Here is a 57,671-nt window from a genome sequence, read left to right as displayed (position 1 = left end):
GATTTTGGCTGAGAACGATATTCTATCTGCATTAACAGCTAATCAACTCAATATGGATGAATCGAATAAGGTGATTATCTTCGAACGCAACCATCTGATTTTTGTGTTCAATTTTCATCCAGAAAATTCAGTGCCAGACTATAAATTCCATATACCCAAAAATGGAAATTATCAGGTGATCTTGAGCAGTGATGATCCTGTGTTTGGCGGGCATGATCGAATAGATACCTCCATTACTTATCAGGCTTCTACTTATGAGCATGGGCATCAGTTGGCAGTTTATACACCGAGCCGAACGGCCATGGTATTGAAGAGAGTTTAGAGTCTTAGATGTAAATCACTTAATATATTGATCAGTGATTGGTAGGTGTCGTAGCTGTTGTTTGAATCGCTATGGTCAATATCTGAGTTGAGTTTTTTGAGTACCCCGATTGAGCCGAGCCTAGACCATTTTTTTTGTAAGGGTTCAGGTTTTTTAGCTATTGAAGTTTCTAATCCATAGAGCTGCTTGAGCCAACTTTCCTGTAAAGGATAATTTTTCAGGCCGTCTAATTCTATTAGCTCATAAGAGCAGCTGATAGGTTGGCGGACATTATAAGTTTCCAAGGAGGTTCCTCTTAATTGCTCACTCAAGGATACCAAATCAGCCTTGTTTTTGACCTTTTGGGTCAGTGCTTTCCAACCGCCGAATTCGTCTAATTGTTGGCTGCTGAGTTGCATGAAGTGATTGACAACTTCATGGTCATGAAAGAGTGTATGCCCTCTGTCCTGATTAGTCAGCATCAATTTGAAATCTTCGTTGGTTCTTGATGAAAATATTCTTTGATTTTTATTATCACCCAAATACCAATCGATTGCCCCAGCAAAAGTGGATTGATAGCCTTCTTTTGTCAATTGCTCTGTCAGATCATTGAAATAAATGTTGGTCGTATTTAAAAAAGCACTAGGCTTTTGGCCAAACAGTTTTTTGATTAATGACTGATGCCAGTTGATCTCTCTTTGAAAATGAGATTTAGAAAACAAGCTTACTAAAGAGTGATGATAAGTGCCTCCAAGTAATTCTATGTGTTTGGCTGTTTTTAGTGATTTAATTATATCAGCATCGCAATTGGCTAGTTGCTCTAGAAAGGAGCCGGAAAAATAAATGGACAAAGGTAGATTGGCGTCTATTATTTCTTTTAGTTGTTTGTCAATACCAGACCTGTATTTAGACAAAAACAAGTCCGCTTCGTCAGCAGAAAAATAGGGATTACCAGAGTTGACATCAAAGAATGAAAATTCTGATAAGGGGCATTCCCAATCATAAACTATAGTAAGTGATAATGATTTGTTCATAGCAACGAATCTACAACTGAAAGCACTTCAGCTGCAGATTTTTCCCAACTCAAATTTTTTATTGCTTTCTTATTACTCTTTACTTGTTGCTTGCCTTTTTTATCATCTTCTAATAAAGCGATGATTTGATCGGCGAAGTCATTAGTAGATGCAGGGTTTGCTTGATTGGCTTCTGGTAGTAATTCCGCAGCTCCACATCTATCTGAAAGTACCACTGGAACTCCCGCATCAGCAGCTTCCAGAGCAGTAAGTCCAAAAGGCTCAGAAAATGACGGCATGCAGTACACATCTGCTATGGCATACAGCTTCTGCAGTTCTTGTGATTCCAGATAGCCCGTGATATGAAACCTATCAGCTATGTCACTCCCAGCACCTGCTTCGATTAGTTTTTTGTATAGTTCACCCTCACCTGATATTACAAATCTGGTATTTTGATTTTGTTCATAAATTTTCTCCGCAATTTCCAGAAACTGCATTGGGCCTTTTTGTCCAGAAAGTCGACCTACAAACAGGACTATTTTCTCACTAAAAGGACTCTTGGCCTTAACAGGAATCATAGGAGTATGCCCATGATAAATGACTTGAATTTTGTCTGAAGCAATGCCATACGCTTCGATCATTACTTGCTTAGAATATTCACTTACCGCGATGACTGCTTCAGCAGCTTGCATCGCTTGTTGCTCCAGATCGAATATCCATGATTTGGCTTGACCAAAATTCCGATCAAAATCCAGTGAATGCACATGAACTAGAAGCGGCTTGCCAAATCTTTCTTTCAGCTCCAAAGCGGCTTTAAAGGTAATCCAGTCATGAGCATAGAGTAAGTCATATTCTATTTTCTCGCCTTCTAGCACCAACTCATCAGAGAAAGTAGTGAGCTGCTCATGGAGTTGATGACTTTCTACTTTTTTCATGGTATGAGACTCAGTCACTTCATGATAATCATACGCAGAAAGTTGCGCCTCGATACTTACAGTAGCCAATTCCTTCAACACGCTCAAGTCGGAAAAGGAGGCTGTCTCGTTCTTAGTTTTAGGTTGCCCCAAGTGATCAAATTGCTTTGGCTCAATAATTTTCAAACTTGTCTTTTTCGACAGTTCCTTTGCAATATTAGCTGTAGCCACTCCTAATCCGCTAGTCTGACGACCGGGTGCCCCAGGTCCAAGCATTAAAATTTTTACGCTCATAGTTCAGGTGTTTGATTTTAGTTACTTATTGGGCAGTTGTCTAGGTTTTAATGATCAATTGTTTGAAATTTTTATTTATGATAATACTCGCCACGCCAGCATCGAAATTTGTATTCGATGTAAGGTCTTCATTGTCTACTACTATTTGTGTCGGCAATTGTTGCAATCCATGCAACTTAATTTCATAGGACTGATAGGTAGATTCAAACTCACCTTCTATTTCCTGAGAAATTATCCAATTTGTGTCTTCTATACTTGAGTTTAAAAGCTTTTTAACATACCCAGTGGATGCTAAATAATCATAGCCATCGCCACCGTCTTCATAGACGGAAGATGAGGTACTTGTAGCTGGTTTGTAGCATTCCAACGTCAATGTTTCGAATACAAATTCATCAACATATTGCATTTTGGGTTGTCTTGGAATGATAGCGCCTTGTCTGATGAAAATAGGAATCTGATCAAGAGGTGTTTCCACCTTTATTTCTAGTCCACCATCAATCAACTGATCTGTCCAGTAATTGTACCACTGACCGGAAGTGAGGTACATTTTTCGGCTGGATTTTCCGGGTTCTGAAACCGGGCAAATCATGATATGATCTCCCAAGAAAAATTCTTCTTCTCTGTAAAAGGTTTCTGGATCGATATGACCTTCCAAATGCAAGGACCTAATCATCGGTATGCCCGTTTCGCTGTGATGCTGAAATACAGAGTAGACATACGGCATCAATTCATAGCGCATTTCTATGAAGCGACGAACGATGTCCACGTATTTTTGATCAAATTTCCATGGTTCTTTGTCACCGTGATCTCCAGACGAATGGGTCCTGAAGAACGGGTGAAACACAGCCATCTGAATCCATCGGGTGTACAACTCTCCATCAGGTGAACCGATGAATCCACCTACATCCGAACCAGCAAAAGAAATGCCTGAGGCCGCCAATCTTTGGCATTGAATGTTGGCGATTTTTAGGTGTTCCCAAGAGGCTATATTGTCTCCCGTCCAAACGGAAGCATGCTTTTGAATCCCAGCGTATGCGGATCTTGAGATGGTAAATGGCCGCTTGTTTTTCATGAATTGCTTCTGACCTGCCCATGTAGATTGAGCCATGAGCGAACCATAGACATTATGTCCTTTTCTATGGCTGCCTGGATGCCCGTCAAAATCATGTCGTACATCATTTGGGAAAGTACCATCTTCGAAAGTGGCTGGTTCATTCATGTCATTCCATACACCATCTACACCATCTTCGACTAAACCATCAAATAAAGTAGCCCACCATTCACGAGTTTTTTTCTGGGTAAAATCGGGGAAATGGCATAGCCCCGGCCATACACTGGCTTTCAGCAAGTCACCATCCATTCTTTTGCAGAAATGATCACCTGCCATACCTTCTTGGTAGACAGAGTAATTCTTATCCACCTTAATTCCCGGATCTATAATCACCACAGTTTTGAAACCTTGATCTTTCAAGTCACTGATCATCTGTTTTGGATTAGGAAATTTTTTATCGTCCCAGGTAAAGCATCGAAATTCATCCATATAATCGATATCCAAATGAATCACATCACAAGGAATCTGGCGACTTCGAAATTCATCTCCCAACTTTCTAACTACCGATTCAGGGTAGTAGCTCCATTTGCTTTGGTGATAGCCCAAAGCCCATTTAGGAGGGAGCTGCGGCTTGCCAGTCAGTTCTGCATATTTCCTGACTACATCAATCAGCTTAGGGCCATGGATATAGTAATAGCGCATTTCACCACCTTGGGCCCAATAGCTGCAAACCGTTTTTCTTTCTTTACCAAAGTCGAAAAAGCTTCTGAAAGTATTATCCATGAAAATGCCATATCCAATTTGGCTATGCTGCCCCATATAAAATGGTATGTTCTTATAAACAGGGTCTTTATCATTTCCATAACCATAACAGTCGGTTCCCCATAGTTCACGTTTGGTGCCTATTAAATTAAGTTTGCCTGTTTTATCACCTAAGCCATAGAACTTTTCATCCTGATGTAGCACGCGGGTACAGATGCTGATGTTACCTCCGTAATGTTTATGATCCTGCCAATGGAATCCTTTTTCATCCTCCAAAACTACTGTACCTTCCAGGTTCAAGATTTTCGTCTGAAGTGAGGACTTGTTGATATAGCATTTCAATATATCGGTTTTGATTACAAAGGCAGTCTTCTGGTCTTCAAGTTTGTAATTGGTCTGTTCTGATTTGAACGTGGGATCAATGGCATATGAAAAGTCATCCTCAAAATAGCCATCTATTCCGTGTCTGAATTTTAGAATATCTGCAGCAATGACTCTTATTTCGAGTGAGGCCAATTGTCCATGAAACAAAAATGCATCTCCCTGTTTTTCCCAAGACACGAGTGGCCCGGAAAAAAACTCTTCAGCGTTTTTATCCTGAAATTTTTCTATATAGTTACCAGAGAAGTCACCGACCTCTTCATTTTTGTTTTCTTCTATAATATTTTCCATTTCTTATTTAATCATGGAGAAATTTAGACTATTTTGAAATTGATAGTGCAATTCTATGTAGTAACTTAATTTTAATTAAGTATTGTGGAATTGTGCATCAAAATAATTGAATGCAAAAATAGCCATGATTTGCAAAAAAATATGGAAATACCTATCTGTTTTTTAACAGATTATAGTTTTAACTATATTTGCTTCAATAAAATGCTTGATTCATTAAAATTATCATAAAAACTTAGCGTTGGGCTAGCGCAATTACTTAGATTTTCCCTAAGCATGGCATCAAAAGCAAAAAAAGCGGTACAAAAAAATACAACGCTAGTAGAAGTGGCGTGGGAAGTTTGCAATCAAGTGGGAGGTATCTATACGGTGATTCGTTCAAAAGTTCCTACCATGGTCAATACTTGGGGAGACAATTACTTGCTCCTTGGTCCTAATGTGCATGCCAATGTGAATGCTGATTTTGAACCTAATGATTCTTTGGACACACCCGCCGCTGATATTGTTCGAGAGTTACGTGAGATGGGTTGGGATGTGCAGATTGGTTCGTGGCTAGTTTCGGGTAGACCGACTACTGTGCTATTCAATCCCAGAAGTGTGATGGATAAGTTGGGCGATATCAAATATTTCTATTGGCAAAATCATCATATCTCATTCAAGCAACATGATCCATTGATGGATGAAGTGTTGGCATTTGGCTATATGGTTAAAGAATTTTTGTCCAGATATGCTCGTGTTTGTTTAGATGGGGATCAAGATCTATTGGCTCATTTTCATGAATGGATGGCCGGTACCGCTATTCCTGATTTGCGGAAAGAGCAAATTCCTATTCAAACTGTATTTACTACACATGCTACTTTACTCGGTCGTTATCTAGCCATGAATGACCCGTTTTTCTATGATCATTTGCCCTTTTTGGATTGGGCTGCTGAAGCAAAGAAATTTAATGTGGAGCCTACTGTTCAGCTGGAACGAGCATGTGCTCATGGAGCCAATGTATTCAGTACGGTCAGTGAAGTAACGGCCAAAGAATGTGTGCACCTACTTGGGAGAAATCCTGATTGTATCTTGCCAAACGGTCTAAATATTGAACGTTTCTCAGTATTGCATGAAGTGCAAAATTTACATCACACTTACAAAAAGCAGATTGAACATTTCATTATGGGGCACTTTTTTCAGTCCTATACTTTTGATCTCAATAATACGCTTTACTTTTTTACCTCGGGTAGATTCGAGTACAAGAATAAAGGCTATGATTTGACGCTAGAGGCTTTAGCAAGATTGAATCATTACATGAAAGAGAAGAACATCAACAAAACGGTGGTGATGTTCTTTGTAACTAAACAACCGTATTCCAGCATCAATCAGGATGTTCTCACCTCTCGAGCTATCATGGAAGAGATTGATCATAACTGTGATGCGATCATGGAACAGCTCAAAGAACGTTTGTTTGAAGCAGCTGCCACCAATACGGATCATCGCTTACCAGTGCTAAATGATTTGGTGGATGATTATTGGAAACTGAGATATCGACGAACCATACAGTCTTGGAAGTCTGATCGATTACCCAGTGTGGTCACGCACAATTTGGCGAATGATTCAGAAGATCCAGTATTAAATTTTTTACGTGGTGCTAATTTGCTCAACCATAAAGAGGACAAAGTAAAGGTGGTTTATCATCCAGATTTTATTACTTCAACCAACCCACTTTTCGGAATGGAGTATGGCCAATTTGTAAGAGGCTGTCACATGGGGATATTTCCTAGTTATTATGAACCATGGGGTTATACACCTGTGGAATGTCTGGCTCGTGGAGTTTCGGCTGTTACGTCTGATTTATCTGGGTTCGGCAATTATGTAAAGAATATCAAAAAAGGAAACGAAGCACATGGCATGTATCTGATCGAAAGAGAAGATCAGGATTTTCATTCAGCGGCAGATCAATTGGCGAACAAAATGTTGCAATTCGTGAATACAAACAGGAAATTCAGAATTCAAAATAGAAATAAAGCCGAAGACTTGTCAGAAGAATTTGATTGGAAAAATCTGATCAAGCACTACGATCGTGCATACGATAAGGCCTTGAATAATTACCCAGCCAAATAAAATCGAATAATTCAAAAAATTGAATATGTTTTCAACAGACCAAGAAAAATACATTGAATCACGAGGAAGTGATGTAGCTACTATTAAAAAACAAATTAGCGATTTCAAATCAGGTTTCCCTTTTTTGAATCTTGATCGACCTGCGAGTATTGGTGATGGAATTACAAAATTAAGCGCAAATCAGATTGATGATTATGTGACTAATTATAAATCCATGACGGCTGGGAAAAAGCTTTTGAAGTTTGTTCCAGCTTCTGGTGCAGCTACTCGAATGTTCAAAGAGTTATTCGAATTCCTATCTGATGGGGAACTAAATGCTGGTACAGAAAAATTCATAGCCGGACTTAAAAATTTTGCTTTCTACAGTGAATTGTCTGAAATCCTGAAAAGTCAAGGGTATGAAATGGACCGTTTGATTGAATCTAAAGATTACAAAACTATTGTCAGTACTTTGTTGGATGAAAAAGGTTTGGGGTATGGCAGCTTACCTAAAGGACTGCTGACTTTTCATCAGGAAAGTGGAGCTACAAAGACACCCATTGAAGAGCATTTGGTAGAAGGTGCCAGATATGCATCACAAGACGGTTTGGCAAGATTGCATTTTACAGTTTCACCAGAACATCAACAAAAATTTGAAACTAAGCTTAAAAGTGTCCTTTCTAATTACGAAAGTGAACTAGGAGTAAAATATGAGGTGTCATTTTCGCAGCAAAAAAAGTCTACTGATACAATAGCTGTGGACTTATCTAATGAACCTATTCTTGTCAATGACGAATTGCTGTTTAGACCAGCTGGACATGGTGCTTTATTAGAAAATTTAAATGACTTGGATGCGGATATCATTTTTGTAAAGAATATTGATAATGTAGTGCCAGACCATTTGAAGGCAGATACCATTACATATAAAAAGGCACTCGCGGGTATGTTGTTATCATTTCAGAAGGACTCATTTGATTGGCAAACGCGGATGGCGAATGGTGAGGATTGTCTTACTGATGCGCTGGACACACTCAAGTCAAAGTATGGAATTGATCTGAAATTCTCAGATTCAAGTGAACTAGAAGATTACTTGAATAGACCCGTTCGAGTTTGTGGAATGGTAGAAAATACTGGCGAACCAGGTGGAGGGCCATTTTGGGTGCAAGGAGCCAATGGGGTATCGCTGCAAATTGCGGAAACTGCGCAAATCGATTTGGACAACTTGGCACAAGCAGAAATCCTAAAAAAATCCTCACACTTTAATCCAGTGGATTTGGTTTGCGGAGTCAAAAACTATAAAGGCGAGAAATTTGACTTGCTCAAATTCAGAGATGATAAAACGGGATTCATCACTCAGAAATCTAAAAACGGTCAGGAGCTTAAAGCCATGGAGCTTCCTGGTCTATGGAATGGAGCAATGGCCAACTGGATTACGCTCTTTGTGGAGGTGCCTATCTCTACTTTTAACCCTGTAAAAACCGTGAATGACTTATTAAAGCCAACACATCAGTAGGACTTAACAATTTTTAACAGCAACATCTGTGGGATATGCGTTTTGGGTTTTAAAACTTACCTAAGTTGGATTAGTTTTGTTTGGTTAGTAAAGAATAAACTTCAAAAATGGAAGCAACTGCAAGTGTAGATAGCAAAAAAGAGCATCAGGAGAAAATCAATCAGATTTATACTGAAGTAAATAAAGTAGTAGTCGGACAGAAGTACATGATCAATCGGTTAATGGTTGGTTTATTTACACAAGGACATATCTTATTAGAAGGTGTGCCCGGTTTGGCAAAAACATTGACGGTCAATACTCTGGCCAATGTATTGCACCTTGATTTTAAAAGGATACAGTTTACGCCGGATTTACTACCTGCAGATTTGTTGGGTACTATGATTTACAATCAGAAAGCCTCCAACTTTGAAGTAAAGAAAGGACCAATCTTCGCCAATCTTATTTTGGCAGATGAGGTAAACAGATCACCAGCCAAAGTACAGTCAGCCTTGCTAGAGTCTATGCAGGAAAAGCAGGTCACAATCGGTGAAACGACCTTTCAATTAGATCGACCATTCTTGGTGTTAGCGACTCAAAACCCAGTAGATCAAGAAGGTACCTATCCTCTTCCAGAAGCGCAAGTGGATAGATTCATGATGAAAGTGCATGTAGGCTATCCATCTAAAGATGAAGAACTGGAAATTATGAGAAGAATGTCCAATATGACATTTGACAACAAAGTGGATACGATTCTTACCAAAGAAGATATTTTCGCTATTCGCAATGAAATCAATAGTGTGAACCTTTCAGAGTCTCTAGAAAAGTACATTATAGAACTGGTATTTGCTACAAGAGATCCCGAGGCATTCGGTATGAAAGAAGAAGCCCACTACATACAATTTGGTGCTTCACCTAGAGCTTCAATAAACCTGAATTTGGCAGCTAAAGCAATTGCTTTTTTAGAAGGTCGTGACTTTGTGCTACCAGAGGATATTAAAGAAGTAGCACCTGATGTACTCAATCATAGAATTATACTCAACTATGAAGCAGAAGCAGATGGCATTACTACACATGACATCATCAATACTATATTGAATAAGGTCAATATCAGTATGGTAAAGTAAAAGAAGCACAGAAAACACTTTAAAGAGCAGCTCCAGCTATGGAGCTGCTCTTTTTGTTTTATGCACTTCACATTATCTTAACATTGATAAAACAGTAATAACACATTTCCATCTTCTTTTAACAGAAAGGTAATTGCTACTTCTACACCTGATAATATCACTTGTACAGATTTGCAGTACAAAATTTTGAAAAACTTAATATCAGAATATTTAAAACAAGAAAAATGAAAAAGTTATTAGCACTATTATTCGCTTTTACAACAATGGGATTATTGGTTTCATGTGATGACGATGACGACGAGGATCCAATTGAAAAAACGGCTACGGAATTACAAGATGAAGCAATTGAAGCAGCGCAAGCAGCAGTAGATGGCGTTGCGTCATCAGATGATTCAGCAACTGGAGCATCAGACGAGTCTGTATTTGAAGATTGGACATTGATTGACAACGCTGGACAAACTGGTGGAAGAGTAGGAACTATCGCAGAAGAAATCGAAGTAACTGCAAACATTGAAGAAAATACAACTTGGACTAGCGACAATGTATATGTGTTGAAGACAAGAGTAACAGTATTGGACGGTTTTACATTGACTATTGAAGCCGGAACAATCGTGAAAGGTGATGCTTCTCTATCAGGAGCTAACGCTGCCGTATTGATGATCGCTAGAGGTGGTAAGTTGATGGCAGAAGGTACGGCTGACGCTCCTATTATCATGACATCTACTGACGACGACATTCAGCCAGGAGAATTGGCAGGGTCAACATTAGATCAAGATGACAAAGGAAAATGGGGTGGACTAGTAGTCTTAGGTAAAGCACCTGTAAGTGCTAAAACTGAAGAGCCTCAAATCGAAGGAGTAGATGCTGAAGATAGCAATGGCCAATATGGAGGTAGCGATGCTGCTGACAACTCTGGTTCAATCAAATATGTATCTATCAGACATGGTGGAGCACAAATCGCTGAAGGGAGTGAAATCAATGGATTGACTCTTGGTGGTGTAGGTACAGGAACTACAATTGAAAACATCGAAATCTACGGAAACTCTGATGATGGTGTTGAATTCTTTGGTGGAACTGTAAACTTGACCAACCTTGTAGTTTATGCTGTGGGTGATGATGGAATTGATGTAGATCAGTCTTACGCCGGAACAGTAAAAAACTTTGTTGTGTATGTGGATGAAAACTCTGATGAAGGTCTTGAAATAGATGGAAGAGAAGGTTCTATGGATGATTCTTTTGAATTAACTAATGGATCTATCAAATCTATCGATGGCACTAACACAAATGCTGATTTCAAATCTAAAGCGAAAGGAACAGTAACGAATGTTACATTTGAAGATGGAAAAGTTAAGCTTTCTGCTTCTTTTGATACAGAAACTTATGAAGAGTCTGAAGATGCGGCATCTAACGTGGTTGATGGTTCTTTGAAATTCACTAAAGTGAGTGCTTCTTCTTTCGAAGTATATACTACTAGCTTTGATGATGAGTAATAAGAAAAGAAATTAAAAATTCATTTTCTGAATATAGAGGCTCTGGCAGTAATGTCAGGGCCTTTTTTGGTGATTCACGGAACCTAATTTCTGCAGTATAAAAATTAATAGAATGTTATGATCGTTAAAAAACGATTAAGATGCTTTAAAGGCTATTAGTAACGGTTTTTGCTCTAATGCCCGTACAAGGCGATTTTCATGTTATCTAAATGTTAATATAAGGAATACTTCGTCATGGTTTTTTTAAACATTTCATAAAATTCTGAACATGCACAAGGAATGTGGACGGTCTAGTTTTGCGTCATAATTAGAATATCAGAAAATGAACAAGGTATTATTTACATTAGTATTATTCGTAGCAGCCATTAGCACTTCTATGGCGCAACAAGGATTTTTAAGAGGTAAAGTAATTGATGGGTCAAACGGAGAAGGATTGTTTGGGGCTACGATTACTAAGCAAGGAACTACTCAGGGTTCAGTTGCTGATTTTGATGGCAACTTTTCATTGGAGCTAGCTGCTGGTACACACAATATTGTGATTCAATTTGTTTCTTATCAGCCACAAACCATAGAAGGTGTGGTAATTGCCGAAGGCGAAGTAACTAACATCAATGTTACGCTTTCAGAAGATGTACAACAACTCGAAGCTGTGGTAGTGACTGCAGAACAAATCAGAGACAATGAAGTGGCATTGATGGCAGTTCAAAGGAAATCTGCAAATACCATTGACGGTATTTCTTCAGCGGCATTTAAGAAAGTTGGAGATAGCAATCTATCATCTGCCATGAAGAGAGTAACAGGTGTTACAGTTCAGGGTGGTAAATATGTATATGTTAGAGGGTTGGGTGATAGATACACCAAGACCTCAATGAACGGTATGATTGTACCTGGTTTAGATCCAGATAGAAATGACGTACAGATCGACATTTTCCCAACAGCAATTCTAGAAAATGTGATGGTCTATAAAACGTTTAGCCCAAATCTTAGCGGAGACTTTGCTGGCGGATTGGTAGACATCCAAACCAAGGCATTCCCAGAGGAAAAATCTACTTCCATTTCTTTGAGTATAGGGTACAATCCAGACATGCATTTTAAATCAAATAATGTGTCTTATGATGGGTCAGGTACAGATGTACTAGGATGGGACAATGGACAAAGAGATTTGCCGATAGCCGCCGGAACTAACATTCCTACACTACCAAATGATTTTGTGGCAGAGACTACAAGAAAGTTCGACCCAACCATGGGTGTAGATCGTTCGACTAATTTCATGAATACGGGAATCTCCGTCTTGCATAGAAATCAAATACAAGGAAACAAAGTGACTTGGGGATACAATGCCATATTGAATTACAAAAACACAAATACCTTCTACGAAGGTTTTATCAGAAAGAGATATGAAAAAGATAGAACTTCAAGTGAAGTTTCATTGCTAAGAGATTTTTCAGGTGTTGGTGATTTGAGTTCAAATAATGTCCTATGGAGTGGATTGGCTACTTTGGCTGCAAAGACTGATAATCATACTATTGGTACAACTTTGTTGCATTCGCAAAATGGAGTTTCAACTGCGTTGAAAAGAGAATTGAATTTCTCCACTCTAAATAACCCAACCAATATCAATAATGATATTTTGGCTTATACCCAGCGTTCGATGACCAACAACATTATTTATGGTAAGCATAATTTTGATAAGCTTCGTATCGAATGGACTAACTCACTTTTGTTTTCTAAAATTAGCGACCCTGATTATAGAGATACCAGAATCAATGAAGATGATGGAGAATTTGGATTTAAGAATGGAGGCGATATTAATAGATTTTGGAGAGAGCTCGACGAAATCAATGAAAGTTTTAAAGCTGATTTCACATACAATCTAAATGATAAAAATAAGCTGAAAGCTGGTGGTTTGATGTCTTTTAGAAATAGAGAATTCAATGTTTATCAATACGCTTATGAGCCTATAGAAGTTTTTACAGTAGAATATAACGATGCGAACTGGTTGCTTCAAGAAGAAAATTTGTATTCTTCTACTAATACTGATGGCCTTTACATTCAGGACAATAGTAATGCTTACAACAACTATGAGGGGAGGCAATCAATTTTTGCAGGGTACTTGATGAATGAAATGCAAGTAACACCTAAGCTGAAATCAATCTATGGAGTGCGCGTAGAAAACGTGCAAATGTATTATAGTGGTGTTCGTTTGAATGAAGATAATACTCAATCTGTCTTAGATGATGAAAATACGATGGATAAAACCAATATTTTGCCATCTGTAAGTTTAGTTTATGCATTAAGGGATGACATGAATTTGAGAGGATCATTCAATAAGACAGTGGCGAGACCTTCATTTAAAGAAAAATCTTCAGCATTTATTGAAGATCCAATTACAAGAATTAGATTTTCTGGAAATTTGGATATCAAACAAGCTGAAATCTTGAACTACGATTTGAGATGGGAATATTTCTTTACTGCAAGCGAAATGTTTTCTGTATCATTCTTTTACAAGGATTTCACCAACCACATAGCTCTAGTGTTCTTTCCTAATAGCCCGGGTCAGTTGAAACCAAGGAATGTTGGTGAGGCGTCAGTTTACGGTTCAGAAGTTGAAGTGAGAAAGAACTTAGGAGGACTAAGCCCTGTATTGGAAAACTTTTCAGTGGGTGGTAATTTTTCCTATGTAATCTCTAAGGTTAATAGAAAAACTGTAGCTGTGAACGAGGAAGGTCAATCAGAATATGATAGTGAGGTAGCTTACGAAGGCTCAAGCGAAGGTGTGGAGCAATATAGAGATATGACTGGTCAGTCTCCTTATGTAGTGAACGGATACTTGAACTATGAAAACAATTTCTTAGGCATTACTGGAAATCTTTCTTATAACGTACAAGGCGAGACCATTACTTTTATAGGTACTTCAAACGTGGCTGACGTGTACACCAAGTCTTTTAATAGTTTGAACTTTAAAGTATCTAAGACTTTTGGAGAGGCTGCAAATTCACAGCTTAGCTTTAGTGCCAAAAATCTATTGAATGATAAGCAACGACAAGTTTATAAATTGGGTAACGAAGAGGAGCTATTTTCTCTTTATGAGCCAGGTAGACTTTTCCAACTAAAATACACTTACACTTTTTAAGGAAGTAAGATTAATCAAGAGCATAAAGGCAGCCAGACGGCTGCCTTTTTCATTTTATAAGAGTGAGTTCTTTTTTGTATTGGCTAAGCTTTTTTTGATTGGCTTTGAGTTTAATCTGTAATTTTTCTACCTCAGCTGTATTGGCTTGGAGTTCTTGAGCTAGCTCATTTTTCTTTTCTGGTTTCTTCTCAATTCTCAGTTGAAGCTTGCTATTATCTAACAAGAATTTGTCCATTTCCTGACTGATTTTTTTGGAAACCAATTCATGTTCATTGATCTTTTCTTGTACTAATGCAGTGAAATAGGTCACTTTAAAATCTTTTAATACATGCTTCACTTGATTACTCAATTCATTCAATTGATCTTCAGGCACTCCTTCTTTTACAAGAGCTACTTTCAAAGTGGACTGTTTTAGATTGCTTGGTTCTTTGAGCTGAGATACAAACTTGAGTGGTTCATTAACTTCTTTGCCTTTTGCCGGAACGGTTAGTACAAGATGCGTTTTTTTGTTAAAAATGATAGTCCTTGCATTTACATATCTCCACCATTCTTTTTTTACTTCCTTATAAGGCTGAACGAAATCGGTGGCATATCCTTCAAATTTCTGACCATCAAGAGTGAAATTGGAAGATACTATTTGTAAAGAATAGGTCTGCGCAAAAGAAGATCCGCAAATCGCACAAAATATCATTATGCTAATACAGCAGTTTAGCAATCGGTTCTTCAATGAGAAAATGAAATGGATTTTTGTCATTTTGAATATTCAGATACGAAGATAAAAACATTTCAACCAATCAATAATTCCGCCAATTCGGAGATACCGAAGATTTTAGCTACAATCGAAAGAGATATAATCACTATAAAACGGTTGTTTTTCCATTATTGGATTATTTTTGCCCAAATAAGCTGAAAAATTTTATCTTACAGATTCAATCTTTTTCGGCCGCTATTCCAAATGAACAAGAATTAATTTAGCTACGACCTGAATCAATGAATAATAGCTCTTCTCTAATTGCTAAGGCCAAATATCAATTTGATAATTATGTATCAAAGGGTACCATGACTCTTATCGGAGGACTGGGAATTTTGACACTTATTCTCGTGGTCATCCTTGCCGTCATATTAGTTCTTACTGGATTCGAAGTGGAAACAGGCACAAGTATAGGGTATCCAGAATCTTTGTGGCAAAACATGATTCACATGCTTGACCCTGGTACCCTTGGAAATACGACTGGGGGTTGGTCACTTAGAGTATATCTATTGGCTGTTACTTTGGTTGGTGTAGTGGTTCTCTCTACATTGATTGGTTTGGTATCCAATGGTATCTTGACCAAGCTAGAGGATTTGAGAAAGGGTCGTTCATTCGTGATAGAAAAAGATCATACACTGATCTTAGGATGGTCTTCTAAAATTTTCACCATTATTTCGGAATTAGTAGAAGCTAATGAAAACCTTAAGGAAGGAGTAATTGTAATCCTTGCAGAAAAGGATAAAGTCGAAATGGAAGACGAAATTCGTCTGAAGGTTGGTAACACTGCCAATACTAGAGTGATTTGTCGTACAGGTAGCCCTATCGATATTGACGACATATATATCGCCAACCCATTCAATTCCAAATCTATTATCGTCTTGGATAAAGATAATGAGAATTCGGATTCTCAGATTATCAAAACAATAGTAGCGATTGTAACCAATCCAAACAGAAGAAAAGAACCTTACCATATTACAGCTGAGATTCAGGACAGCAAAAATTATGAAGTGGCTAAAATGGTGGGTCAGGATGAAGTTGAGCTGATCCTATCGGATGATTTTATCTCTAGAATCATGGTTCAAACTAGTAGACAGTCTGGTTTGAGTGTAGTTTATATTGAATTGATGGACTACGATGGAGATGAAATATATTTCTTGGAAGAACCTACTTTGGTAGGACGAACGTTCCGAGAAATCATCTTTGCTTATGAGGACTCTGCCATTATGGGACTCCAATTTGCAGACGGTACGGTAGCCATCAACCCTCCAATGGATACGGTCTTCAACGAAGGAGACCAAGTCATCGGGATCACAGAAGATGATGATACTCTAGTGCCTTCTGGAATAGTGGATTATCATGTTGAGACTGAAAGATTGTTAGAGCGACCAGAAGAGGAGACCAATGAGGAGCAAATCCTTATTATTGGCTGGAATGATCGCGCGAAAAATATTATTCGAGAATTAGATCATTATGCGCCATTTGGATCTACAGTGAAAGTAGTGTCTAAATTCGAAGATCCTGTGACAGTCATTCAACGCATTAAGCCTTCCTTGAAAAATCTAACTGTAGAATTCAAGCGAGCTGAAACTACGGATAGAGAGACTTTAGAGAAATTAGAAATTCCTAATTACGACTATATCATTTTACTATGTTACGAACAGCATTTTCCTGTTCAAGAAGCAGATGCACAAACGCTTATTACATTACTTCATATCAGAAGTATCGCAGAGCGTACGGAGAAGCATCTGAACCTCGTAAGTGAAATGATAGATATGAAGAATCGCTTGTTAGCGGATATTACAAGTGCTGATGACTTTATAGTTAGTGATAAGCTCCTCAGTTTATTGATGACTCAGGTGTCAGAAAATAAGTTCTTGATGCGAGTATTTGAAGATTTGTTTGATGCAGATGGATCAGAGATCTATATCAAACCTGCCACCGAGTATGTCGCTATTGGTGAGCCAGTTAATTTCTATACCATCCTCGAATCAGCTGCCAGAAAGAATGAAGTTGCTTTAGGGTATAGAGTACTTGCAAAGAGCAAAGATCCCAACGCTGCCTACGGCGTAGTAGTCAATCCTAAGAAGTCGGATATGATCCACTTGACTGAGCAGGATGAAATAATCGTACTTTCAGAAGATTAAAAAGAAGCTTGCTGCTTGAGTGCAGAGCGAATTTCGCTTATAGCTTTTTTTCTATAATTATCTTCATTTTGGCTATTGATGGATGTCATATGTTTTACATACTGCATCACACTGTCTTTTTGATTTGTGTCCAGAGTTTTCACATTCTGCATGATTTCTAAGACTGTTGCTAGTTGATCCATTTTCTGTTGTATTTAGTGAACTGATTGAATACTTATTATAGCTACTTCAAAATTAGAGCCAAAAATCAATGAAGTAAATACGCCTTTTACCTAAAATGAAAATTAGGTGGGATACGCATTCTTCTTATTAAATGATTATTGAATTCTATCGCAAATCACTTAATACTTTAATGCTTTTTTGATCTGAGTCAAAGCGTTTTTTCGGTATCGCTCAGTGACCTTCGATGAATAGGAGTACTTGTTTTTGATGTAATCGAGCAAATCCATCTGGTCTTCCTTTTTCAGTGTCCGCAAAGTATCTAGCAGGTCTGGTGTCGTTGAATACGTGTTCATATTTTTCTATGTTTTGGTGCTTAATCAAAAGAACGAATTCTTAGAACCAACAGCCAATGGTCTCAATTATCATTATTTTAATTTATGATTAATTTCAAAGGCTTTTTCTATTTGGCAAATGCGATAATTTAATACTGAGATAAAATATCAAAGTTGAAGACGCGAATATGCGCTGGAATTAGCTAATATTGACTCATATTTAAAACCCAAAATGTAATCCCATGTCGAAGAACATGACTCAAACCATTGATGCTTTTATTCAAAGCATTTCCCAAAGAAATCCCGGCGAAACTGAATTTATTCAAGCAGTTCGCGAAGTAGCAGAAGTGATTATTCCATTTAATGAAGAACATCCAAAGTATAAAGCAGCCAATATATTGGAAAGAATGTGCGAGCCAGAGCGAGCTGTCATTTTTCGTGTACCCTGGGTAGATGATCAAGGAAATAATCAAATCAATCGCGGATTCCGAGTGCAAATGAACTCAGCAATAGGCCCCTACAAAGGAGGTTTGCGATTTCACCCAACAGTTAATTTAAGTATTCTTAAATTTTTAGCATTTGAACAGGTTTTTAAAAATAGTCTAACCACACTGCCTCTCGGTGGAGGAAAGGGTGGAAGTGACTTTGACCCAAAAGGGAAGTCGGACGGGGAAGTCATGCGTTTTTGCCAAAGTTTTATGACTGAGCTATCCAAGCACATAGGAGGTTTTACAGATGTGCCAGCAGGTGATATTGGTGTAGGAGGAAGAGAAGTTGGTTATATGTTTGGCCAATACAAAAGACTGAGAAATGAGTTTGCAGGCGTATTGACGGGCAAAGGATTGCAATTTGGAGGTAGTTTGATCCGAACGGAAGCGACTGGATACGGCACAGTTTATTTCGCGGATGAAGTTTTGAAGGCCCACGGACATTCGATGCATGGAAAGGTTTGTGCGGTTTCGGGAAGTGGAAATGTGGCGCAATATACGATTGAGAAGTTATTACATTTGGGTGCAAGGCCCGTTACCGTCTCTGATTCACAAGGTTATGTATATGACTCAGAAGGTATTGATGAGGAGAAACTAGCCTTTATTAAGGAGTTGAAAAATGAAAAAAGAGGCCGCATCAGTGAGTATGTAGATAAATATAAAAATGCAACCTTCCACAAAGATTTAACCCCTTGGAATGCCAAGGTGGATTTAGCTTTTCCATGTGCCACTCAAAATGAATTGCCTGAACAAGACATGCAAACATTGATTGACAATGGTTGTATTGGTGTATTTGAAGGTGCGAATATGCCAACTACGGAAGGTGCCTTAGACTTGATAAGAAAGAATAGGATCCTGTTTAGCCCCGGGAAAGCATCCAATGCAGGTGGTGTAGCCACTTCTGGCCTGGAAATGTCCCAAAACAGCATGCGATTGAGTTGGACAAGTGAAGAAGTGGATAAAAAACTCAAAGAAATTATGATTTCAATTCACGAAAACTGTGAGAAATACGGTCGAATAGATGACGATTATGTTGACTACGTGAAAGGAGCGAACATCGCAGGATATGTAAAAGTAGCTGATGCCATGTTGGCACAAGGTCACGTATAATTTTTGACAATAACATTGATCTGATTTGTGGTATGAAAAGAACGGATTATCTTTGGCTTTCAAATTAAAATCTAGTTCGATATGACAATGATAATTTTAATTGCTGTTTTGTTTGTGGGTGCGGCTATTTGCCCTTTTGTACTACCAAATGAAAAAGTAAGTAATCATGAAAAAGACTGGGATACCTGGTAGGCCAGTCTTTTTTATTTTCTATCCTCTCTGTCTATTGAATTAAGACCCCTTTTTGGGTATCTTAAAGATACTTTCACCGTAAAAGGAATACTACTTTATTTCTAGGTCTATGAAAATTCAAAATACAAAAGCCCAAATCAGGCTTCCCCTATTTCTATCTATAGCTATTGCTGCTGGTATTTTTATTGGTGCAAATATGACTAGCTCCAATAAAGGAGGGTCTGACTTGGCACAATCTCTTCTGAAATTTCGTGAAATTTTGAATTACGTGGATCGTAATTATGTCGATGAAGTCAAGACGGAAGATTTAGTTGAGAAGGCCATTACTGATATGCTGGAAGAATTAGATCCACACACAGCCTACATTCCTAAGGAGGAACAAGAATACAGTCGTTCGCAGCTTGAAGGAAACTTTGACGGAATTGGTATAGAATACAATATTTTCAGAGATACCATTTATGTAGTAGCTCCTCTTAGTGGTGGGCCTTCTGAGCAAGTGGGTCTTTTGACTGGAGATAAAATTATAAAAGTAGATGATGAAAACGTGGCGGGGATTGGGATAAAAACCCGCGGTGTATTGGACAGGTTGAGAGGCCCGAAAGGGACTCAGGTGACAGTTTCTATTCTTAGAAAGAATAATAAGGATTTGTTGGACTTTGACATAGTAAGAGATAAAATTCCTCAATTTTCTGTTGATGCCTCTTATATGATCGATGACGAAATTGGATACATCAAAGTCAACCGATTTACAGCAACTACCTATGATGAATTTAAATCTGCTCTAGATAAATTAGATGAAGAAGGCCTTCAAAAGTTGATTCTGGATCTCACTGGAAATCCGGGAGGATATATGAGTATGGCGATTCAAATGGCAGATGAGTTTTTGCCAGATGACCCGATGATTGTGTTTACAAAGGGTAAAGAATTTAGATATAACCAAGAACATAGAGCAGGAAATGATGGGCTCTTCGAAGACCGACCATTGATTGTTTTGATCGATGAGGGAAGTGCATCGGCCTCAGAAATCGTTTCGGGAGCGATTCAGGATAATGATAGAGGATTAGTAGTAGGCAGAAGATCTTTTGGTAAAGGGTTGGTACAAATGCCAATCGACTTGTCAGATGGGTCAGAATTACGCCTCACTATTTCAAGATATTATACCCCAAGCGGAAGATCGATCCAGCGCTCTTATGAAGGTGGGAAAGACGACTACTACAGTGATATCTACAATAGATATACCAGTGGGGAATTATATAATGCGGACAGCATTCACCAGAATGATTCGTTAAAATACATGACTGTAAAAGGCCGTACAGTGTATGGTGGTGGTGGCATCATGCCTGACTATTTCATTCCTATGGATACTGCTGGAAATTCTTCTTATCTCAACAGGTTATTTACCACGAATGCCATTAGAGAGTACTCTTTGACCTATTCTGATTCCAATCGGGCAAAACTCGAGGCGGGCGGATTTGACAAATACTTTTCTGGTTTTGAGGTGAGTGAAAATATGTTGAAGGAATTAGTAGCAGTGGCCACAGAAAGTGGGTTGCCATACAATGAGGCTCAGTTTAAGCATTCGAAGGATCTGATCAAACTATATTTGAAAGCTCAGATAGCTCGTGGGATTTGGAATAATGATGGTTTCTATCCGATTTATAATCAGTCCAATGAGATTTATACGCAGGCCATTCAGCTTTTTGGTCAAGCTGAGGCCATCATGGTTCGAAGTAATTAAGCCTTTGCTTTCGAGTAAATAAGACCCACTATTTTATCCATCAGATAAAAAGTAACTGCTAGGAAAAACACATTCAAATGAATGTTGAAAACAAAAAAAGTGAGGCACGATAGGAGTATGAGTAGAATCAAATAACTCATAAATCCAGCTAAGTAATTGGCCATTTTTACGGCTCCGAAGTATTTGGTAATTCGGCTTTCCATGTAATCCCCTTCTACAAATACCATGTAGCTCAAATATGCGTAGCTGACGAAAAGGAGGAGGAAAAACCAAAAATTCACAAAAGTGTCTTGGTATTGAATGGTCAGGAATGCATTGAGTAAAATGAGTGGGCCAGAAGTGATTTCGAATAGAGTTTCATGCATGTCATTTTCGAAAAAATCCCCAATGACTACAATTTTCCCTTCAACGAAATCTTGAATGTCCTGATCTTCCAAATAAAGCAGTTCGCCCATGTTTACCGGATTAAAACCAGCCTCTAAATTTTCAATGTCTTTTTGCAGCAATCGATAGTTCATGATGAAATTGTTTGGCGTCCAATGATCATCAATTTTAACAAGTGCTCCTTTTGATTCTGATGTTACGTTGGCCAGACTCTCATATACCTTCAGAGGGGTAAGTTTGAGCGAATCATGGTGCATGAGCTGATATTTATATACGCCATCGAAGACACTACCAATCACATAATCAGATAAGCCTCTATTTATATTCCGAAAAATGGGATATTCAATTTCACCAAAATCATTCAAATGATAGGAGACGATAAGGTTGTCAAATTTTTGCAATACCGTATCTAAACTGGCATCAAAGGCAGTAGAGTCCAAAAAATGAATATCGCAAATGATGTATTTGGGAGGTTTATCTCCTTTGCTGATGGCTTCTAGGATAACGGTTAATTTCTCACGATCAGTAATCGCTCGTTGACCTACGGGAAATCCAAATTCATCCAATCGATCAATGAGCTGTAAATCATAAGAAGTATTGATTAAGGCAAAATCTTCAGAAGAAGGCAATTCTCGGTTAGAAAATTTAATGGCCGAGGTACTCCAAATAAGGAGTTTTTCATCACCAGCCAGCCAAGGCAGGCTCATGAAATAGAAAGTCAAAAAGATCATGACCAAAGTATTGGCCATGATCCCCAACCACAGAAAAAATCGTTTTTTGGTCATTAATTTGAAGCTTGGATGGCAGCTTGAATGTGCTCAAGTTCACAAGTACCATAGAGTGAACTAATGACCTCCTGAATACTTTGAGCTAGTTCATTCGTGCTTAATGGTGAAAATGAATTTTTTATTGTATTGAATTCTTTATCGCCAACTATCTCAAAATCAAGAGAGGTGATCTCAGTGGATTCCTCTTTCTGACTGTCATAGTAAAAAAGTTTTGAAGCTGAAGCTTGTTTTGGTTCGATTGGGATGCCGTCTACAGCATAGAAAGTTTCTGTATCAAATACTAATTCGCCGTTTTCAACATTCAATTTTTTATTGATACTTTCTCCATTGAAAATATAACTCGCATAAAAGAATCTGGTATCGTCGGAAGGGTAGGAGGTAGAGGAAACCGCAGTCATATATTTACCTCCAACAATTGCAATCGGACCTTCTCCAAATTTCTTCACAAAATCCATTTGATTGTTGATGCCGCCAGCACGAGTACTCATTTTGCCACGAGCAGGTGCCAGTACAGCCGATAAGGTATAGGCCAAATCACTTCCACTTTTCTGTCCACTTTGTTGCTGGATAACATATCTGCCCCTTGAAGAACTCAGTGCGGCTGCTCTTGCATTTGGAGTTTCAAACTTAAGTTTGGCGTCTTCATTCAATTTGTAACCTGATTTCAGATAGCTACCGCTTTTGCTATCATAGATTTTTCCAATGACATGAATGACCGTATAATTTTGTGCTTGTGCGGATTGAAATGCTAGGACTAAAAATAAAATGACAATTCTCATGATACAGTTTTTAATAAATTCTAAAATCATTTTTTACATTTTCTTCTCGAGAAGTAGGTACTTGATTACCCTTGCTTTTTTTGGTTACTTGTTCGCCGACCCACTCTCTCATTTCAGATATAGAATAGCTTCTATCCCGATCACGATCTGCACGTCTGGTGGTGATTCCTTCTATGAAGCTGGCAGTAAACAATCCATTTTCTGAATTCATGCCTTCCGCAGCGAATTCGGTACCGCCCGCCGCGGATATTACTGTCGCACCTGTACCTTTTCTCATGTCACTAAATAAGGATTTAGAAAGCTCTAACGTGTTTTGCAAGCCAAAACTGTTTTCTTTCAATTTCACTATGTTACCAGTCGATCTAAAGGATACTGATCCGCTTTTTTTCGAAGATGCGGTGACGGTCTGAACATCTTCGTCGTCCAGTTCTCCAGAATGACAAGTATCCATGAGTAGGATTTTATTTCTACAATCTATTCCATCAATGAGTGATTCAATTTGCGCATAAGACAACCCTCCGTTAGATGGATTATTGAAGTCCATATTATTAGTCGCAAAGAAATAATTGTAATCCTTGTCTAATACGCCATGTCCAGCTATGAAGATGGCAACCACATCATCCACCTTGGCTTGCGCAATGAATGATCGAATGGCCAATATATTGGCATCAGTTGCCTCCGCATTAATGAGCAATTTGGAATTTACTTTTTCATAAGCACTTGAGCCAGATAAAGTTTCAATCATGTCTTGAGCATCTTTAGCAGCAAAGGCTAAATTATAATCAGATTGCTGGTAGTTGGACACCCCTATGCCAACAATAAAGAGGTCGGGTTTGTCCCACTCGGCTGTGTATTGAATTTCAAATTTCTCTGGAATGGACTCTTGTCCCTTTGAATTAGTTGCTGTCACTTTAATTTCATTGATGCTATTGCTTAGTGCAAATGACAGTTCTTTACTGATGTTTCTATCGGGTGAAACAGTGATTCCTTTCGATCCAAAAACAGGGACATCATTAGCATACACCTGGAGCTGTTTGATTGGGTAATTTTTATCCGAAGCAGAAACTTTTAGAGTAAGTGTTTTTTGATCCGTTTCGAGCGGAATGGCTGTATAATCCAGCTTCACTTCTGGCAAATCGAAGGTGTTTGCTAGGCCATCTTCTGAGTATCCAAGCCTTTTTAAACGCCGATCGTAGGCTGCTTTGTAGGATGCGATCAACTTTTGTGGAGCATATCCAATTCTTTTAGCTATGATGTCAGGGCGATTATATTTTAGCTCTAACTGTTCGAATGGAAGGACTTTATTGTTGTCTTTGAAGGCAATGGCTTTAGCTGCTCCTTTGGATGAACTGTAATACAAGTCGGGCGTATAGGAAATAAAATCATTGTTACCAATTAGAGCCATGCTAATGGTTCTCTTTTTTGATGCCAAATCATAGAGCGCAATTTCGCCGTTCTCATTTGTTGTAATCAAATATTTATTGTCTTTACTGAAAACAGCATCTGTCAATCTTCCATTTTGAGTATCTGTGAAGTAATTGGCATTCGATTTTTTGACAATTAAGTTATAGTTCTCCCAGCTTACTTTATAATCACCGGATTTGTATTTGTCTTCGAAAAGTCGATAGTCGCCTTTTATTTTCTTTTTAGCTTTTAGCTCTCGGATAGACCAAATTTTAGCTGTTCCATCTTCAGTGGCTGCATAGATTTGATCATCATCATCTGGATTGTATTTTACCCAGACGGTTTGCTTCTTAGTTTCCAAAAATGACCTCAGTTGCCTTCCTGTATTATAATTCCACATTTTGAAAAATTCGGTATTGACTGCAGCCGTAACGAACGTCTTACCATCTTCAGAAATATCAATACTGCAGACATCAGATGACCTGTCGAAAGTACGTACCAATTGACCAGTACTGATATCCCAAACAGTGAGATTGCGATCCAGAGAACCTACCATAATATGTTTGCCATCAGGTAAAACATCTACTGCCAAAGCGGGTTGAACAAATCCTTCAAGATCTCTGATTTTACGACCAGAATGGTAGTCCCATAATTTGATTTTTCTGTCATCATCGGCCGACACAATGGTGCGGTAATCAGGAGAAAGAGCCAATGCATTTAGACCCAGTCCGGTTCCTTTAATTTCTTTTACTATTGGTGGAATATATTGAGTGGCTTCTTTTTTTCCTGGCTCTGGAAAGTCAGCATTTTCAATGTCATATACCTTCATGCTGTACTTTTCATTCACAATGACTTTGGTCTGATCCTGATTGAAAACGGCTACCGCGCGAGGATGACTGGATTGCCAACGAATGGGTCTTTTTACTTCTGTAAACTGATTTTGATCTTCAGAGAGTTCAATAATTGAAATGCTTGAAGTGCCTTCGCTCGTCTCTTCTCCTTTTGCCGCAGTCAAGGGTAAAAAAGTGTTTTGAGAGATTAATACTTTGCTTCCATCATTGGTGAATTCGATGTTGCTATAATTCATAATGTAGAATGTGGTCATGCCTTTGCCCACATTGCCTTTGGCTAGATTCATAGCCAGTGCTACTGGTGTCATGATTGTTTTTGCGTAGGCCTGAGCTGCCCCTGATCCTGCGATATGATTGAGCACATCGTCAATGATCTTACCTTTATCCAGATCAACAAGTAGTAATTCTACCCCATTGTTTTTGTAGCCTCCAGATATGATTCTTGTTCCATCTGGTGAGATCCCTATTGCTTGGATGCTTGCATTGAACCCTTTAATGGTTTTCAAGGTGTCACCCTGCAAATTCCAAACCTTTAGCATTTTGTCATCTCCACCTGAGACCATATATTGTTGGTCTTTAGTGAATTTAACTGTGTTTACACTTCCGTCATGTGCCGAGATGGTTGTTTTCACCTGTCCAGATTTGGCATCCCACAATAATAAATTTCCCTCTAGATCTCCTGAGACAAGTAATTGGCCATCATTGGAAAGTTCCATACATCTGACTGGTGCAGTATGAGCATTGAAGGTATTTATATCGACGCCAGTTTTAACATCCCACATTTTTATGGATTTGTCATCGCTGGCAGAGTAGACAGCACTTCCATCAGGCGCATATTTTACGCTATTGATGGCTGCGGTATGCCCTTGTCTGACGATCAATTGGTTTTCTTGGCCATGTGCAGCAAGAGAAATCATCAATGAAATCAAAAGGAAATAGGAGCGTAGCATAGTGAGTAGTTTTTGAATAAAAAATGACTGCTCCGAACATTTCGGAACAGTCTTAACTATGGATTGATATTATAATGCGTAGCTGATGATTTGTTTTTTGTCAGCCTTGAAGAACACCTGACCTGATATAGGGTCGAAGTCATAAGTGGGTTCTTTGTCACCTAATAGGAGAGTTCCAAGTTCTTCTCCGGTTGCTTTGTCTACTTTCACAAGTCCAGAACTTTTCGCCTGTCCACCTGCACCTACTCTCGAAAGAATCATTTTTATATTGCCTTTGGATTTGGATGCGGTGAATAACTTTTTTGCTTCATCCCCAAGCATACTGGCTCCTTTGGAGAGATCTTCAGCCTGTTGCGCATACATCTTTGAATAATAAGTATCTCCTCCATAAGCAGTTTTGTGCTGTGAAGAAGCTGCAGCCGAACTGGCAGCCATGGCTATCATAGCCGCTTGACCTACTCTGAGGGCAATTTTAGCCGCCATACTCATACCAGGTGCTTCCCAGTATTTTTTCCAGCGTAATGATCCATCAGTTTCGAACATGAAGAGATTTTGACTGGAGCTTATCAAATAGCCACCGTCGACTAGTTCTATGCTTGCAGGTTCTTCATCTCCTTCGAATTGTTTGTCAAGCTTTCCAATAAGCACACTGTAATCCCCAGAAAAAAGATCCACATCATACAAGTCGCCATCTATGTACATCAACTCTCGTCCAAGTTCTACTTGATATCTGATGCTTGGTACATCCAGCATTCCTTTTTTGTTCCAAATTTTCTCGCCGTCATACTGAATGACACCTAATCTTCCTTTGGCATCGGAATACATAATTCCGTTACCTACGATACGGTCAATATTAATTCCTGATATTTTTTCATCCCATTTGGCGTCTCCAGTAGCTGGATCAAGTAAAACCAATCTCTTTTCCTTTTGTGTGATGGCTATACCATGATCACCCAAATCGATGACCGTTCCATCCACTTTTTTGACTTTCCATTTCTCAGTGCCAGATTTCAAATCATACAAGCGGAGATTGCTATCATCCTTTGTTACTACACCATAGCTCATGGCTGTCAGCGATGGAACATCTTTGAGCTTCAATTCTTGTTCCCAGAATTTTCTTCCAGATTCCATATCAACCGCTGACAGTGTTCCACTGTTTTTCTTTTTCTCAAAGAAGTATCCGGTGGAAAGGTCGAGACTTAAGTCAAATTTTTCAAAAGTCTGATTTTTAAGAGAAGTGTTGTAGTCCCATTTAATTTTTCCGCTTTTGGCATCCATTCGTGCGATTTTCGTCTTTCCGGGCATAATGATATCTGTACCCACTACGAATGGAAAGTTTTCACTAGATACTTGATCGCTTTCCCAAATCACTTTGGCGCTTGGTAGTTCTACCATTTTGGTCATTTGATACATAGGGGCTCCTTTTTGCATCACATCAATCCAAGAGGCAGAAATAATGACCATTCTCAATTCAGGAATGTAACCTGTTCCATAGTAGTTGAAGGTGGGCATTTCTTTTCCGAAAAACTTAGTAATTGGCATTTCAGCCTTTCTTGGGCTGATTACTTCTTCGCCATTCTGAATATTAACAATGGCGTAATTCTTATAAGCACCATTGTCAGTGTATTTGATTTCAATGAAATCTCCCATTTCAGGATATTCCTCATCTTCAATTACATAAATAAATTGTTCGAAAAGAGCAGAAGGGTCTTGTTTTTTACCGTCAGCGCCTCTGACCCCCTTAGCGCCTTTCATAATGTCGTTACTCCATAGTTTGTTGCCATCTCGAGAGTCGATACCGTGAAGTCCCATGTCACTGGTCCCAACTAACAAGATGCCTGAATCCGTGATTTTATTCCACGCGATTTCTTTTTCAAAGTCAAGTTGCCAAAGCGCATCTTGCGCTCTTAAACTCCCCATGAAAGTGAGGAGGCAGACAACTAAAATTCCATATTTTAGACTGTAAGTTTTCATAATAGTTCCAATTTTTAGATTGTTATACAATAAAATTAGAGCGATATGAAGCTGAGTTCAATCCGTATTGCTAGGTATATTGATCGACGATTAGAGTAGTTTTAGAAGATAAATTCTACCTGATCTTCTTTTTGTCCAAGATGCGGATGAGTTTTTTCCTTGAAATCAAATTGATTGCCTTTTTTGAGAAGTGCTGAAGAGCACCGTGTGCCATAGTTTTCAGTACTTATAAACATAGCTGAAAGTGCACGCTCCCAGTCGAGGGGAATGCCCGTACTTGGCAACTGATCGTTTTGAGCAATTGACCGATCTTGGACTATCTCTAATAGGTCATCAGTTTTTAACAGATCTTGATGAATGAGCTGGCTTATTTTTTTCTTGCCATTTTCTACTTTTGGCCATGAGTCATTGAGTAGAGCATTGCTTAGTCCATAAATTCCAGGAGATAGTTCGGTGATATTACAATTCAGATTATTATAGTACCACAGTGACTCATGATCTCCTACTAGCAGGTTGAATCCATTGAATGGAATTTTGGCAGCTTTAATTTTTTCAAGATAGTCTTTAGGTGAATAGCTCTGAGTGAGAAAATCTTTGGTTAAATCCCCACGGGAAGGTGCTTGGTCATTAATCTGGCTTGGGTCTCTATAGTTAGTTAATGCAGCGAACTTTCCAGTTTTTGTGACTCCCATCCACGTACCTCCAGCGGTGAGATCTTTACCAGCGATCAAATCCAAGGAATCAGACCAAATATGTGCTTGTTGAGTGGGTCTCTTATAAAACTCATCTCTATTGGCAGCTAGGACTAAGTCGTAACTCAAGTGCTTTTTCCATGCAAATAATAGGAGACACATATTTTTTGAATTTAACTGAACATAAAAAAGGCTCTGACTGTGATCAAAACACAAGTCAGAGCCTTTTAATTTCTATTTTTTCATTCTATCTAAAGTCGATTACTTCTGCACCTTGAAATTTAGCCTTGTCGTATGCAAATGTTTTGTCGGTGATAGTTGCATCTTCTTTAAAGCTCAATACTTTGTAAAGATATCTACTTCCAGATTTGTCGAATACTTTAAAGCTTTTCAATGACTTATCACTAGCAGCAATTTCCATTCTTATTTTGAAATATTCTTTGTCACGATCTTCTGGCACCAAATCTACAACGTCTGTTGTTCCATTGTTTTTAGATTCTGTATATACGTACTTGTAACCTTCTTTATAGATATTGAAGATATTTGAAAGAGATATTTCTTCTTCTTCAGGGTCAAAGCTAGAGATGGTAATTTCGTTTTCTTCTTTTAGGTAAGTATAAATATCAGAGCCATCAAATGTAACCTCCTGTTCGTCCATGATTAACTTGTATTTGTCACCCTTAACTAAGATTGTGCCTTTAAACCCTTCGTCTATTTCGTCGCTATCATCTTCCATGGTATAAGAGAATTGAGCTCTGAATGCAGGGATTTTTTGATACTTTTCACTCATAGCATCTAACACTTCTTTGGCTGCCGGATCTTTTTGGGCAATGGCATGAGTGAGAGCTACTATGGTTAGCATAAATAGAATTTGAATCGACTTCATAATGCGTGTAATTTTAAAAATTGTTGATAACGATGGACAAATTGCACATTCCGTGCCAAATATAAAAGTTAATAAAGTTTCTTAAAGACCATTGAGTTCGTTGAGCATTTGTTCGAGCGAGTGTTCATCTGACACTAAAACTTCACGAGCTTTACTCCCTTCAAATGGCCCTACGATGCCTGCTGCTTCGAGCTGATCAATAAGCCTTCCCGCTCGATTGTATCCTAATTTAAGTTTTCGCTGTACCAATGAAGTACTGCCTTGTTGATGCATTACAATAAGTCTAGCCGCATCTTCAAAGAGCACATCTCGGTCTTTAAGGTCAACTTCACCTATTGCACTATCAGATTCTTCTCCTACATATTCTGGAAGAAGGTAGGCCGAATCATATCCCTGTTGATCACCTACAAATTCACAAATTCGATCTACTTCCGGTGTGTCTACAAATCCACACTGCAAACGAATAATTTCTGATCCTAGAGAAAGCAGCATATCTCCCATACCTACCAGCTGCTCTGCTCCTCCAGCATCCAAAATGGTCCGAGAATCAATCTTAGAAGTTACTCTAAATGACAATCGTGCGGGGAAGTTGGCTTTGATAACCCCTGTGATCACATTAACTGACGGTCGCTGTGTAGCGACTACGAGGTGAATACCAATCGCACGAGCAAGTTGTGCCAAACGAGCAATTGGGGTTTCTACTTCCTTACCTGCCGTCATCATCAAATCAGCTAACTCATCAATCACAAGGACGATGTAAGGTAGGAATTTGTGCCCTTTGTTTGGGTTTAGCTTTCGCTCAACGAATTTCTTGTTGTATTCTTTTAAGTTTCTACAAGCCGCATTTTTGAGTAAATCGTATCGATTGTCCATTTCGATACAAAGCGAATTCAGCGTGTGAATCACTTTTTTGGTATCCGTAATAATTGCTTCTTCGGTGCCTGGCAGCATGGCTAAAAAATGCTTTTCAATTTTATTGAAAAGGGTAAGCTCCACTTTTTTAGGGTCTACGAGCACAAATTTTAGTTGGGAAGGGTGCTTTTTATAAATGAGCGAGGTCAGCAGAATATTCAGACCTACAGATTTTCCTTGCCCAGTAGCACCAGCCATTAATAGGTGTGGCATTTTAGCCAAATCTGTCACATATACTTCGTTTGAAATGGTTTTGCCTAAAACGACAGGAAGTTCAGCATTACTTTTCATGAACTTATCTGTAGTCAAGATAGACTTTACATCTACCATTTCACGATTTTTGTTAGGAACTTCGATACCGATAGTGCCTTTGCCTGGGATAGGGGCGATGATTCTTATGCCTAAAGCGGCCAAGCTCAAAGCGATGTCGTCTTCCAGGTTTTTGATCTTCGAAATTTTCACTCCAGCCTCTGGTACTATTTCATATAGCGTGACTGTTGGCCCAATAGTAGCCTTAATGCTTGAAATGCCTATCTTGAAATTGATCAGCGTTTCGACGATATTATCTTTGTTTTGTTCTAATTCCTCTTTGGTGACTTGTACATTTTTCTCTGGGTAGTCAATCAGAAGTTCTGGTGTGGGGTAGATGTATTTTGCTAGATCTAATGTAGGGTCGTAATTTTCGAGTTTGTCAGTTGTTTTTTCTTTGGCTTGTGGTTTTTCAACTTCCAACGCCAGATGATCTTCCTTTTCTACGACTGGATTAACAGGTTTCCTTTCAGGAATAGGCTCCTTTTCAGCTTTTGGTTCGTCTACATCTAATACCAGTTCTGGTTTTTCAGCTTTTTTTGGAGCTGTCTTTTTTATCTCAACATTCCATTCCTCTTTTTCGTCTACTTGCTGAGATTCAGCTTCAGCCTCTTCTTTTTCTACTTCTTCTTTGATGGCTGATACGACCGCTGCAATAGTTTCTGAGTCATCATCTTTTTCTTCTTTTTCAATACCATCTACTTCAGTTTCGTTATCGAATCTGCTTTCTAAAGATGGCATACTGCTCAGACCCACTAGTTTCGTGATGTTAAAAAAGTAGATGGTAAATACAGCTAAGGCAAATAGTAAAAAGAGTAAGGTACCCCAGCCCATTAGGCTATCTAATAATATGGCCAATTCAAATCCGGTTCCTCCCCCAAGAAAACCCCAGATATTGATCTGCTCGGAATTGATCATGAAGTAACCAATAAATATGCTTACCCAAAGCAGGAAAAAAATGGTAAACCAGAATGATTTTGAAATGGGTAGAATTTCTCTATTGAATACTATTTTGTAACCAACTAAAAATAGAAATGGCGGAATAAAAAAGGAGGCTATTCCAAAAAATTGATAGATGAAATAATGAGCGGTAAACGCTCCAAACAGACCCAACCAGTTTTCCGCTTCTAATCCTGAAGCTTTCATACCAGTTTCTGCAATATTACCCATGATACTTTGGTCAGCCTTACCTGTGAATAAATAGGAGATAAAAGCAGTGAGTAGAAATAAGCTAGAAATAAGAGTTAAAAACCCCAGAGACAAATGAAAACGTCGGTCGTTTAGAATTCCAATAGAAAAGGAGGGTATTTTAAACTGTCTTTTTTCCTTGGTTTTGCTCTTAAAAGTATTCTTGGCCATTGATGAGTATTTGGAATGTAAATTAATCAAAATGGGCACAAATGTTAACCCATGATTCGATCATTTAGTACATAGTTAGGCAAGTGCTTTATTGATTTTTGAAATCAGTTTTGGACCTTCATAGATGAAGCCACTATATACTTGGACCAGACTAGCACCCGCATTTATCTTTTCCAACGCTGATTCACCCGAGTTTATTCCACCGACGCCTATGATTGGGAAGGAGCCATTTGATTTTTCATGCAAGAAGCGAATTACTTCTGTGGATTTGGTCTGAACGGGTCTTCCACTCAAACCACCAGCTCCTATGTCCTCCACTTTTGAGGTTTCTGTTTGTAGTCCCGACCGATCTATGGTGGTATTGGTGGCGATCACCCCATCTATTTTTGTTTCATTCACAATTTCAATAATGTCGACTAATTGATCTTCGGTTAAATCTGGAGCTATTTTTAATAAAATGGGTTTAGAGGTGGGTCTCTTTTTGTTTTCTTCCATCAGGGTATTTAGAATGTTGGAGAGCGGTTTTTTCTCTTGTAGTTCTCTCAACCCTGGTGTATTAGGAGAACTTACATTTACTACGAAATAATCCACCACATCAAACAATTCTTTAAAGCAAATGATATAATCGTTGACTGCTTCTTCATTTGGAGTGACTTTGTTTTTGCCAATGTTGCCACCAACCAGAATGTTCGATTTTCTTTTCTTTAATCTTTCTTTGACTACAGCCACGCCATCATTGTTAAAGCCCATGCGATTAATGAGAGCTTCATCTTTTCTCAGTCTGAAGAGTCTTGGTTTGGGGTTACCAGGCTGTGGTTTTGGGGTGACCGTGCCGATTTCTACAAAACCAAATCCCATAGCAGCAAACATATCAATGGCCTCTGCATTTTTATCCAATCCTGCTGCTAGTCCTACTTTGTTTGGAAATGTCAAACCAAAAAGCTCAGTTTCTTGTCCATTATTTTTTTGGCCATGAGCCAATGAAAAAAGTGTTCGCCCAAGCGGAATGGCATTGATCACTTCCATCATGAAAAAAGTTAAATGATGTGCGTTTTCTGGTTGAAATAGGAATAAAAAGGGGCGGATGAGAGCTTTGTACATGGTATAGAATTGTCAGCCGCAAATGTACTATGAATGCTACTTGGCTGACAACTGCTCACACCAAAAAATGATGGAATTCTACTCTTTGATAAACCTTGATTGAATGACTTCAGCATTTGAAACCATTTTCAGCATGTATATACCTGGCTGAAGGGAAGAAATATCGATCTGACTATGACTGACATTTAGTGCCATTCGTTTCCCTGAAGTGCTGATTACTTCTACGTTGCCAAATGGCGTGGACGATTGGATATTCAATACTTCTGTGGCAGGGTTGGGATGTAAAACGACGGATTCGTAATCCAAATTTACTGAAGCCACAGGCGAATACTCAGTGTACCCATCAAAATCGACCATTTTTAATCTATAGTAGGATTTGCCTGCCAAAGGACTAAAATCCTTCCATTCATAGTTGTTGATGGTCGTAGAATTGTGCTGTGAACTTATTCTGTCCAAGGCAGCAAAATGATTACCATCCGCACTTCTTTGAATTTCAAAGTAGTCATGGTTGATTTCTGAGGCAGTTTCCCATTGAAGTAGATTATAATCTAACTGGTTGGTAGCTGAAATAGAGATGAGCTCTACTGGTAAAGCCGATCCATCTGCAGAAACAGTAAATGAGCCAAAATTGTTCAAATCAACAATGCTGATGGATCTACCACTAGCATCTTGGGGGTCGTTGATAGCCGTCCAGCTTGACCCCGTATTTTGGTAAACGTCCATGGGGTTAAGGGTAAGGCTATTGTCAAATGGAGATACCCAAATAAAATCAATATCAGTATCTCCAGAAGGAGCTATCGTAGAAGAAATCTCCCAAACTGCAGCAATCGATTCTGCAGGTGTACCATTAACGATAGCGCTAGAGCCAGTGGTGCGGCTGATGGTCACTTCGCCTACATCAGTGCCTATGTCAAAATTGGCTCCCAATAAATCTAGTGCAGAAGAACCGGCTCCTGGTGATCGAGGTTCCATTGTGACGATTCCGGTTACGTACGCAGTGCTTGATTCTACAATGTCTGAGGCCGACGTACTTAGCGTGATTGAACCAGATGAAATATTAATAATAGAATTGGTAAGCGATAGGTCTCCATGCACCAACAAGTTGCCAGCTATATTCAAAGTTTTATTGCCACTTATGGACAGATCTGTGATTTCTGGAGTACCTGTAAGTACGGCATTTAAGTCCTTGGTCAAACTAATGGCGTCACCAGTGTAGTCACCATCATTAATATATATGGTGCCTCCTTCGGTGATCGTGTTATGACCCTCTTGATTTCTGTTGACAGCTAAAGTCTGAGCGCCTAGACTAGTCACATAATATTGACTTGCATCTGGTTGAAAGCCACTAGTACCTGCATCTGTGTCTGTACCAGAAGCCAAATAAGGCGTAAAGTCTTGATTGTTTACCCAACCTGCTATAGTGCTTTCATCTAATGAGTTGAAGTAATTGCCTGAGAGGTCAATTCCTGATCCTACTGCTATATTTCCATTATTATTCTGGTTGATATCGGAGGCTGAAATGGTAAGGGAACAGTTGTTGTCCAATATATTGAAACCATCAAACTGTGAAGACAGTTGTGCTGAGGTCGTAGGACTGGTGAAGAAACAATTGGTAGCTGTGGCTGTGCCATAAGCATGTGCATACATGTGGTATCCATTGCCATTGGGGTCAAACCCATTATGGGCAATGGTCGATTGGCTGATATCCAGCGTAGCATTTCGTCCACGAACATATACCCCTCTATTTTCATTGTGATGGATATAGCTATTTGTTAACGTAGCTGATACGCTGATACCATCTTCATCTGTGCCATCGTAGGGACCACTACTTTGAAAATCTGCTATGTAAATGCCTGAATAGTCGCTTTGGCTATTTCCGGTACCAGACACCTCTATATCATCCATAGCAAGTTCGATATCATCTGCTGTGGTGGCATTTCCGGTGACAAAAGCGTATATGCCTGCTTGGGTGTCAGGTTGGGCCAGACCAGCACCGGGACCATTAAAATCACTAACGGCTACACCTGAAAGGCTCACATGACTTGGCGCATAGTCACCCACAAAAGCACTTACATTACTTATTTCGATGCCTTTGGTACAGTTTGTAATGGCAATATCTGAAATAGAAAGATTTCCAGCTGAATTATCGGCACCATGTACCATGATTCCATATGACGCGCCATTGATTACTAAGTTGCTCACTACATCTGCTAATGAGCCATTGAGGTCGTCTAGTAACACACCAATACTTGAGCTTGGTGTCGCGTAAAAATCAAATGGGTCAATTAAATTGGCCATGTTGATTTGATTGTGATTGATATCTACACCACCGGTGCTTGCATTGTATATGAATATACCATTAGAATATGCATTGATCACACTATTTTGAATGGTGAAGTTGTTGTAACCAGAACTGGAGATGGCAGTTTCTGTATTATCTGAAAAATCTGAAAGTCCTAGCTGAAAACCGTCGATCGTAACATTGTCTGAGGCAATTTGAACGTTGTAGGATAATCCATTTTTAGTAATAATGGTTTCTGCTCCTCGACTATCATTACCTGAAACAGCTGCATTGGCACCATTTAAGGTCAGCGCCTTGCTGATAGAGATTGATTCATTGAATGTACCACTGGCTACATTAACAGTTCCTCCAGTAGAAGCCAGTGTAATACAACTTCCTATAGAAACGCCGCTATTTACATTCACTATATCAGCAGTGACATCAGTGAAAGTAGGTAAGGTATTGATGGTCACTTCGCCAATTACTGGGCTACTGGTTCCTGTGATGGTAATGGATTTGTTGATGGTAATGGCTTCATTGTAAGTGCCTGCAGCAAGGTGAATAGTTCCGCCATCACTGACCAAGGCATATCCAGAGGATAAAGTAGCCTTGGGTGTGACTAAGGAAAGCCCATCTGCAGTATCATCGCCAGCACCATCGACATATACCGTAGCAGCACTCGTGAAGTTGGAGCTTGTTCCTTCACTGGCTAGAGTAAAACGATTGGGTAACGGATTGATCACATTGGGTGGAGGGTTGCCAGAACTTAGCGGTGAACTACCACTTCCCCCTATATTCACCCAATAGTCCACAATACTGATGTTTTGCAATTGTGCTATTCGAACTTTATCGGGTTCAGAAATTTGGTCAGCTTCTTGATAGCCCACAGTTACCTTATCTAAGTCAATTATCACCCCTAAGGTAGGGTCGACAGACCAGTAAAATTGACTTGACACCATGTCCAGCGCATTGAGTATCCCTCCTCCAATGAGAAGGCCATCTCCACTGGGGTCAGCTTCAATAAACTCAGCTTGAAGAGAGGCAGCGCCTGTATGATCCATACCCTCAAATATTATAGGATGGTACTCACTTTTTCCTACGGGAAATACAACTTTATTACCTATCACGGTGGTGGTGACAGAAGCACTCATGGGTCCTTGCACGTAGCTATCATCATTGCCCGGTAAGGCTGTTAATCCCGTAAAAATAATTTCATGAGTACTGCTAGTGTTAAAGAGGCCATTGGTTAAAAGAAGATGTTCGGTTGATAAATCCGCACCTAGGGTAACCGTTCCGTTTGGACGGTCTATGGACACTCGTTCAAAATCAGCACTTGTGATCAAGGATGCGATATCTCCATTGCCTTCTATAATTAACCCTGTAGTTCCATCGGCGGTTATTGCCCCGCTTCCGGAAGTTGTGCCATCAAGAATAATATTGAAATTATTTCCAATATCTAGGTCGTTAGTCAATGCCAAATCTCCAGAAATCGCAATATCACTAGACATCAATAGATCTCCTCCATTTACTGTGAGATTTTCAAACGTAGTCCTCGATTCATCGTTCAAATAACCAGCACCTGGTGAAATGAGGGTTACTGCACTTGAAATAGTGGTGGTGCCCGAAATGGTACCTGAAGGCAGATTTCGGATGGTTGGATTTCCCCCAGCTAGTGCTGCCGATAAAGTTGCATAACTATTGTTGGCATTGTCTACGATTTCATTGGCCAGATCATTGGATTGGGTAGTGTTGGCGCCACTGAAATCGGCAGTTGATACTGTAGCGCCGCCCCAATAGTTGTACTGAAGATCTAGTGTTCCATTGTTTTCTTCATTCACAAAGCTGTAAACGTCATCATTCCCAAACGAACAGTGACTAATCGAAACAGTACTCATGTCGATTCCGTCATTGTCAACCTTATCTACTTCACCAAATCGTATGTCGTTGACCAGCCCATTGATGATCACACCTTCTAGAGTGACATTATCAAGTGAAGCAGCTGGTGAGTTGTAAGAGGATGCATCCGTTCTGGCTTTGATGGTGATAGCAGCAGCGCGGCGATTCTCTGGGCTACTGCCGATGTTGTTGGATCCAATGGCTCCGCAGTCAAGTATTCTAGCATTACGAATGGTGATATTGCTATAGGCTTTCCATTTTAGGTTGATGTCAATTCCTGCATTCCAGACATAATCTGATCGAACGCCACTGCCTATCACTGTGATGTTTTCGAATAGGGCGTTGTCTAATTTTTCTACATAGATGCCTTTATCAGTATTGTTATTGAATGTACAGTTTCTAAAAGTGACGTTGGTGACATCGCCAGTATTGGTAGAGGCAGCATACGCTGAATAAAAACCAATTCGACCGTTATCCATGGAGGAATTGGTGACAGAAAGGCCATCCAGGTCTGTGTCATCATCCAGCCAAAGACCATAGTTATTGTCATTTAGGTTGCAATTGGATATGGTAAGGTTCGTCAGTGCAGCACTACTGGTAACTCTGATGCCTCTACTTGAGTGGCCTGAGCAGTTCACATTTTTTATGGTCAAGTTGGAGCCATTAGCTGTGATACCGGTAGTGCCTCCTTCAATTTTAATATTTTCTATCGTGATATCGTCACCAGAGACCGTTATGCCTTGTACGATAGATATATCTCCTTCACCGATTAAGTATATGCCATCATTAAGAGTCGTAGATGCATGTAGTCCAGCGCGGAGGTTGATGATATCACCAGTAACTATTTGAGTCATGGCATAATCAATTGTGGCACAAGGCGTGTGAGGGTTGGCGCAGTCCGAGGCATCACTACCTGTAGGATTCACATAGCGGTTGGTTTGTGCCTGAGAATAAAAAGAGGATAATATAAGAAACAGAAGAGCAGCTTTTCTTAGTAAAGCGGTCATGGCGGATTATTTAGGTGGTCTTTAGCTGAGGTATGGCTCAGTCAAGGTATTAGGTAACTAAAATAATCAAAAAATCACAAAATATTGGAGTGAACCCCTATAGTAATTGTAAGTGAATGAGGCATTGAAATTTTGCCGAATACTTTTTCTTCAATTGAATTTATAAATACTAAACCTTTTTCATTTTCGGCTATCCCACTCATTGCTTACAATAAAGGAATCATTTGAACAAGTCGAGGTCAACTCCTCGGATGAAAATCCTTGATGATTTGTTTTAGATAATCACGATCCAAATGCGTGTAGATTTCTGTGGTAGTAATTGACTCATGACCAAGCATTTCCTGCACGGCACGTAAGTCCGCCCCTCCTTCGATCAAATGTGTGGCAAAGGAATGACGAAAGGTATGCGGACTAATTTTTTTGTTCAACCCAACCTTGATTGCTAGGTTTTTGATGATCGTGAAAATCATCACGCGTGTCAATTGTGCCCCCCTTCTATTGAGGAATACAAAATGTTCATGACCTTTTTTAATGTCTAAATGGCAGCGTACGTGTTCAATATAGAGGTTGATGTGTTTGAGCGCTTCGCGTCCTATTGGAACCAGGCGTTCTTTGTTGCCTTTGCCAATCACACGCAAGAAACCAATATCTTCTAATACACAATTCAGTTGCAGCCCCACCAACTCTGAAACTCGGAGCCCTGAACTATAAAGCGTTTCGAGCATGGCTCTATTTCTTGGCCCTTCTGGTGTGCTGTGATCTATGGCTTCGAAAAGAGAATCTATTTCCTGTACATTGAGTGTATCTGGTAGTTTTCGACCCAATTTAGGAGCTTCTATGAGTTCGGAGGGATCTTTGTCCAAATCGCCTTCAAAAACCAGATATTTAAAAAAAGATTTGATACCAGAAACAATTCGAGCTTGCGAATAAGCAGACATACCTAATTCATGAATGTATTCTAGCAAGTCCCTGATATCCGTATCTGTAACTTTCAAAGGCCCGTTATCCTTGCCATTCAATGTCAGAAATTGTTCCAACTTAACAATATCCTGAACATAAGCCTCTACCGAATTGGGCGCAAGAGAGCGTTCCAATTGTAGGTAAGATTTGAATTGACTGATGTGAAATTTCCAGGACATTAGGGGAATTAATTAAGGTCTAGTAAAAATGAACTATTTTAGAAAACTGTGCAACGGGTTGGTGGACTATCGAAAGGAGTGGACTAATTTTGAACACGGATAAAAGAGACAAGAACAAGAGCCAAGACGTATGGTTCAAAAGTCTTGGCTCTAAATTCTAGCCATCTTGATTCTTAGATTAATGAAAATACTCATTCTCAACGGTCCCAATCTCAACCTGCTAGGCAGACGAGAACCCGAAATTTACGGAAGCGAGACTTTCGAAGATTATTTCAAGCATTTGAAAGTGAAATTTCCTGATGTGCACCTGGATTACCTGCAGTCGAACCACGAGGGTGTCATGATAGACAAAATCCATGAAGTGGGTTTTGACTACGATGGTATTATACTAAATGCCGGAGGATACACCCATACTTCTGTAGCCTTAGCTGATGCCGTTAAAGGTGTGACCACGCCGGTGGTTGAAGTGCACATTTCAAACGTGATGGAAAGGGAGAAATTCAGACATCATAGTTATCTAACTCCCGTGTGTGTGGCTCATTTTATAGGGCTAGGGCTCGATGGTTATAAAGAAGGCATCCAATACATTTTAAACAAATAACTCATGCAACTCAATTTCACCCAAATTTTGTCCGTTTCATTAATCTTGTTTTCTATCATTGATATACTCGGCAATATTCCGATCGTGATCAATCTCAGGAAGAAAGTCGGCACCATTCATAGTGCTAGGGCTACTATTGTGGCTGGTTTGATCATGGTTGTTTTTCTGTTTTTGGGAGATAAAATTCTCGGCCTTTTTGGGATAGATATTGGGTCGTTTGCCATCGCTGGGGCGCTGATCATGTTTTTGATTGGAATGGAAATGGTTTTGGGTATCGAGCTGTTCAAGGCAGACGAGGAAGAAGCAAAATCTTCATCTATTGTACCCATTGCTTTTCCGTTGATAGCCGGACCTGGTACTATGACAACATTAATCTCACTTAGGGCAGAATATGAGTTGAGCAATATTTTGGTAGGTATTGTGGTTAACCTGATACTTATTTATGTGGTGTTGAAGTCTTCAAGTTGGCTAGAGAAGAAAATAGGACACGCAGGTTTTAATGTAATTCGTAAGGTATTCGGGATCATCCTTTTGGCGATTTCTATCAAATTATTTAAAAATGGAATTGCCTTTTAGATTCAACGTTCTGAATTCAAGGTTCAAGAATTTGGTTTATTCCATCAGCTTTGAGCAGGATTAAATTTTTTAACTTTCTACTTTAAAACTTTCAACTAAAAACCATGGTCCAACCAAGCATCATCATATACACCGACGGTTCATCACGAGGCAACCCAGGTCCAGGCGGCTACGGCACGGTACTCTTAGCCAAAGGTCATAGAAAGGAGCTATCAGAAGGTTTCCGCAAAACCACGAACAATCGAATGGAGTTGTTGGCTGTCATCAAAGGACTAGAATCTCTCAAAGTGATCAATGCTGAGGTACTGATCTATTCAGATTCTAAGTACGTGGTAGATGCGGTAGAAAAAGGGTGGCTCTGGGGCTGGGTGAAAAAGGGATTTAAAGCCAAGAAAAACAAAGACTTGTGGGAGCGATTTATTCCAGCCTATAAGCGCAATAAAGTCACTTTCAAATGGGTGAAAGGCCACGCTGGCATCCCCGAAAACGAGCGCTGCGACGAACTGGCCGTAGAAGCCGCCTCTGGCTCTGACCTCCCAGCCGATCTGGCTTTCGAGAATGGGATTAATGATTTTTAGTAAAAATTCAGAAAGCTTAATTATGAAACATTTTTCTTTAACACTGATTTTATCTCTGCAACTATTGTTGTGCTTTGGAAATGGATCTGTGAAAATAGAATTTTCTCCAGGTGTTGACGGAGATTATGATTTATTCTTGAAAGAAGCATTTGAGAAAGCATCATATAATGCATTTGTAAGCTATTCAAATGAAAAGGAAACTAGGGACTATGATTTTAGAGTTACTTATTCCAAAGAAAAAAAAAGTATCAAGGTTTTACTATTCAATCGGGAAAATGAGTTGATTAAACAATCAAAACAGCAAGTCGCTCGCTTAAAAAGCTGGAAGTCTGTTGAAGCTGCAGTTTCAGAGTTTTTTAATCAAGAAATAGATATTTCTGAAGGCAAACAAAAGTCACCTCCTGATTTTAATGCTTCGGTGAAAGTTTCGAAAATTGACTCGGCAACATATTTAATTACTAGTCAAGGAGCGGCGGCTAGTTCAATAAATTCAGTTGAAGAAGATTTTTTTAGAATATCTGATTTTTTGCTTTCTAGTTATAATTTTTATTTTGAAAATTCAAATTACCATTATCAGACGGGATCAGGTTTAGCTGTTTATGACCATGTTGGTAAGCAGACCATGGGTATTGTGATTGGGGTCAAAGGAAACGAAGAGTCAAAAAAATTGAAGGAATTACCTAAGCAGTTTCAAAACTATTTCAGCAAAAAAATTGATCATCCAATCTTGGTTACTGATTCGAGTGTTGAAGCTAATAGATCAAGTACTGGAATTATACTTTTCCGCAGTACTGGATATAGTTTTTCTGCGAGAGATTTTAAAATATTCATTGATGGTCAATTGAAATGTAGCCTAACTAATAAAAGTTACGTGTATCTTCCTTTAAATGAGGGTGTCTATTTTTTAACTGTTCAATTGGGAGGTAAGAAAGTTAAGGCAGGAACAAAATCAATAAGAGTAGACGTAATACAAAATGAAATAAGCTATTTGGAATCCATGTTTGCCGATGGATTCGGTGCTGTAGTTACTCAAGAGGTCGAAGAATTAAATGCCTCTAGATTAAAGAGTGATTTAAATAATCAGGTTGGTTGTGAATAAATTTTCTCTTGCCTTTGTTGGTCTTGTGACCAACAAGCTCCACTCCACTTAGATGCAACAAAAAACCCCTTTACTAAGGGGGAATAAAATTCCCTCTTTGAAAAGAGAGTTGGGGGAGATTGATTTCACTTTCTTAGCTGTCACATCATGTGATAACGATCAGCTATTTTCGTAGTATGAAGGTAAAACACCTAAAACCCGACCCATCAAAAACCATCACTTGGGCAAAAGGCATGAGTCAAGAATTATTCATTTACCCTCGGACAGCTGACTTTCAGAAACGAGATCTCTTATTCCGAATCAGTCTGGCTACTGTTGAAGCGGAAGAAAGTGATTTTACACCCTTACCAGGCATTCAAAGAACTTTGATGCTACTGAAGGGCAAACACAAGCTGACCCATCAAGGCCACCATACAAAAACATTGATGCCATTTGATCAGGACAATTTCATGGGAGACTGGCAGACCTCAAGTCAGGGGAAATCCACCAATTTTAATTTGATGTGTAGAGCAGGCACTTCTGGCATTTTGAAGCATGTCAAAGGAATAGAAAATTCAGAGACAACTTTTGAACTGAAAGCGGATGTTGAATTGATTTACCTCTATGTTGGTAGTGCGGACTATAATGGAGAGGAATTTATGCCGGGTGATTGTTTAGTCATAGAAAATAGATCACGCGAACAATTAAAGATTGCTTGCGTGAAGGATTGTGAATTCGTCCAGACTTCGGTTACCATAAAAGAGACCTAAAAATAGAGCCCAATACCGCCATTGCTGATGATACGAACAGCTCCTTCCAAATAGTCTCCTTGCTGATATCCTAATCCAATACTCAAGTTCAAATGAAATCCAGTTTTATAATTTCTTTGAATACCCCATACTGGCCCGACAAAGAAGGAATTTTCATAACTTTCATCATAATAATCTCTGCCTGTATCGTTGATAATCCGATCCATATAGTAACCCGCCGCTAAGGCAAAATAATTCCCTGAATTAGGCCCTAGCTCTTTTTTTACGGACTTTCTGTTGTAATAACTCCTGATTTCACCAGTCACAAAAGGGGCTATATAAAATTCGTACTGCGTGCCATCTGGAACAAGCGTATAAGTAGCCACTCCAGGCTGTAGTCCAGCAATCAAATTGATGGAGTGTTTATCCGCTAGTTTTTGTTCCACTGAGATTCCAAGAGCTAAAATGGTTACCCGAACCTGAGTGGACTTTAGTTCAGGTGCGATCGAGTTTTGGCTGTAAGCCAGAGTGGTAGCAGTCGTTATAAAAACTAGAGCAGATAGGATTGATTTGAGCATAATATTTAGATTGTTTTAATAAGGACACCTGTAAGTCTATTTACCCCCTAAGCCATATCGAAAATGTTTAATTTCGCAGTCTCTCGATCAGCCTTTTGATTATGCCCAACACTTATTTCCAATTCAAACTATTCACCATTCATCAGGATCAATGCGCCATGAAGGTGAGTACCGAGGCTTGTATTTTAGGGGCTTGGGTACCTGATATAAAACCAAAGCGCATTTTGGATATTGGCACAGGAACTGGGTTATTGGCTTTGATGCTGGCTCAAAGAATGGATGGGCGAATTGATGCGGTGGAATTAGACACCAAAGCTGCCGAGCAAGCAAGCCAGAATGTGCTTGAATCCAAATGGAGTAAGAGGATTAAGGTCATCAACGAAAATATTTTTAAATGGTCAAAATCATCTGATTTGACCTATGATCTGATTGTGTCCAATCCGCCTTTTTTTACGAATAGTCTGAAGTCAAATATTAGTACGAGAAATCTGGCCAAACATGATTCTTCCGATTTCAGTAAGGAAAATTTAGCGACAGTTTTGAAAAGCCTACTTTCTGAAAATGGTAGTGCCTATGTGCTTTATCCTGAAATGGAATCAGAACAATTTAAAGTTGAAGTAGAGAAATTCGGTTTGTTTTATCAACAAGCATTGGTCATTAGAAATCAGCCAAAAGGACCTGTTTTTCGAGTAATTTCCAAAATTACTAAAAGGATTCAGGCGTGCGAACCAGATTCTTTAAACATAAGGGAAGGTCATGTGCATTCGGCCGCTTTTGAAAAACTTTTGTCTGCGTATTATTTAAAGTATTAACTCATCGATCTTTTCACCATCAAAAACACCGAAATGGATACCGTGGTAAAGAGAATGAATGAAATCTAAACTAGCACGTAAGCACAAAAACCTTTGACTAAGGATTTGAAATTCACTTTTTGAGTAAAAAATAAGCTGACGCCAATTAATTGATAAGTAGTGGCTAATAAGACAATAACTGCGTTGTTTTTGTAGCCACTAATCGCAAAAACAAGAAAACCGACAATATTAAATATAATGGTCTGCCCATGTGTAAAAAAGGCTAGCACTGTACTTTCAAGAATATTGAATTCTGAATTTTTGAACCATAATCTGGTCCAAAAGCCTGCAAATGGAACCATCAACACAGCAATGTATTGCATGTTGTTATGAATTTTACCTTGAACCATTTTGGCCAAAACTTTGGCTTCCTGCGATCGAGTAGAGCCAGTCTCATCAATAATGGAGTCTGAAAGGTTGTCTGTTTTTGGGAAGTAATTGGAAACAGAGAACCCTAATATTTTGATTAGGAGCAATAGAATGGCAAACATCAAAAAATAATAACCCACCGGCCCTACATACATTTCTCGGATGCCTTTGATATATTCTAACGTTACGGTTCCGGGGTTTTTGAACAAACCAATAACTGTTCGTGAAAAAGCGCCATCAAGCCCATAGATGCGACTAAAAAAGTCACTAAAAATGATTTGAGTGTTAGTCTGGCGATGTCTTGTTTCTGTCCACAGTTTGAACAAAAGTTTCCTTCAACTGATGTGTCGCATTGGATACATGTTTTCATGGATTTAAGTCTAGATGGTTATTCAAGTATAATCAATACAATTTAGACACAAAAAAAGCGAGAGATTCACACCCCTCGCTTTTGTAACTTTTAAGAAGTTAGCTCTTATTTCAGCTCTTCCAGTTGAGCTTCTACTTCAGCTTTGGTACCAGTCAGTGTGTCGACTTTCACTACTTCTTTGCCATCCAGCATTGACTTCATTTCAACGATAGCGGTAGTGCTAGCTTCTTCTCCGGACATCATCACCTTCACTTCTTTCCTAGCTTCTTTTGCTGCACAACAAGCCTTTGTACAACCAGGTTTGCAAGCTTTCACTTCACCTTTAGCAGTACAACATGCTTTAGTACATCCAGGCTTACAAGCTTTTTTATCCATTTTGGCATGACAAGCAGCAGTGCATGCACCTTCGTGCTTGCATCCCATGATTTCCATTTTGACTTCAGATCCATGACCACCTGTGCCGTATACTTCACCCAAGATTGGAGCGATAACCAAACCAACCAAACAAGTCAATTTGATCAAGATGTTCATAGATGGTCCAGAAGTGTCTTTGAATGGATCACCTACAGTGTCGCCTGTTACAGCAGCTTTATGCGCTTCAGATCCTTTGTAAGTCATTTCTCCATTGATCATTACACCAGCTTCGAAAGATTTCTTAGCGTTGTCCCATGCACCACCAGCATTGTTTTGGAAGATCGCCCACATTACACCAGATACCGCAACACCAGCCATGTAAGCACCCAATGCCTCAGGTCCCATAGCGAATCCAATGATGATTGGAGTAATAATAGTTAGGGCGCCAGGCAACATCATTTCTTTCAATGCCGCTTGCGTAGAGATTTCTACACATCTCGCATAGTCAGGTTTCCCTGTACCTTCTAGGATGCCTGGAATTTCTTTGAACTGACGTCTCACTTCCATGACCATTTCCATGGCAGCTTTTCCTACCGACTTCATAGCCAAAGCAGAGAATACAACTGGAATCATACCCCCAATAAACAAGGCAGCTAAAACATCCGCTTTGAAAATATTGATACCGTTGATACCAGTAAAAGTCACGTAAGCAGCGAATAGTGCCAGTGCAGTCAAGGCTGCAGAAGCAATCGCGAAACCTTTACCTACGGCAGCAGTCGTGTTACCTACCGAGTCTAAAATATCAGTTCTTTCTCTTACCTCTTCAGGTAATTCACTCATTTCGGCCACACCACCTGCGTTATCCGCGATAGGACCAAAAGCATCGATAGCCAACTGCATAGCAGTAGTTGCCATCATAGCAGAAGCAGCGATTGCCACTCCGTAGAATCCAGCCAATTCGTAAGATCCCCAAATCGCGATAGCGAAAAGGATCACAGAGGAGAAAGTAGAAATCATACCTGTTGCCAAACCAGCAATTATGTTGGTGGCAGCTCCGGTAGATGAATTAGTAACAATGTCCATTACTGGCTTTTTACCTAATGCAGTGTAGTACTCAGTGAACATGGATATTAAATATCCAACACCTAATCCTACCAATGTAGCGTAGAATACGTGACGACTTGGGATATCCATAGTGCCTTCACCGAAGAACTTCATGCCTACAATAGTTTCAGGAAGCATGTAATCAATCAAGAACCACCCTGCTACTGCAGTCAATAAAATAGATACAATGTTTCCAGTGTTTAATGCTTTTTGTACTTGGTCTTCTTTAGCACTGTTGTCTTTGATGCTGATCAAGAAAGTACCAATGATAGAGGCAACTATTCCAACACCAGCTATCATGATAGGTAATAAGATTGGGCCCATACCACCGAATGTGTCTAATACCACACCGGCATCTGCCATGTCTTTGATGATGTAGTTACCAAGAACCATTGAGGCTAGCACAGTAGCTACATAAGAACCGAAAAGGTCAGCACCCATACCAGCTACATCTCCTACATTATCACCTACGTTATCTGCGATAGTGGCTGGGTTTCTTGGATCATCTTCCGGAATACCAGCTTCCACTTTACCTACCAAATCAGCACCTACATCAGCAGCTTTGGTGTAAATACCACCTCCTACTCTTGCGAAAAGAGCAATCGATTCAGCACCTAAAGAGAAACCAGCTAAGGCTTCCAATACCATGGTCATGTCGTTGTAAAAAGAGCCATTGCCCATAAATAGGTTGGTAAAAACCAAGAAAAACAAGCTAAGCCCTAATACAGCTAAACCTGCAACTCCCAATCCCATCACGGTACCACCGCCGAAAGAAACTTTCAAGGCGTTTGGTAAACTTGTTCTGGCAGCTTCAGTTGTTCTTGCGTTAGCTTCAGTAGCGATTCGCATACCGATATTTCCAGCAGCCGCTGAAAATATAGCACCAACCACAAAGGCAGGTACGATCATCCAACTGGTAGTTTCAACCATAGTTGAAATCCCGAATAGTGCAGCAGAAGCCGCTACTACAAAGATGGCTAACAGTCTGTACTCAGCACTCAAGAAAGCTAAAGCGCCTTCTTTAATGTTTTTTGAGATTTCTTGCATCTTCTCATTTCCAGGACTTTGCTTTTTTACCCATGCCATTTTTATAAGCATGAAAACAAGTCCCAGACAGGCCAATACGATTGGCACGTAAATCAAATTACTCATATCTTTTCCTAGAATATTTTAAACTCAAATTTAAAAATCAAAAGAGGGCGAAAAGCCCTCTTTTTTTAAACCAGCGCAAAGATAAGAGATCAGTTAAGAATAAAAAATATTGTCGCTCAGGGAATATTTAGCAACGGTGGTTGGCTCTATTTTACATTTTAATGGACTATTTTAATAGACAGAGAGGAATCGTATGGAAATCAGTTTGAATAGAAAGCTGTTTCAGGATTATTTCGTACTTTACTGACCGAAAATTATTTATTAAGACCCTATCAAACGATGTCCGCGGAAAAGAAAACTACAGCCGTATCCAGCATACTTCTCATTGTATTTTCAATTGTCACTTTGCATTTGGTGAATTTGGCACACAATGAACTAACTATTGATTTGGCTATGGAACCGGTCAAGAACCTTTCGGATGCGCGTCACTTAATAGTCAATGGAAATTACAATCGTGCAATTGAAGAGTTGGATGATGCCATGATGAAAATGCGAGTGATCGAGCAATACACTGATAGTTCTTCAATTGCATTTTTGGAGCAAGCAGTTGAAGATTTGGAATTGGTAGAAAATGAGATGCGTATGGATAATCTGGAAGAGGATGATCTCAATAGAGCTTTCTTCAATGCGCTGAATTCAATCGCTTACGCATGTATGACAATTTCAGAAAACAATCTGGATAAAGGGGAAAAATATAAAGCCATGCAGTTCATGAATGCAACCTTTGCAGAAATGATCGCTTCTTTAAAATTTGTTGAAGATCAGCATTTAAAGAATAAAGAGGAAAAGGTCATTGCCCATGTTAGGGAAATCCTTGATAAAATGGAGGCTTCAAAATATACTTTTCGATTTGACTACGATATGGTCAATCACGAATTGGAGGAGTTAATAGATAAATAAAGAATCATTTCTCATCTTCAAGCCTAGCGTTATCTTTGCGCCTTAATTTCTAATGCTTTGAAGAAAATCATCAGTTTTGTTGTTCGCCATATTCCGCGAAAATACCTACAGCTTTTCAGTCATGTCGCGCTTAAAATGGTGGCTTTGTTTTACCGAGGCAACAAAGTGGAATGCCCGGTATGTGAGAGTCATTTTTCCAAATTCGTGCCTTATGGTAGAGTAGCTAGAGCCAATGCCCTATGTCCCAATTGTCTGGCTTTGGAGCGTCATAGATTGATGTGGTTGTATCTCAAACAGAAAACAAACTTCTTTCAGCCAGATCAGGAAGTCCTACACATCGCTCCTGAAATCTGTTTTATCAAACGATTTGAAAAAATTCATGGAGATCAGTACATCACAGCTGATTTGGAATCGCCATTGGCCAAAGTCAAAATGGACATTCATGAAATGCCATTTGACGACAATAGATTCGATGTCGCTTTTTGTAATCATGTGATGGAACATGTGGCGGATGACATCCAATCAATGAAAGAAATCCACAGAGTGCTCAAGCCTGGTGGCTGGGCCATTATTCAAATTCCTATTTTTCATCCAGTGCCAGAAGTGACTTTCGAAGACGACTCTGTAACCGATCCAAAGGAGCGTGAAAAGCTATTTGGTCAAGATGACCATGTGAGATTGTATGGAAAAGATTATCCAGATCGTTTGCGCCAAGCTGGGTTTACAGTCGTGGAGGATGATTTTGTGAATACACTATCTACGGAAGAGCAGGCACGTTTCGCTTTACCAAAAGATGAAATTATTCATTTGTGTAGGAAGGGTTAATCCTTCAACCCAATTTTCTGACTCACTAAATAATCATTCTTTCGAGTAGAAGACTGGGTCATCATTTCGCCAATGAAACCGGCTAGGAAAAGCTGCACGCCAATAATCACAGCCACAAGCGCTAAGAAGAACAGCGGCTGATCCACCACATCTCTGGCGGGCAGTCCCATTTGTACTTCATAGATTTTTCTTCCAATCACCCAAAAAGTAATAATCGTTCCAAAAAAGAAGGAAAGCGTACCAAAGGAACCGAAGAAATGCATGGGTCGCTTCTTGAACTTGGAAACAAAAGAGATAGAAAGTAGGTCCAAAAATCCGAAAATGAATCGCTCGAGCCCAAATTTGGTTTCGCCATACTTACGGGCTTGATGTTGTACCACTCGCTCGCCGATTTTGGCAAATCCTTGCCCTTTGGCTAGGAAGGGGATATAACGGTGCATTTCGCCATAGACGTCTATGGATTTGACAACCTCTTTTTTATAAGCTTTGAGCCCACAATTGAAATCGTGTAGTTTGATGCCTGAAAATTTTCTTGCTACGAAGTTGAAGAACTTCGAAGGAATGGTTTTCATGATGGGATCATAGCGCTTCTTTTTCCAACCAGAAACTAAATCAAAGCTTTCTTGAGTAATCTGCTCATATAAACCAGGAATTTCATCAGGGCTGTCTTGTAGGTCCGCATCCATGGTAATCACCACGTTGCCACGGACATTTTTAAATCCTGTATTTAGTGCAGCTGATTTGCCATAGTTGCGATTGAATTTGATGCCTTTTACGTGGCTGTCTTTATCAGCCAATTCGCTGATAATGTCCCAAGATTGGTCTGTGCTGCCATCATCCACAAAAAGGATTTCATATTGAAATCCTTTTTCGTCCATCACTCGGCCTATCCAGGCATGGAGTTCTGGCAATGATTCTTCTTCATTGAGAAGGGGTATGACTACAGATATATCAAGAGATTCTGCCATTATTCGAATTCAGGTCTTTTCTTTTTGATGATCGCACCGCAAATTAATCCAATCAGACCTGCTCCTAATAGCCAAGCCCAACTGCCTTGCAATATACCACCTACAGAAAATTTACCAGCCATATCTTTTTCAATTTGCTCTAAGGCCTCATCCATTTCTTCTGCTGGAGCACCAAAAGTTTCCATCATAGATTCCGTATTTTTCAATACCTGGTCAGTTAATATTTCTGGTAATTCTGGATCGATAATATTGAAAAGCAGAATTGAGAAAACTCCATTAAGAATGGCACCAATAATTCCTGCGATAAAAATAAACTTGAAAGCATCTCCAAATGAGATGAATCCTTCTAAATGATCGTCCCTGTATTTTTTCCCTATGTAGGAATATAGAAAGATAGATAGCGCAAATGAGATGAGTGAAAACTTCCAATCGACCATGAGACTGACGTCGATAGCATATACGATCATGGTGAGGATAATGCTGATTAATCCTACGATGAGTCCGCCTTTGATAGATTCAGTACTAGCGTTAGATTCCATTTGGTAATAGTTTAAGGTTTGTTAAAATTAGTGTCGAATCAATCATATCGACCTGGTTCAATTATTTTTTTGGTTGCTTTTTTAAAACTGTCGAAAGTAAGCTGGTGAGTAAAAAACCGATGCCAGCTTTTTTGACTAAGCTATCCATTGCCAAATCTAATGAAGTCGTTTTACTTACTTCGTCATAGGAGGATTGATAGCTTTCAGCGCCCATTTCTTCCGTTAGTATGTCTTTGTTTTCTTTTATTACATTCAAACTTTCAATAATATAAGATTGTAGCATTTCGGGATCAACAAATTGCAAAGCCATCCACAAAAAAGCGGCATACAAAATAGCAATACTCCCATAAATAAAGAAACCAACTGTCATTCCTTGCCAAAACTCCATCATCCCCTGATTGAAGGTGTCTCTAAACTCTTTAATACCAAAAAAGATGAAAACAGGAATAATAAAAAAGTCAAATACGCGCATTTCCATCAGTGGATTAGAACCTGTCCCATACAAGACAAAGAACATGGCGATATTGATGGCCGCACCGATCAGTCCGAATTTAAGCGGGACTTTGAATAATGGTTTCATTTAGATTAATCGAATGTTTGAAATTGATTACCGTTGAAAACTGCTGTGACCTTCCCAGTCAATTCTTGATGGAAGAAAGGAGAATTCCTCGACTTGGACTTATTGGTTTGATCATTGAGTGTCCATTTCGCTTTAGGGTCGAATAGCGTCAGATTAGCGACTTGTTTCTCTTCTATTGAATGAAAATCAAGTTTTAGAATTCTTCTTGGGTTAGTGGTTACTTTTTCTATCCAAACCGTGGGTTCTAACTCTTTTTCAAGTTTGAGTAGGGAAGGAAGCATGGATTGCAAGCCTGATATGCCAAACCCAGCCAGGTCAAATTCTAATTTTTTGTTTTCTTCATCTTGAGGTGTATGAGAAGTAACAATGACGTCGATTACATCCTCTTGCAATCCTTTGATTAGTGCTTTTCTATCTTTCTCGGTTCTAAGCGGTGGGTTTATTTTGTAATTCGAGTCATATCCTATCAAGTTGTCGTCTGTATGAATGAGGTGGTGAATGCTCACATCACAGGTCACATGTAGGCCCTTCTTCTTGGCTTTTTTTATCAGATTGACACTTTCTTTTGAAGAGATATTGGAGAAATGGATTTTTCCTCCCGCATATTTTAAGAGATCCAAATCTCTTTTAATCATCAGGTGTTCAGCCAGGGTAGGCATGCCTTTCAGACCAAGTATGGTACTGACGGTGCCTTCATTCATAGACCCAAATCGAGTAAGCAGTTGATCTTCTGGCTGATTGATGAGTAGGCCATCAATTTTTTGCAGATAGATCAATGACTTCAGCATCATATCCGTGTGCCAGATGGGTTTTTCTCCATCAGTAAAAGCAACAGCCCCAGCGGTATGCAGGTCCAACATTTCTGTTAAATCTTCGCCTTTCGTGTCTAACGTGACTGCAGCCATCGGGTAGATGTCTGTCAAATACGATTTTGATTTGGACAATACGTATTCCACGTTTCCTTTGGTCTGGACTACTGGTGTGGTGTTGGGTAGTATAGCTACACCTGTGAATCCTCCTTTTGCTGCCGTTGCTGCTCCACTTGCCAGATCTTCTTTGTGCTCATTGCCTGGGTCATTGAAGTGGGATTTCATATCGAACCATCCAGGAGTAAGGAATTGACCTTTGGCCTCTATAATGGTGTCTGCTCGATGTTCTTTTTTGTCGATGGAAACAATTTGCCCATCCTTGATATGAATATTGACTACTTTGTTGTGATGTGGAGATTGAGGGTCGAGGATTTTAGCTTCTCTGAGGAGTATATTCATTATAAAAATCTTAGTAGCACACTTTCAGCAAAAAGAAATATCAGGGACAAAATTAAGGTATATTTCCATAAATCTCGCTGGTGATATTTTTCTTTCATGATTTCAGAAAATGAAGCTGCATCTTGCGGTTGATAGATATTCAAATGCTGGATTCCAGATAGTCTGGCTCTAATCTCTTCTAAAGGCAGCGTAGCCAAATTCGATTCTTTTTTAGAATGATTGAAAGCAATAGTTGTCACTAATTGATCTCCAAGCATGACATCATAGTAGCCAGGTGTCAGTAAGTATTTTGGCATGTCTAGTGCCAATTCATTGGCAGAAACCCGCTGGGATGGAATCAACTCAGCCCCTTCTTTTTGTAGCTTGTACAACTGACCATTTGGTATGCTGTCTACACTTAATACTAGATTGGTTTTATCCACATTAAATGCCAGTGCCTGCGTGTTGGTACTACTAAGTTCAGCAACTCTATGCATTACCGGAACAAATAAGGCATGCTGATGTAGATTGGTGTAATCTCTGGTAAGTGGACTTGAAAACACGAATAAGTTGCCTTTCTGGAACAAATGACTCAAAAGAGGCTGATTGGTTTTAGTTTTTAGCAGAGGGATATCGTTACTGCTCCATTTGTAAAGAGTTGACACTTCTGGCATTTGTGTGTCGCTGCTGATGGATTCAAAAATATTTTCGAAGAAAGGATTTTTTAAATCTGGAATTAACAATGGAGTTTTAATGACCGAAGAGTCTTTAATGATTGAAATTCCTGCGAACTGGTATTGATTTGCTTGTCCATCTGGTAAGAATATCACAGATTTCCCCTCCTTCAATTGTTTTTCTATTTGCGCCTTCAGACCATTTTCAACGGTTTTTACTCCATTGATGATTAATAAATCAGCTTGCTCTAGCGTCGGGTAGGAGATGTTTTCAGAAGGATATGCCGTAAAACTGAACAAATCATTGTTTTGATAAACTTTGCTGACTGGGCTATTGGCTTGATCCGTGACTTCTACAATTTTGATTTTAGAAGCTTGGTTCAGCGTAAAATAATAATCGTTGTCGAAGGTGACCGGAAAATCTTCAAAGCTGATCACACAGCGGTTAGATTTTTTCAAACTACCCGTTAGCTCAAAAGTCACGGTTTGGCTAGCATTGGGTTCTATGTCTAGGCTTGTTGTTCCGCTTTGTTTATCGTTGATGTGCAATTTGACTTGCAAATCATTCACCAAAGGCCCCTGATTTTTTACTCGCACTTTAATGCTGTTTTTCTGATCTGGCACCAAAAATGGGTTGGTAAGATAAAGTGTGTCGATAGATAGGTTTCGTTGTTCAGGTGTGGCGATGGTGACCAAATGGTATTGATTTGTGGAGTCCACGATGGTCTCAAATGCACCGAAAGTTGATTGCTGAAAATCTGTTAATAAAAATACATCTCTTGAACCTTCAATTTGGTCCAACAATAGTTTGTTGAACACTTCTTGTCCGGTTCTCGCCAAGTTAGAATACTCAATTTCCGTCAACTGCTCTAAGGTCTTTGTTTTCGAGCGACTGATGCTACTACCAGGAAGAAAATCATTGGTAATGAGACTGAATTTAGTGTCTTGCGAATATAAGTTGATGATTTTGTAAGCCACTTCTAGCAATTCATTAAAGCCGGTTAGGTCATTTTCGGTCAGATTGGACAAACTATTTGAATTGTCTAGGTATAGCATGACAGATCGATTCTTAAGTCCATCTTCTTGACCTGGAATAAATGGTTGGGCAAACGTGAGCACTAGAAAAAAGATGAAAAGCAATCGGCACAGCAGAATCAATAAATGTCGCAATCGTAGATTGGACGAGCTTTTCTTTTTGATGCTTTCCAAGAATCGAACATTCGAGAAACTAACCCTTTTGGCCTTTCTGAAATTGAATAGGTGAATGATGATCGGAATAGCGAGTGCGGAGAGTCCCCACAAGAAAAACGGATAAGTAAAGCTCATTAGGGACAAATCTATATTAAAATTTGTTGGCTGTCGGAAAATATTTTTTACAAATATCAATCCTGTCGGGTACACGATTTTAACTCAATAAAGTTAGCCATGTGAGATTTTGCTTTATTGGAAAGCATGCCTTTTGAAGGCCGGAGACTAATTATTCGTGTATAACGGTAAATAATTGAATTACTTAACTCAGTTCTTTTATTTCCAGCATAGAGTATTTATATTCGTGTTGTTGTTGTGGATTAAGATTTGATTAGTCCTTTTTATTTTGAGTTTTTGACCTTGGGGTTCAGGAGGAGTCTTGAACCCTTTTTTTGTGCCTATATTAAACAATACTCAATTTGTTTCAGTTGCGGATAAGATTTACAAATCTGGCATCATCGGTGAGAAAGGCAATTGTTCTGGTTCTTTTTCTACTCTCAAATTATAACAGTCTAAGTCAAGATGTTAATAACAATTTGAGGGTATATAATGTAACTCAATTCACAGTTTCAAAAATATCAGATGCAACATTAGCGTCATCAAGATATTCCATGGCCTATACATATGATGATCCTAAATCGCTTGGTATCAATATGAATTTCGGATATTTTGTTTTACCTCATCATATCGGAATTGGGGTGTCTCTGGGAATTAACACTAACTTCAATCCAAATTTTAACTTGTTCCCGTTGGGATTTGAATTGAGATATTTGGTATTCAATCAACCAAGCACACCTTATTTGTTTTGTCAAATGAGGAGTTTAGTGAAGATAGGTGAGGATTTCTACGGAGGAAGAGAAAGAGGATTTGGACTGGGTTATAAAGTCAAATTGGCACATGCTACTTTTTTAACTTTTGACTTAAAGTATAACTACAAAACCATAAAAAATGGTGAAGGGATGTATGCAAGTAATTTGTCTATTAAAGGTCTAGACTTTTCTTTAGGAATGATTTTTTAGAATCTTTTATTTTTAGTCTCAAACACACAAAGTGATCATAATCGAACACCTATTGTTTCATACCTGAACAAATTTGGTCAGGTGGCGGACAGGTGATTTTTTGTAAGTTATTGATATTCAGCTATCTAATATTATGGCACTCTTCTTGGCATACTCCTGCCGAACTTGAAATTATAATGAACTAATGGATAAAAAGATTAAAAAGAAAAAATGGACAGTAGGGAAGATTTCATCCATTTCATTCGGTGCGCTGTTTGTCTCTTTTATACTATACAACTTCATCTTTGCAGATAAGGGCTCAAAACTCAATGTGTCCGCAGAAAAAATCAATGTTTCTGATGTGATGAAGGGGCAGTTTAGAGAATTTATCCCTGTAGATGGAAATGTGATGCCTATCAAAACCATCAGGTTGGATGCCATTGAAGGTGGGAACGTTGAAAAAAAATATCTGGAAGGCGGTGAAATGGTCACTAAAGGAGATACTATTTTGAAACTAGCGAACAACAATTTGGTTCAAAACTTTGTGAGAGAAGAAACGCAGACCTTTAGATTAGTCAATGAGCTAGCCAATACCAAATTGTCTTTGCAAAGAAATAAATTTGAACTCAAAAGGCGATTGACTGCACTTGATTATGACATCGATGCGGCAAAAGATGCATATGAAAGAGGAGCAAAACTGCGAGATGAAAAAGTGATTTCAGAGCAGGAGTTCTTGAATTTGAAACGTGCTTACGACCGATTAGTGACGAACAGAGAAATTGAAATAGAGTCTCAAAAATTTGACACCAGATCTACAGAAGAGCAAATCAGACAAACGACTCAAACGCTTGAACGAACACGTAGAAACCTTGAAATGATCAAGGGCAACTTGGACAACTTGTACATCAAAGCGCCCATCTCTGGAAGCTTGTCCTCTGTAAATGTAGAAATTGGCGAGTCTATTATGCCTGGACAAAACATAGGCCAGATTGATGACTTGGATGCTTTCAAAGTAAGAGCAACTATTGATGAGCATTATATTGCTCGAATTTATGAAGGACTGGAAGGTACTTTTGATTTCGCAGGAGAAACACATCAACTCAAAATTTATAAAATATACCCCGAGGTCATCAACGGTTTGTTTTCTGTGGATTTAAAATTTGAAAACGAATTACCAGAAGATATCAGAAGAGGTCAAACCCTACAAATCAAATTGCAGTTGAGTGAAAACATTGAAGCCATTCAAATTCCAAGAGGAAGCTTCTATCAAACCACTGGAGGCAACTGGATTTTTGTAGTGGATGAGTCAGGTGACTTTGCTACCAGAAGAAACATCAGATTGGGACGTCAAAACCCTAGATTCTACGAAGTAATC

General features: G+C 39.1%; 43 protein-coding genes (2 of these 43 cut by a window edge). 19 read left to right on the top strand and 24 right to left on the bottom strand.

From position 1 onward, the window contains the following. Nucleotides 1–322 carry the 3' portion of an alpha amylase C-terminal domain-containing protein gene (locus ABJH98_RS15155; protein ID WP_348308543.1) on the top strand. 1,688 nt of this gene lie to the left of the window's left edge, so 322 of the gene's 2,010 nt are visible here — the last part of the coding sequence; its start codon lies off the left edge, out of view; it ends in the stop codon at nucleotides 320–322. Here ABJH98_RS15155 and ABJH98_RS15150 read toward each other — a convergent pair. Genes ABJH98_RS15150 through ABJH98_RS15140 form a run of 3 tightly spaced genes read right to left on the bottom strand, consistent with a single transcriptional unit; the run spans nucleotide 319 to nucleotide 5,007 of the window. After that, nucleotides 319–1,335, bottom strand: coding sequence for a hypothetical protein (locus tag ABJH98_RS15150; RefSeq protein ID WP_348308542.1), 1,017 nt, complete (start codon nucleotides 1,333–1,335; stop codon nucleotides 319–321). The genes ABJH98_RS15155 and ABJH98_RS15150 overlap by 4 nt on opposite strands. After that, nucleotides 1,332–2,522: a glycosyltransferase family 4 protein gene (locus tag ABJH98_RS15145; protein ID WP_348308541.1), complete on the bottom strand. Its 1,191-nt coding sequence runs from the start codon at nucleotides 2,520–2,522 to the stop codon at nucleotides 1,332–1,334. Before ABJH98_RS15145 ends, ABJH98_RS15150 begins: the two co-directional genes overlap by 4 nt. A gap of 40 nt (nucleotides 2,523–2,562) precedes the next feature. After that, on the bottom strand, nucleotides 2,563–5,007 hold the full coding sequence (locus ABJH98_RS15140; RefSeq protein ID WP_348308540.1) for a glycoside hydrolase family 31 protein: 2,445 nt from the start codon (nucleotides 5,005–5,007) through the stop codon (nucleotides 2,563–2,565). A gap of 273 nt (nucleotides 5,008–5,280) precedes the next feature. Between ABJH98_RS15140 and ABJH98_RS15135 the strand changes: the two genes are divergently transcribed. The 5 genes from ABJH98_RS15135 (at nucleotide 5,281) to ABJH98_RS15115 (ending at nucleotide 14,328) form a co-directional block, all read left to right on the top strand. Further along, entirely contained in the window at nucleotides 5,281–7,110 is a 1,830-nt protein-coding gene (locus ABJH98_RS15135; protein ID WP_348308539.1) for a glycosyltransferase, read from the top strand. Nucleotides 7,111–7,135: 25 nt separating this feature from the next. Further along, a complete protein-coding gene (locus ABJH98_RS15130; protein ID WP_348308538.1) occupies nucleotides 7,136–8,602 on the top strand; it encodes a DUF4301 family protein in 1,467 nt (488 codons plus the stop codon). Between the two features lie 107 nt (nucleotides 8,603–8,709). Next, entirely contained in the window at nucleotides 8,710–9,705 is a 996-nt protein-coding gene (locus ABJH98_RS15125; RefSeq protein WP_348308537.1) for a MoxR family ATPase, read from the top strand. Between the two features lie 224 nt (nucleotides 9,706–9,929). Continuing rightward, on the top strand, nucleotides 9,930–11,195 hold the full coding sequence (locus ABJH98_RS15120; RefSeq protein ID WP_348308536.1) for a hypothetical protein: 1,266 nt from the start codon (nucleotides 9,930–9,932) through the stop codon (nucleotides 11,193–11,195). 322 nt (nucleotides 11,196–11,517) lie between these two features. Continuing rightward, nucleotides 11,518–14,328 carry a TonB-dependent receptor gene (locus ABJH98_RS15115; protein ID WP_348308535.1) on the top strand — a complete coding sequence of 937 codons (2,811 nt, stop codon included), beginning with the start codon at nucleotides 11,518–11,520 and terminating at the stop codon, nucleotides 14,326–14,328. A 49-nt stretch (nucleotides 14,329–14,377) separates the two neighbouring features. Here the strand turns inward: ABJH98_RS15115 and ABJH98_RS15110 are convergent, their stop codons facing one another. After that, nucleotides 14,378–15,019 (bottom strand): hypothetical protein, encoded by a 642-nt coding sequence (locus ABJH98_RS15110; RefSeq protein WP_348308534.1) that lies wholly within the window; start codon nucleotides 15,017–15,019, stop codon nucleotides 14,378–14,380. 299 nt (nucleotides 15,020–15,318) lie between these two features. On the opposite strand from ABJH98_RS15110, the gene ABJH98_RS15105 reads away from it, so the two are divergent. Further along, nucleotides 15,319–17,223, top strand: coding sequence for a hypothetical protein (locus tag ABJH98_RS15105; RefSeq protein WP_348308533.1), 1,905 nt, complete (start codon nucleotides 15,319–15,321; stop codon nucleotides 17,221–17,223). Here ABJH98_RS15105 and ABJH98_RS15100 read toward each other — a convergent pair. Together ABJH98_RS15100 and ABJH98_RS15095 are read right to left on the bottom strand one after the other, a co-directional pair. Next, on the bottom strand, nucleotides 17,220–17,405 hold the full coding sequence (locus tag ABJH98_RS15100; protein WP_348308532.1) for a hypothetical protein: 186 nt from the start codon (nucleotides 17,403–17,405) through the stop codon (nucleotides 17,220–17,222). The two genes, ABJH98_RS15105 and ABJH98_RS15100, sit on opposite strands and share 4 nt — an antisense overlap. Before the next feature lie 159 nt (nucleotides 17,406–17,564). Further along, on the bottom strand, nucleotides 17,565–17,738 hold the full coding sequence (locus ABJH98_RS15095) for a hypothetical protein (RefSeq protein ID WP_348308531.1): 174 nt from the start codon (nucleotides 17,736–17,738) through the stop codon (nucleotides 17,565–17,567). A gap of 233 nt (nucleotides 17,739–17,971) precedes the next feature. Here ABJH98_RS15095 and gdhA point away from each other — a divergent pair, with 233 nt between their 5' ends. Together gdhA and ABJH98_RS15085 are read left to right on the top strand one after the other, a co-directional pair. Beyond that, on the top strand, nucleotides 17,972–19,315 hold the full coding sequence (gene gdhA, locus ABJH98_RS15090) for an NADP-specific glutamate dehydrogenase (RefSeq protein WP_348308586.1): 1,344 nt from the start codon (nucleotides 17,972–17,974) through the stop codon (nucleotides 19,313–19,315). Between the two features lie 301 nt (nucleotides 19,316–19,616). Further along, nucleotides 19,617–21,245 (top strand): S41 family peptidase, encoded by a 1,629-nt coding sequence (locus ABJH98_RS15085; protein ID WP_348308530.1) that lies wholly within the window; start codon nucleotides 19,617–19,619, stop codon nucleotides 21,243–21,245. Here the strand turns inward: ABJH98_RS15085 and ABJH98_RS15080 are convergent. The 10 genes from ABJH98_RS15080 to xerD all read right to left on the bottom strand — a co-directional run bounded on the left by ABJH98_RS15080 (nucleotide 21,242) and on the right by xerD (nucleotide 39,957). Then, nucleotides 21,242–22,414 carry a hypothetical protein gene (locus tag ABJH98_RS15080; protein ID WP_348308529.1) on the bottom strand — a complete coding sequence of 391 codons (1,173 nt, stop codon included), beginning with the start codon at nucleotides 22,412–22,414 and terminating at the stop codon, nucleotides 21,242–21,244. The two genes, ABJH98_RS15085 and ABJH98_RS15080, sit on opposite strands and share 4 nt — an antisense overlap. Further along, a complete protein-coding gene (locus ABJH98_RS15075; protein ID WP_348308528.1) occupies nucleotides 22,414–23,196 on the bottom strand; it encodes a hypothetical protein in 783 nt (260 codons plus the stop codon). Before ABJH98_RS15075 ends, ABJH98_RS15080 begins: the two co-directional genes overlap by 1 nt. 10 nt (nucleotides 23,197–23,206) lie before the next feature. Then, nucleotides 23,207–26,401 (bottom strand): caspase family protein, encoded by a 3,195-nt coding sequence (locus tag ABJH98_RS15070; RefSeq protein WP_348308527.1) that lies wholly within the window; start codon nucleotides 26,399–26,401, stop codon nucleotides 23,207–23,209. A gap of 69 nt (nucleotides 26,402–26,470) precedes the next feature. After that, nucleotides 26,471–28,375, bottom strand: a complete 1,905-nt coding sequence (locus tag ABJH98_RS15065) for a PQQ-binding-like beta-propeller repeat protein (protein WP_348308526.1) — start codon at nucleotides 28,373–28,375, stop codon at nucleotides 26,471–26,473. A gap of 101 nt (nucleotides 28,376–28,476) precedes the next feature. Then, complete coding sequence (locus ABJH98_RS15060) at nucleotides 28,477–29,229, bottom strand: NRDE family protein (RefSeq protein WP_348308525.1); 753 nt, start codon at nucleotides 29,227–29,229, stop codon at nucleotides 28,477–28,479. 85 nt (nucleotides 29,230–29,314) lie between these two features. Next, complete coding sequence (locus ABJH98_RS15055; protein WP_348308524.1) at nucleotides 29,315–29,953, bottom strand: outer membrane lipoprotein carrier protein LolA; 639 nt, start codon at nucleotides 29,951–29,953, stop codon at nucleotides 29,315–29,317. Nucleotides 29,954–30,034: 81 nt separating this feature from the next. Beyond that, a complete protein-coding gene (locus ABJH98_RS15050; RefSeq protein ID WP_348308523.1) occupies nucleotides 30,035–32,533 on the bottom strand; it encodes a DNA translocase FtsK 4TM domain-containing protein in 2,499 nt (832 codons plus the stop codon). 75 nt (nucleotides 32,534–32,608) lie between these two features. Beyond that, nucleotides 32,609–33,634 carry a quinone-dependent dihydroorotate dehydrogenase gene (locus ABJH98_RS15045; protein WP_348308522.1) on the bottom strand — a complete coding sequence of 342 codons (1,026 nt, stop codon included), beginning with the start codon at nucleotides 33,632–33,634 and terminating at the stop codon, nucleotides 32,609–32,611. Between the two features lie 78 nt (nucleotides 33,635–33,712). Continuing rightward, entirely contained in the window at nucleotides 33,713–38,818 is a 5,106-nt protein-coding gene (locus ABJH98_RS15040; RefSeq protein WP_348308521.1) for a right-handed parallel beta-helix repeat-containing protein, read from the bottom strand. Nucleotides 38,819–39,057: 239 nt separating this feature from the next. Continuing rightward, nucleotides 39,058–39,957, bottom strand: coding sequence for a site-specific tyrosine recombinase XerD (xerD, locus tag ABJH98_RS15035; protein ID WP_348308520.1), 900 nt, complete (start codon nucleotides 39,955–39,957; stop codon nucleotides 39,058–39,060). A gap of 181 nt (nucleotides 39,958–40,138) precedes the next feature. Here xerD and aroQ point away from each other — a divergent pair, with 181 nt between their 5' ends. The 5 genes from aroQ (at nucleotide 40,139) to ABJH98_RS15010 (ending at nucleotide 43,560) form a co-directional block, all read left to right on the top strand. Then, on the top strand, nucleotides 40,139–40,558 hold the full coding sequence (gene aroQ, locus ABJH98_RS15030) for a type II 3-dehydroquinate dehydratase (RefSeq protein ID WP_348308519.1): 420 nt from the start codon (nucleotides 40,139–40,141) through the stop codon (nucleotides 40,556–40,558). A gap of 3 nt (nucleotides 40,559–40,561) precedes the next feature. Further along, nucleotides 40,562–41,134: a MarC family protein gene (locus ABJH98_RS15025; protein WP_348308518.1), complete on the top strand. Its 573-nt coding sequence runs from the start codon at nucleotides 40,562–40,564 to the stop codon at nucleotides 41,132–41,134. A gap of 104 nt (nucleotides 41,135–41,238) precedes the next feature. Further along, entirely contained in the window at nucleotides 41,239–41,712 is a 474-nt protein-coding gene (gene rnhA / locus ABJH98_RS15020; protein WP_348308517.1) for a ribonuclease HI, read from the top strand. Beyond that, on the top strand, nucleotides 41,702–42,811 hold the full coding sequence (locus tag ABJH98_RS15015; RefSeq protein WP_348308516.1) for a hypothetical protein: 1,110 nt from the start codon (nucleotides 41,702–41,704) through the stop codon (nucleotides 42,809–42,811). The genes rnhA and ABJH98_RS15015 overlap by 11 nt, the downstream gene beginning before the upstream one ends. A gap of 176 nt (nucleotides 42,812–42,987) precedes the next feature. Beyond that, nucleotides 42,988–43,560 carry a HutD family protein gene (locus ABJH98_RS15010; RefSeq protein WP_348308515.1) on the top strand — a complete coding sequence of 191 codons (573 nt, stop codon included), beginning with the start codon at nucleotides 42,988–42,990 and terminating at the stop codon, nucleotides 43,558–43,560. Here the strand turns inward: ABJH98_RS15010 and ABJH98_RS15005 are convergent. Further along, on the bottom strand, nucleotides 43,557–44,117 hold the full coding sequence (locus ABJH98_RS15005; protein ID WP_348308514.1) for a hypothetical protein: 561 nt from the start codon (nucleotides 44,115–44,117) through the stop codon (nucleotides 43,557–43,559). The two genes, ABJH98_RS15010 and ABJH98_RS15005, sit on opposite strands and share 4 nt — an antisense overlap. A 101-nt stretch (nucleotides 44,118–44,218) precedes the next feature. On the opposite strand from ABJH98_RS15005, the gene ABJH98_RS15000 reads away from it, so the two are divergent. Then, nucleotides 44,219–44,929 carry a methyltransferase gene (locus ABJH98_RS15000; RefSeq protein ID WP_348308513.1) on the top strand — a complete coding sequence of 237 codons (711 nt, stop codon included), beginning with the start codon at nucleotides 44,219–44,221 and terminating at the stop codon, nucleotides 44,927–44,929. A 65-nt stretch (nucleotides 44,930–44,994) separates the two neighbouring features. On the opposite strand, the gene ABJH98_RS14995 is transcribed toward ABJH98_RS15000, so the two are convergent. Then, entirely contained in the window at nucleotides 44,995–45,663 is a 669-nt protein-coding gene (locus ABJH98_RS14995) for a DUF3667 domain-containing protein (protein ID WP_348308512.1), read from the bottom strand. A 149-nt stretch (nucleotides 45,664–45,812) separates the two neighbouring features. Next, nucleotides 45,813–48,317, bottom strand: coding sequence for a sodium-translocating pyrophosphatase (locus ABJH98_RS14990; protein WP_348308511.1), 2,505 nt, complete (start codon nucleotides 48,315–48,317; stop codon nucleotides 45,813–45,815). A gap of 279 nt (nucleotides 48,318–48,596) precedes the next feature. On the opposite strand from ABJH98_RS14990, the gene ABJH98_RS14985 reads away from it, so the two are divergent. Both ABJH98_RS14985 and ABJH98_RS14980 read left to right on the top strand, forming a co-directional pair. Continuing rightward, entirely contained in the window at nucleotides 48,597–49,217 is a 621-nt protein-coding gene (locus ABJH98_RS14985) for a hypothetical protein (protein WP_348308510.1), read from the top strand. 57 nt (nucleotides 49,218–49,274) lie between these two features. Continuing rightward, nucleotides 49,275–50,042, top strand: a complete 768-nt coding sequence (locus tag ABJH98_RS14980; RefSeq protein ID WP_348308509.1) for a methyltransferase domain-containing protein — start codon at nucleotides 49,275–49,277, stop codon at nucleotides 50,040–50,042. On the opposite strand, the gene ABJH98_RS14975 is transcribed toward ABJH98_RS14980, so the two are convergent. The 5 genes from ABJH98_RS14975 to ABJH98_RS14955 all read right to left on the bottom strand — a co-directional run bounded on the left by ABJH98_RS14975 (nucleotide 50,039) and on the right by ABJH98_RS14955 (nucleotide 55,376). Further along, nucleotides 50,039–51,010, bottom strand: coding sequence for a glycosyltransferase family 2 protein (locus ABJH98_RS14975; RefSeq protein ID WP_348308508.1), 972 nt, complete (start codon nucleotides 51,008–51,010; stop codon nucleotides 50,039–50,041). The two genes, ABJH98_RS14980 and ABJH98_RS14975, sit on opposite strands and share 4 nt — an antisense overlap. Continuing rightward, complete coding sequence (locus ABJH98_RS14970; RefSeq protein WP_348308507.1) at nucleotides 51,010–51,549, bottom strand: DUF4199 domain-containing protein; 540 nt, start codon at nucleotides 51,547–51,549, stop codon at nucleotides 51,010–51,012. The genes ABJH98_RS14975 and ABJH98_RS14970 overlap by 1 nt, the downstream gene beginning before the upstream one ends. A 61-nt stretch (nucleotides 51,550–51,610) precedes the next feature. Continuing rightward, entirely contained in the window at nucleotides 51,611–52,129 is a 519-nt protein-coding gene (locus ABJH98_RS14965; RefSeq protein ID WP_348308506.1) for a DUF4199 domain-containing protein, read from the bottom strand. Between the two features lie 5 nt (nucleotides 52,130–52,134). Beyond that, the gene (locus ABJH98_RS14960) at nucleotides 52,135–53,397 is read right to left on the bottom strand and encodes a dihydroorotase (protein WP_348308505.1); all 1,263 of its coding nucleotides are present in this window, start codon (nucleotides 53,395–53,397) and stop codon (nucleotides 52,135–52,137) included. Continuing rightward, on the bottom strand, nucleotides 53,397–55,376 hold the full coding sequence (locus ABJH98_RS14955) for a BatA domain-containing protein (protein ID WP_348308504.1): 1,980 nt from the start codon (nucleotides 55,374–55,376) through the stop codon (nucleotides 53,397–53,399). Before ABJH98_RS14955 ends, ABJH98_RS14960 begins: the two co-directional genes overlap by 1 nt. A gap of 533 nt (nucleotides 55,377–55,909) precedes the next feature. On the opposite strand from ABJH98_RS14955, the gene ABJH98_RS14950 reads away from it, so the two are divergent. Continuing rightward, a complete protein-coding gene (locus tag ABJH98_RS14950; RefSeq protein ID WP_348308503.1) occupies nucleotides 55,910–56,317 on the top strand; it encodes a hypothetical protein in 408 nt (135 codons plus the stop codon). 184 nt (nucleotides 56,318–56,501) lie between these two features. Then, nucleotides 56,502–57,671 carry the 5' portion of an efflux RND transporter periplasmic adaptor subunit gene (locus ABJH98_RS14945; protein WP_348308502.1) on the top strand. It continues 81 nt past the right edge of the window, so 1,170 of the gene's 1,251 nt are visible here — the first part of the coding sequence; the start codon lies at nucleotides 56,502–56,504; its stop codon lies off the right edge, out of view.

Source organism: Reichenbachiella sp. (genome assembly GCF_039969095.1).
In the GTDB taxonomy this organism is placed as follows: Bacteria; Bacteroidota; Bacteroidia; order Cytophagales; family Cyclobacteriaceae; genus Reichenbachiella.
The sequence above is the reverse complement of the archived record's forward strand: the minus strand, read 5'-3'. Positions and strand labels throughout refer to the sequence as shown.

Bases quoted from the DNA above. Each gene is read 5' to 3' on its own strand.
- ABJH98_RS15060 (WP_348308525.1), bottom strand. From the start codon at position 29,229: ATGTGTCTCCTATTATTTGCATGGAAAAAGCACTTGAGTTACGACTTA.
- ABJH98_RS15145 (WP_348308541.1), bottom strand. From the start codon at position 2,522: ATGAGCGTAAAAATTTTAATGCTTGGACCTGGGGCACCCGGTCGTCAG.
- ABJH98_RS15015 (WP_348308516.1), top strand. From the start codon at position 41,702: ATGATTTTTAGTAAAAATTCAGAAAGCTTAATTATGAAACATTTTTCT.
- ABJH98_RS15115 (WP_348308535.1), top strand. From the start codon at position 11,518: ATGAACAAGGTATTATTTACATTAGTATTATTCGTAGCAGCCATTAGC.
- ABJH98_RS15095 (WP_348308531.1), bottom strand. From the start codon at position 17,738: ATGAACACGTATTCAACGACACCAGACCTGCTAGATACTTTGCGGACA.
- ABJH98_RS15075 (WP_348308528.1), bottom strand. From the start codon at position 23,196: ATGAGAATTGTCATTTTATTTTTAGTCCTAGCATTTCAATCCGCACAA.
- ABJH98_RS15140 (WP_348308540.1), bottom strand. From the start codon at position 5,007: ATGGAAAATATTATAGAAGAAAACAAAAATGAAGAGGTCGGTGACTTC.
- ABJH98_RS15010 (WP_348308515.1), top strand. From the start codon at position 42,988: ATGAAGGTAAAACACCTAAAACCCGACCCATCAAAAACCATCACTTGG.
- ABJH98_RS14975 (WP_348308508.1), bottom strand. From the start codon at position 51,010: ATGGCAGAATCTCTTGATATATCTGTAGTCATACCCCTTCTCAATGAA.
- ABJH98_RS14950 (WP_348308503.1), top strand. From the start codon at position 55,910: ATGGCCTATACATATGATGATCCTAAATCGCTTGGTATCAATATGAAT.
- ABJH98_RS14955 (WP_348308504.1), bottom strand. From the start codon at position 55,376: ATGAGCTTTACTTATCCGTTTTTCTTGTGGGGACTCTCCGCACTCGCT.
- ABJH98_RS15050 (WP_348308523.1), bottom strand. From the start codon at position 32,533: ATGGCCAAGAATACTTTTAAGAGCAAAACCAAGGAAAAAAGACAGTTT.
- ABJH98_RS15005 (WP_348308514.1), bottom strand. From the start codon at position 44,117: ATGCTCAAATCAATCCTATCTGCTCTAGTTTTTATAACGACTGCTACC.
- gdhA (WP_348308586.1), top strand. From the start codon at position 17,972: ATGACTCAAACCATTGATGCTTTTATTCAAAGCATTTCCCAAAGAAAT.
- ABJH98_RS15065 (WP_348308526.1), bottom strand. From the start codon at position 28,375: ATGAAAACTTACAGTCTAAAATATGGAATTTTAGTTGTCTGCCTCCTC.
- ABJH98_RS15135 (WP_348308539.1), top strand. From the start codon at position 5,281: ATGGCATCAAAAGCAAAAAAAGCGGTACAAAAAAATACAACGCTAGTA.
- ABJH98_RS15000 (WP_348308513.1), top strand. From the start codon at position 44,219: ATGCCCAACACTTATTTCCAATTCAAACTATTCACCATTCATCAGGAT.
- ABJH98_RS15055 (WP_348308524.1), bottom strand. From the start codon at position 29,953: ATGAAGTCGATTCAAATTCTATTTATGCTAACCATAGTAGCTCTCACT.
- ABJH98_RS14990 (WP_348308511.1), bottom strand. From the start codon at position 48,317: ATGAGTAATTTGATTTACGTGCCAATCGTATTGGCCTGTCTGGGACTT.
- ABJH98_RS15125 (WP_348308537.1), top strand. From the start codon at position 8,710: ATGGAAGCAACTGCAAGTGTAGATAGCAAAAAAGAGCATCAGGAGAAA.
- ABJH98_RS15105 (WP_348308533.1), top strand. From the start codon at position 15,319: ATGAATAATAGCTCTTCTCTAATTGCTAAGGCCAAATATCAATTTGAT.
- rnhA (WP_348308517.1), top strand. From the start codon at position 41,239: ATGGTCCAACCAAGCATCATCATATACACCGACGGTTCATCACGAGGC.
- ABJH98_RS15100 (WP_348308532.1), bottom strand. From the start codon at position 17,405: ATGGATCAACTAGCAACAGTCTTAGAAATCATGCAGAATGTGAAAACT.
- ABJH98_RS15150 (WP_348308542.1), bottom strand. From the start codon at position 1,335: ATGAACAAATCATTATCACTTACTATAGTTTATGATTGGGAATGCCCC.
- ABJH98_RS15045 (WP_348308522.1), bottom strand. From the start codon at position 33,634: ATGTACAAAGCTCTCATCCGCCCCTTTTTATTCCTATTTCAACCAGAA.
- ABJH98_RS15025 (WP_348308518.1), top strand. From the start codon at position 40,562: ATGCAACTCAATTTCACCCAAATTTTGTCCGTTTCATTAATCTTGTTT.
- ABJH98_RS14960 (WP_348308505.1), bottom strand. From the start codon at position 53,397: ATGAATATACTCCTCAGAGAAGCTAAAATCCTCGACCCTCAATCTCCA.
- ABJH98_RS15130 (WP_348308538.1), top strand. From the start codon at position 7,136: ATGTTTTCAACAGACCAAGAAAAATACATTGAATCACGAGGAAGTGAT.
- ABJH98_RS15080 (WP_348308529.1), bottom strand. From the start codon at position 22,414: ATGACCAAAAAACGATTTTTTCTGTGGTTGGGGATCATGGCCAATACT.
- aroQ (WP_348308519.1), top strand. From the start codon at position 40,139: ATGAAAATACTCATTCTCAACGGTCCCAATCTCAACCTGCTAGGCAGA.
- ABJH98_RS15085 (WP_348308530.1), top strand. From the start codon at position 19,617: ATGAAAATTCAAAATACAAAAGCCCAAATCAGGCTTCCCCTATTTCTA.
- ABJH98_RS14965 (WP_348308506.1), bottom strand. From the start codon at position 52,129: ATGAAACCATTATTCAAAGTCCCGCTTAAATTCGGACTGATCGGTGCG.
- xerD (WP_348308520.1), bottom strand. From the start codon at position 39,957: ATGTCCTGGAAATTTCACATCAGTCAATTCAAATCTTACCTACAATTG.
- ABJH98_RS14970 (WP_348308507.1), bottom strand. From the start codon at position 51,549: ATGGAATCTAACGCTAGTACTGAATCTATCAAAGGCGGACTCATCGTA.
- ABJH98_RS15120 (WP_348308536.1), top strand. From the start codon at position 9,930: ATGAAAAAGTTATTAGCACTATTATTCGCTTTTACAACAATGGGATTA.
- ABJH98_RS15040 (WP_348308521.1), bottom strand. From the start codon at position 38,818: ATGACCGCTTTACTAAGAAAAGCTGCTCTTCTGTTTCTTATATTATCC.
- ABJH98_RS15070 (WP_348308527.1), bottom strand. From the start codon at position 26,401: ATGCTACGCTCCTATTTCCTTTTGATTTCATTGATGATTTCTCTTGCT.
- ABJH98_RS15110 (WP_348308534.1), bottom strand. From the start codon at position 15,019: ATGATATTTTGTGCGATTTGCGGATCTTCTTTTGCGCAGACCTATTCT.
- ABJH98_RS14985 (WP_348308510.1), top strand. From the start codon at position 48,597: ATGTCCGCGGAAAAGAAAACTACAGCCGTATCCAGCATACTTCTCATT.